This window comes from Cupriavidus sp. H39, from assembly GCF_050271075.1.
Classification (GTDB): Bacteria; Pseudomonadota; Gammaproteobacteria; order Burkholderiales; family Burkholderiaceae; genus Cupriavidus; species Cupriavidus necator_B.
Window position 1 is genome coordinate 1,749,551 of record NZ_CP189846.1, and the last position, 57,184, is coordinate 1,806,734.

Here is a 57,184-nt window from a genome sequence, read left to right on the forward strand (position 1 = left end):
GGCAGCAGCAGGTTCAGGATCACCGCCGACAGCGAGCCCACCGTGATGCCCGAGCCGAAGACCTCATGGACAAAGGCCGGCAGCTTCGACAGCAGTTCCGGGCGGAAGGTCACGGCCAGGCCGCAGCCGATCGACACCGCCACGATCAGCGTATTGCGCTGCGTGAACCGCACCGTGCTGAGCATCTGGATGCCGCCCGAAACGATCATCGCGAACATCATCAGACCGGCGCCGCCAAGCACCGGCTGCGGGATCGTCACCACCAGCGCGCCCAGCACCGGAAACAGCCCGGCCAGCAACAGCATCACGCCGGTCAGCGCCACCACATGGCGGCTGGCCACGCCGGTCAGCGACACCACGCCGACGTTCTGCGCGAAGGTGGACAGCGGCGGGCTGCACACCAGCGCCGCGAAGGCCGAGCCAAAGCCGTCGCACAGGATGCCGCGCGACAGGCATTTGCCCGAGACCGGCCGCTGCGTGGCCGAGCCCAGCGCCATGAACGTACCCGTCGATTCGACGATGGTCACCAGGAAGGCGATCGACATGGCGACGATGCCCGAGACCGGGAACGACATGCCGAAGTGCAGCGGCTGCGGCACCGCGAACACCGGCGCCTTGTGGAATTGGGTGAAGTCGACCAGTCCGAGCGCCAGGCACAGCAGGTAGCCGCCGGCGATGCCGACCACGATGGCCGAGGCCGACAGCATGCCCTTGCCCCACTGGACCACCGCCACCACCAGCGCCAGCACGGCGACGGCAATCGCCAGGTTGCCAGGCGCGCCATAGCGGCTGCTGCCCTGGCCACCGGCGGCCCAGTCGATCGCCACCGGAATCAGCGACAGGCCGATCATGGTGACGACCACGCTGGTGACCGTATGCGGAAACAGCTTGCGGATCGCCGGCATGAAGAAACTCCCCAGGATCATCACCAGCGAGCCCGCCAGCGCCGAACCCAGGATGCCGGCCACGCCGTGCTCGACGCCCACGCTGACGGCCGCGCCAACAAAGGCGAAGCTGGTGCCCATCACGCACGGCATGCGGATGCCGACCGGGCCCACGCCCTTGCACTGGATGATGGTGACGATGCCCGAGCCCAGCAGCGCGGCATTGACCAGCGCCACCACCTGGTCGGACGGCAACCGCAGCGCGCCGCCGATGACCAGCGGCACCGCAATGATGCCGCCAAGCGCGGCCAGCAGGTGCTGGAGCGCAAGCAAGAACGTTGTGAGCCGTGGGGGGCGGTCTTCCACCTGGAACAGCAAGGGCGCCATTCGAGTCTCCTGTCGTCTGCCCGGATGTTCCGGGCGGTCTTGTTCTTCTGGCGCCGGGCGGGGAGCCCGGCGTCCTCGTGCACGCTCGCGGGCCAGAGGCGATGGCTCCGCGAGCGAGGCGGGCAGGCTATGCATCCCGCCTCAACAGGCGTGCAAGAATAACAGGGATCAGCGAACCGTGATACAAAGATTGCATACAATTTGTATCAACTCCCATGCGCCGGAAGACAAGGCGGGCGCCCCGACAGGCGCCCGGGAGGCGGCTTTCGCGTGGGTCAGCGGCGCTGCGCCAGGGCTTTCTGGATCGCTGCCTCGGTCTCGGCGTACTGGCCTTCGCCAAAGTGCTGGTAGACCACGTTGCCGTTGGCATCGACCAGGTACAGCGCGGGCCAGTACTGGTTGTGCCAGGCGTTCCAGGTGGCATAGGCGTTGTCCTGCGCCACCGGGTAGCGGATGTCGAAACGCTTGAGCGCGGCCTGGACGTTGCTGGTGGACTTCTCGAACGCGAACTCCGGGGTATGGACGCCCACCACGACCAGCCCCTGGTCGTGGTATTTGTCGTACCACTTGCGCACATGCGGCAGCGTGTTGATGCAGTTGATGCAGCTGTAGGTCCAGAAGTCGACCAGCACGACCTTGCCGCGCAGCCCGGCAATGGTCAGCGGTTCAGAGTTCAGCCACTTGCCGACGCCGGTGAATTCAGGTGCCTTGCCATAGTCGGCGGGGGCGGCGGTGGCGGATTGGATGGCGAAGGGGGCGGCGGCAAAGGTGGCAAAGGCGGTCGCGGCGAACAGGGTGCGAAGGATGCGGGGCATGGTTCAGGCTCCAGGTTGAGTGGCGGGGAAAAGTGAGGTCAGCCAGGCGACGGCGAGGGTGTCGTACTGGAAGTACATGGCGATGGCGGTGGCCACCACCAGCACGCCAAAGGCCTGTTGCAGCCGCGGCGTATGGCGTGCCAGCCGGCGCACGTGGGTGGTGGCGAACTGGCCGCCGTAGGCGATGCCCAGCATCGGCACGGCTGCGCCGGCGGCAAACAGGGCCAGCAGGCCGGCGGCGCGGTGCAGGTCCTGCGCCTTGGCCACCAGCGCCAGGATCGAGGCCAGCACCGGCCCCGCGCATGGGGTCCACACCGCGCCCAGCGTCATGCCCAGCACAAAGCCGCCCGCCAGGCCGTTGCCGGCGCGGCTGCCGGCGCCGGCGGCGCGGTCGGCCAGCCCAGCGAACGGCGCCGCCAGCCGTCCGAAGCCGGCCGGCCACAGGCGTGCCAGCCCGGCGGCGAACAAGAGCGCGATGGCCACGTTGCGGACCACGCCCGGCGCGTCGCTGAAGGCGCTGGAGAGCGCGCCGAAGACGATGCCCAGCGCGGAAAAGGCGGACACGAAACCCAGTGCGATCGCCAGCGGGCGCAGGCGGCTGGTTTCGCCCAGCGACGCGCCCAGCAGCATCGGCAGCACGGGCAGCACGCACGGCGACGCTATGGTCAGCACGCCGGCGGCAAAGGCAAGGTAGGCATCGATCATGTTGGTGGACTCCCGGATTGGTATGGCTGCATTGCACCGCGCTGGCGTATCCGCGGTGTTTCCGCATCCGGCCCGGCGTGCAATGTTTCTTGTCCGGCGCCGGCGCGGATACACAGCGATACAAAGCGCGCCGGCAGCGCCGCATAATTGCGGCACCGGGCCACGCGCCGGCCATTGCCGGCGCCGGCCGCCCCCCATTTCCTTCTTCGATTCCGGGACCCTCCATGACCGCGCAGGACCATATCCTTATCGTCGACGACGACCGCGAAATCCGCGAACTGGTTGCCGCCTACCTTGAACGCAGCGGCATGCGCGTGTCGCTGGCCGCCAACGGGCGCGAGATGCGCGCGGCGCTGGACAAGGGCTCGGTGGACCTGGTGGTGCTGGACCTGATGCTGCCCGGCGAAGATGGCCTGGCGCTGTGCCGCGACCTGCGCGCGGGCGAGCGGCGCAACCTGCCGGTGCTGATGCTGACCGCCCGCAACGAGGAAGCCGACCGCATCCTGGGGCTGGAGATGGGTGCCGACGACTACCTGGTCAAGCCGTTCGCCGCGCGCGAACTGCTGGCGCGGATCCGCTCGGTGCTGCGGCGCACGCGCATGCTGCCGCCCAACCTGCAGGTCACCGAGGCGGCCACCATGCTGGCGTTCGGGCCGTGGCGGCTCGACACCAACGCGCGCCACCTGCTCGACGAGCAGGACGTGATCGTCGCGCTCAGCGGCGCGGAATACCGCCTGCTGCGGGTCTTCGTCGATCATCCGCAGCGCGTGCTGACGCGCGACCAGTTGCTGAACCTGACCCAGGGCCGCGACGCCGAACTATTCGAGCGCTCGATCGACCTGCTGGTGAGCCGCCTGCGCCAGCGCCTGCGCGACGATGCGCGCGAGCCGCGCTACATCAAGACCGTGCGCAACGGCGGCTATGTGTTCAGCGCCACGGTTGAAATCCGCGAGGAGCGCGCATGAGCGGGCGCGCGCGCAAGCTGCCGGCATGGCCGCGCACGCTGTTCGCGCGGCTGATGGTGATTTTGCTGGACGGGCTGGTGCTGGCGCAGAGCCTGTCTTACAGCCTGGTGATGATGGAGCGCAAGAGCGCGGCCGTTCGCGCAGAAAGCAGGCGCAGCCTCGGCCTTGCTCGGATTCATGCAGATGGACTGCGCAGCCCTGCCATGGAGTTATCTCTACGCGGGTTGTGCCCGCCTATTTGGCCTTCTTTATCGTTCTGGCGGTGAGGTTGCGCTGCCCCCGCTGGTTTTCTGGCGATCGGCCGGTTGCTCAATGCCAGAAGTACGCCCGTCTTGCGAAGGCGTGCTTGCTGTCGTGGATGCGCTCAGTGACGCGAGGATCGCCTCGCGGCAAACCGCCAGGATTTCGTCGGCCAGCGGCGAGTCGTCCGGACAGGCCCGCGACATGACGAGGGCGCCCACCGCGTGCGCCAGGGTGTCGAGGGACCGCGCTCGCGCCCGACCCGGATCGGCTTCGTCCGAAACAGTGTCCTCGGCCCTCAGCGCAGCCAGCAGGCTTTCAATGCCGGCCGCGAACGCGGTCCGAACCTCTTCTGGCTGACGCGCGGCATCCCCGCCTAGTGCGGCCATCGTGCAACCGGTCGCGCGGGTGTCGCGGTGCTCGCGAGAAAGGTAATACCGCACGAACTCTGTCGCGCTTACCCCCGCGCTTAGTGCCACCGTTTGCGCGATGCCGCAGGCCGCCGATTCCGCCATCAGGTCGGCCTTGGAGCGGAACTGTCTGTAAAAGCCGCCGTGGGTGAAGCCGGCGGCGGCCATCAGATCGGCAACGCCAACCCCGTCGTAGCCGCGTTCCCGAAACATCTTCGACGCCGTCGCGACAACGTGCTCCCGGTTGGCCTGTGCCTGTGCCTTGGTGATCTTCATTTGCTGACCACGATGGGTTTCATCTCTGCGAAGGCTCCATTGTACATTGATGTCAATCATCATCAAAACCTTGACAGTTAAGATTATGACCATCATCATTGTGAAACTTTCCAACACCAAGGTGATGCAACATGACCGACAAGACGCTTTTTGAGCCCTACACCCTTGGTCGCCTGACCCTTGCCAACCGTTTTGTCATGGCACCACTGACCCGCAATCGCGCAGGCGCGGGGCTGGTGCCCAGCGAACTGGCCGCCACCTACTACGCCCAGCGCGCGTCGGCCGGCCTGATCATCACGGAGGCCACTCAAGTGTCAGCCCAGGCTCAGGGCTATCAAAACACCCCGGGCCTGTACACACCGAAGCAAATCGCCGGCTGGCGCAAGGTCACCGAGGCTGTGCATGCCAAGGGCGGCCGCATCTTCGCGCAACTCTGGCACGTTGGCCGTGTTTCGCACGTCGATGTCCAGCCTGGCGGCACGGCGCCGGTCGCGCCTTCGGCCATCCGCGCGGCGACGAAGACCTTTGTCAACAACGGTTTTGTCGACGTGTCGCCGCCGCGGGCCCTTGAACTCAACGAATTGCCGGGCATCGTTGCCGACTTTCGTCGAGCCGCGGCCAATGCCATGGCCGCCGGCTTCGACGGCGTGGAGATCCACGGTGCCAACGGCTACCTGCTGGAGCAGTTCATCAAAGACGGGGCCAACCAGCGCACTGACGCCTACGGCGGCTCGATCGAGAAACGTGCGCGCCTGCTATTGGAAGTCGTCGCGGCAGTGGTGGAAGAAATCGGCGCCGATCGCACCGGTGTGCGCATCTCGCCTGTGTCCCCAGCAAATGGCATTTCGAGCAGCGATCCTCAGCCGCAGTACGACTACATCGCCGGGCAGCTCAGCGCGCTGGGCGTCGTCTACCTGCATGTAGTCGAGGGCGCGACCGGCGGCCCGCGTGACGTCGCACCGTTTGACTACGACGCGCTGCGTCGCCGCTTCGGGCAAACCTACCTGGCCAACAACGGCTACGACCAGGAACTCGCCACCGCCAGGCTCAACGAGGGCAAGGCAGACCTGTTCGCCTTCGGCCGAGCCTTCATCAGCAACCCAGACCTGGTCGAACGCCTGAAGGCCGGCGCCTCGCTGGCCCAGCCCGACTTCGCCACGCTCTATGGTGGCGGCGCTGCGGGCTACACCGATTACCCGTCCATCACCGCCTGAGGCGCGCTGCTTGCGTCCGCATCCGAACCGCTCTTGAAAAAGGGGAAATTACTCATGACCACGCTTCCGACTGTTCTCATCACCGGCGCCTCCTCCGGCATCGGCGCCACCTACGCAGAGCGCTTCGCGCGCCGCGGCCACGATCTCGTGCTGGTTGCACGCGACAAGGCGCGCCTCGACACGCTGGCCGCTCGGCTGCGTGAAGAAAGTGGTGTGGCCGTGGATGTGCAGCAGGCCGACCTTACCCGGCCCGCCGACCTAGCCGCGGTCGAGACTCGTCTGCGCGAGGACGCTCGCATAGGCATCCTGATCAACAACGCCGGGATGGCTCAGTCGGGCGGCTTCGTGCAGCAGACCGCTGAGGCCATCGAACGCGTGATCATGCTCAACACCACGGCGCTGACGCGGCTCGCTGCCGCGGTCGCTCCGCGCTTCGTGCAGTCGGGTACCGGCGCAATCGTCAACATCGGCTCGGTGGTAGGTTTCGCGCCCGAGTTCGGCATGTCGATTTACGGCGCCACCAAGGCGTTTGTGCTGTTCCTGTCGCAGGGATTGAATCTCGAGTTGTCGCCCAGCGGCGTCTACGTGCAGGCGGTGCTCCCGGCAACGACCCGCACGGAAATATGGGGGCGCTCCGGCATCGACGTCAATACGCTTCCCGAGGTGATGGAAGTCGGCGAACTGGTTGATGCGGCACTGGTCGGCTTCGATCGCCGCGAACTCGTGACTATCCCGCCGCTCCACGTGGCGGCGCGGTGGGACGCTTTGGATGGCGCGCGTCAAGGGCTCATGTCGGACATTCGACAAGCCCAGGCGGCCGAACGCTATCGGTCCGGAGCCTGACCGCCACAATGACTGGGGCGTCCCCCCCGGACGAGAAGCGACCATGACCTTAAAAGCGCTGCAGACGTCTTATGTCGACGCTCAGACTAACCTCGTCAAAGCGGGTGGAACCACATTCGCTTACCGCGAACTGGGACAGCATGGCGGTGTCCCGCTGGTCCTGCTCAACCACTGGGGCGCCGTGCTGGACAACTTCGATCCGCGCATCATAGATGGCCTGGCTAGCGAGCATCACGTTATTGCCATCGACTATCGCGGAATCGGTTTATCCGGCGGCACCGCGCCAGCGACCGTGGACGAGATGGCGCGCGACACCATCGCGGTGATCCGCGCGATGGGTTTCGATCAAGTCAATCTGCTCGGCTTTTCGCTTGGCGGCTTCGTGGCGCAGGACGTGGCCCTGAAGGCGCCGGGCCTGGTGCGCAAGCTCATCCTTACCGGCACGGGTCCCGCAGGCGGTCAGGGCATCGATCGTGTCGGTGCGGTGTCGTGGCCGCTGATACTCAAGGGCCTGCTGACGCTACGCGACCCCAAGACCTATCTCTTTTTCACTGCCACGGCCAACGGCCGGCAGGCAGCAAGCGCCTTCCTGAAAAGGCTGAAGGAGCGCCACGCCGATCGCGACAGGGGACCGACACCTCGCGCTTTCTTGCGGCAGCTCAAGGCGATTAAGGCTTGGGGCCAGCAGGTGCCGCAGGATCTCGCCGCCCTGCGCATGCCGGTCCTGATCGCCAATGGCGACAACGACATCATGGTGCCCACCACACTGAGTCGCGACATGGCCCGCCGCATTCCCCATGCGCAGTTGGTCATCTACGAAGACGCCGGGCACGGCGGCATCTTTCAATACCACGCCGACTTCGTGTCGAAGGCGCTGGCGTTCCTGGCAGCACCCCACATTGGTTAGAGCAACATGAAAGCACTCACATTCAAACGCTATGGCAGGTCGCCTGAGATCGAGTTTGCCGACGTTCCGCGCCCAACGTTAAAGGCTGATGAACTGCTGGTGCAGGTCCACGCTGCGGGATTGAACCCAATCGACAACATGATTCCGGCGGGCACGTTCAAGCCCATCCTGAAGTTCGAATTACCGGCCACGCTAGGCAGCGATCTTGCAGGCGTGGTGGTTGAGGTCGGCAGTCGCGTGACGCGCTTCAAGCCGGGCGATGCCGTTTTTGCCAGCCTCTTCGATCTTGGCAGAGGCTCGATCGCCGAATTCGCAGCGGTGCCGGAAAGCGTTGCCGCACCGAAGCCGGCCAAGCTCGACTTTGTGCAGGCCGCCTCCGTTCCGATGGTTGGCCTCACCTCGTGGCAAGCATTGAAGGAGCGCGCCAATGTTCGAGCTGGCCAGAAGGTGTTCATCCCTGCGGGGTCGGGCGGTATCGGCACGTTCGCGATCCAGCTAGCAAAGTACCTTGGTGCCAAGGTAGGAACGACCACCAGCACGGGCAATGTCCCACTGGTCACCGCGCTGGGCGCAGACGAGGTGGTTGATTACAAGAAGGAAGACTTCGAGACAGTGCTGCGCGGCTACGACGTGGTGCTCGGTACGCTGCGGGGCGAGGCGATCGAGAAAGCCGTCGGCATTCTCAATCCAGGGAGCAAGATTGTCTCGCTCATCGGTCCGTTGGACGCCGCCTTCGCCCGCGCACGACGCCTGAATTTCTTTTTAACGTTCGTGTTCGGCTTGATGAGCCGAAAAATCATGCGCCTTGCAATAAAGCAGGACGTCACTTACTCGTTTCTATTCGTGCGCCCCGACGGCGCCCAACTCGCCGAAATTGGTGGACTCCTCGAGTCGGAACACGTTCGTCCGGTGATCGACAAGGTTTTTCCATTCGAGCAAGCGAAGGAAGCGCTTGAATACCTGGCCCAGGGACGCGCGAAGGGCAAGGTCGTCGTGAGGATCCAGTGAACTGCCAAACAATTAAGTGTGCAGGAGCCTGCCCTAGGGATTGAAGAGGCGGGCGACTAGGTTAAGGCTCATAGAGAACCGCAGGATGGCTGGTGAGGGGGCAGAGCCGACGCCAGAACGTCTGAGCGAAAGCGCCAGCGATTGGCGCTTGATGGCCGCTAAGGGACTTTGGCCCGCCAGGAGAAAGTCACCTTCGATCCTCGGGGCGCGCGGCACCAATCTCTTCGAGCAGCGATTTGAGTGCATCAAGTTCTGAGCCGAAGCCGCTCCAGTCTCCTGCCTTCAGGTGCTCAATGGCGCGGCCATAATGTGCGAGAGCGTCTAGGGCGCGCGCGTCCGTTGAACCACCGGCAGGTGAAGCCGTGGGACCGGCCTCCTTGAAGAGCGCCGCGATGGTTTCGTCCAACGTATTCTCCATCACCACACGATCACCATAGGCACCGATGACCCGTTTCAGTTCGGGCAACTGGCCGGACGCCGCGCGCAGGTAGAGCGGCGACAAATACAGGATCGAGTTCCCGATCGGCACCACCAGAAGGTGGCCGCGGATGACGCGGGAACCCATTTGGTTCCACAGCGAGATCTGTTGCGAGATCTCGGTATTCTGCTGGATGCGCGCCTCGATCTGGAAGGGACCGTAGACCAGTTTTTCCTTGGGGAAAGCGTAGACGACAAGCTTGCCATACTCAGGCGGATCGCAACGTGCCGCTAGCCAGGCGATCATGTTGTCGCGTTGACTGGGCACCATTGGCAACATAAGGATGAACTCGGCCTGTGGTTCACCGGGGAGCTGCATGATCATGTAGTAAGGCGCCATGAGCGACATTGGCGCGCCGGGGGCGTTTCCGCTGTCGATACCGGCCAATGCCCGCGGGAACTGCCAAAGATCTTCGCGGTTGTAGAACACTTCGGGCGCGTCCATATGGTAGGCGCCGTAGAGTTTCGCCTGGATCCGGAACAGGTCCTCGGGATAGCGGATATGCTGCTGCAGGTCCGCCGGCATGGCTGCCAGAGGCTTGAACATACCGGGGAAGATGCGCTGGTACGTTCGCAGGATCGGGTCGACTGGGTCACTGGCATAGAGATCGACGGTGCCGTCATACGCATCGATCACCGCCTTGACTGCATTGCGGATGTAGTTGGAATCGGCGCCGAAACCTGGCTGGGCGTAGGGGAACCAGCGACTGGTGGTATAGGCATCCTGCATCCAGTAAAGTCGCCCGCCGCTCGCGACGATATATGGATCCTGGTCCAGACTCAGAAATGGGGCGATTGTGTGCACCCGGTCCTGGATGTTGCGGTGGATCAGGATCCGGCTTTTGTCCGTGACGTATCCGGTAAGCAGGATGTTGGGATCACCGAACTGCCAGGCGAAGAGGGTGCGCTCCGCAATGCTGCCGATGGCAATGCCGTCGCGCCCCTTGTAGACCGTGTAGGTATTATTTTTTCCGGTCGGGTAGTCGAATTCCGGCACATTGCCGTTCACGACGACATAGTCGTGACGGCCTTCACCGAAGTAGATGCGCGGTTCCTGGATGAGCGGGCCGCCACTGGCGACCGGTGGAATATCGCGCAGATAGAGGGAAGGCAGGCCTTCCGTCGATTTCTCGTTGACCGGCGACATCACGATGCCGCTGCCATGGGTGAACAGCAGGTGCAGGTTCACCCAGGTCCTGGCATTCGCCGGAAGCTTCGCTTGCTCCAGTTCACGGGCGGACAGCATCACCTGTCGGTAGCCGATATCAAGCCGGTAGCGGTCGATGTCCAACGAGAGGAATTTGTAGTAGGTCCTGATCTCCTGCAACTGTGCATAGGTATCCAGCAGCGGCCCCACATCCCACAGGCGGACATTGTCGATGGTCGCGCGATTGGACTGGATCGAGCCGAGATTCAGCCCCTGCTCGACCGGGAATGGCTTGACCGTGATTTGCTCAAGGCCATAGGCCCTCCGGGTGAGTGCGATATTTTGCGCGATATAAGGGGCTTCCAGTTCCAGCTCGCTTGGCTTGACATAGAATCGCTGGAACAGCGCCGGGTAGATCGTGGCAAGCAGAAATGAGCCGCCAAACACCAGGAGGGCCGCGACGGCGGGGACTCGATAGTCGCGCAGGCGTACATTGGCGAACGATCCGAAGGCTGCAGCAATGGCAAGTCCAATAAGCAGCCAAAGGACCGGCAGCTCGACGTGTATGTCGGTATAGCTTGCGCCAACCACGACGCCGTTATCGCCGTAAAGCAGAAGATAGCGATCGAGCCAATAGGACCAGGCCTTCAGCACGAAGAACAGGCCAAGAAGTACAGAGCCATGAGCCGCAGCGGCGGGAGAGAGCCGCGGGGTCAGCGGCGCGAGCGCGATGTCGCCGCGCACCCCATAGATCACGCCTGAAATGGCCGTACTGCAGAGCAGCAGTAGTTGCAGCCAGTTCTTCAGCGCAATATAGGCGGGCAAAGAGAAGAGATAGAAGCCGATGTCCTTGCCGAAGATCGGGTCCGGCTCGCCGAAAGGCACTTGATGCAGGAAGCGAAGGGCCATGTCCCACTGGGGGATTTTGCTCCCTGCGATGACCAGTCCGAGGAGCAGAGCGGCCCCGGCAATGCTGGCTCCCCAGGGAATGCGCGCCATGAGGTCGCCGGGCTCGCCAATGAATTGTGGCCTTCCGGAAAGAAAGCCGTGCGAGGCCAGGGCATGAGAGCTCCCTGCAAACTGATGCGCCAGCCACCCTGCCAACCATATGGTGCCTGCCGAGATCGCAAACACGGCAATAAACAGCAGCGCCTGAGCGGAAAGGACGACCCGGAAAACGCTGGCGTAGCCGATCGAGGAAAACCACAGCCATTCGACAAGGATGTCTGCCAAGAGCCCGAAGATAATCAGGCCGACGAAGACGACTCCAGCCGCGATTGCATAGTGTCCAAGACGCATGCCGGAGCTCACTGCCGACACCATCGCTCCCCCTGGCTGCTACGTTTGGCCACCTGCCGACGATCCTACATGCATGGCTGTCGGACAGGCGTGTGCTGATCTCATCAGCAATTCTAGACCGGAGATCCCCGGAAGGCGTATGCAACGAAGGGGCGAATGCCAACCGCTGTGAGGGAGTCGGAGAGAGTGCTACACATCAGCGTAAATCAACTTGCCCCGCGAGTGGCTGTTAAGGTACTTTAAAGGGGTGGTGGCCCCCGCGGGCGGTGCGACTCCATTGTCATGGCCGTGTGACGGCACACGGCCACGAGCGGTGTCCGGACCGACTCCGGCGGTCGCGCTCGCATGCGTTAGGTCCATCCAATCTTTAGACATAATTGCGCTTCTGTCATCAGCCGGAGCGCGCTCACCGTCGACCAAGCTGTCGCGAATTTCCCTGCGCCCGCCAGGCGAGGCTGCTCGTGCTGGCCGCTTCTTACCGACCCGTTGTCGACGTGCGGCCACTCGGACGATTTCGTAGTGGACCTCTTTGATCTGAATGCAGGGGAAGGGAAGGTCCTGGCGGCAGTGGCCGAACACCGTGCATCCTTGAAGAATCCACCGAAGTCTTCTTCGGAGTATTTGACCACCCTTTCGGCGCAAAGCCTGACGCAAACGGTGTTGATCCTAACGCCGTACAGTCTGGCAATCTGAGTAGCCAGTCGGCGAGGGTTTTCACCCCCGGAAAGTCTGTCACGGCACATTCGACATAGCGCCCGTACAGCGAAAAAATTGCCCGCACACTGGGGTGTGTTTGGTCGCGGGGGAGAGGGCAGAGGTCTGCCTTCATCACCGGCACCTCAGTCGGCTTTCGACGCGCAGGCGCTAGGAACTGGAGCGAGGTCGAAATGGGCCGCGGCATACATGGCATTGCACGCCCAAACCTCTTCCCCGTTCTTATGAAAGGTGACCCATTTTCCGTCGCTGACGCAGTGGGCGCCAGGGAACACTTCGTCATGGCCGTTTGGACCGTCCAGTGGGAAGGGTGCGTGCGGCGTGGCCCAGTAGTGGCCGCGCGGTAGGGGCGCGATCGTCTTTGGCATGCTCATCAAGCCCAGTGTGGTGTTACGGAAGGCGCCGTCCGGCCTCGCTACGGCGAAAGCAGGGCGGTGTCAATCCTGCAACAGGCGTAGCACAGTCGCGTAGCATCTTCGTGTAGTCTCGCCACCAAATTACCTCCTGCTATCCGGTGCGATTTCCATGGCACGATACCTTCAATTTGTGGCCCAGGCCTTCTGCGTCGGCGCCATCATCGTGATCGTCGCCATTGTCTCCCGCCAAGTATATCTGCGCAGTGCCGCAGAGACAGCCGTAGCCGATGCGGATGAGGAACCTCCGACAATGATGTTGATCCGCTGCGAGACGATGCACGATCGTCTGCAGGATGAGCACAGTTCGTCTGTGGAGGCCGACACGCGACCGCGGGCGCGTTGTTGGGAGTCCTGAATTCGGCGAATGTCGATGCATGCCGGGTGTGTAGAGGACTTTCAACCCCAAGTCGTCCAACCGGCCACCACAGCCGGTCAGACAGCGCCAGGAGTTACTGCGCTGCGCGCCATGCCTGGCGCATAAAGAAGAAAAGCCCGCTGCGAGCGCGGGCTGGAATCCCTTCGGTGGTAGGGAGGAGACGAGAGTGGGTATAAACCCTAATAAAAATTCTTGCAGAGCCTGGCGGGGCCGTCGGGTGGTGTCATTTCCATAATTTCATGATGATGAAACCAGGGAAATGGGCGATGCTAGCAAACGGTGCGGCCGCCTAGCGGCCGTTTGGTCAACGGTGTCTGATTACTCGCTGATCGCCATAGCGGCCGCGTGGCCCCGCTGCACAGAGCAAATTGTTGAGCAATCGCTAATTTTTGAGGAGGCGCCAGAGGGTGGAGCGACCAATACCCAAGCGTTTTGCGGCCTCGGTACGGTTTCCTCCACACTCCTTGAGAATCTCCTTCACATTGGCGATGGTCATGCCAGAGAGCGTGGTGTCGGGCGGCCCAGGCATAGGGGCCAGTGAATCGTAGTGGTCCGGATCACGGTCGAGAAGCGCGTCCAGTTGTCTTGCTGGAACTGCCGTGCCGGCTTCGAGACAAGCCATGGCAACACGCTCGGCGAAGTTCTCAAGCTCGCGAACATTACCTGGCCAGTCATGTTGTCTGGCGACGATCAGGGCGGCAGGCAGAACAGCGTCAAGCAAGTCTGCGAGCTGCACCCGTCGCATCGCCGCACTTACCAGCGCCGTTGCGAGAGCGTCGCGGTCCTCGGGGCGCTCGCACAGTGGTGGCACCTGGACGCGCAGAACGCTAAGGCGATAGAAGAGATCTTTCCGAAAGGCGCCTTCGCGCACGCGCTCCCACAGGTCTTGATGCGTGGCGGCAACGATGCGGACATTGACCTGCAGGGTGTCGGTACCGCCAACTCGCGTTACTTCTCGCTCCTGCAAGACGCGTAGCAGCCGCGTTTGCAATAGCGACGGCATCTCCGCCACCTCGTCGAGGAAGACCGTTCCTTCATTGGCGGCTTCGAATAAGCCCGCTTTACCGTTGCGCCGCGCGCCGGTGAATGCGCCTTCTTCATAGCCAAAGAGTTCCGTCTCCAGCAGCGTCTCAGGCAATGCGCCGCAATTGACCGCCAGGAACGGGTGCCGCCGTCGGCGGCTGGCGTTATGCAGGCCTTGGGCAAGCAGTTCCTTGCCGACGCCGGTTGGCCCCGTGATCAGGACGGTAGCATCGCTGCGCTCGGCCGCAACTCGGCAACGGGTAATGGTGGCGGCCATGGCTGGCGAGGCGCCTACGATGTCCTCAAGCTTGTATCTGGCCGTTTGCGAGTGCGTGTACCGATGCGTTCGGAGCCTGTTAAAGGCCCTCTCGACGCGTGTCGGCTGGCGAAGTGTCAGTACCGCGCCAACACGCACATTCCCTTCGTACAGCGGCGCTCGATCGATAATTACCGTACGTCCGTCAATCTCCTCAACGGCGCCGCTGTCATGCTCGCCATCTGACAGGGCGCGTCCTGGACGCAAGGCAGGGAATGGTAGCGAGAGCGTTTCCCCGGTAGAGGAGATGAGGGGACTGCCAACTAATTTCTCCGCTGCGGGATTGGCCGCGATCAGCCTGCCGGCGGCATCCAGCGCGACAACGCCATCGTCAAGGTGGTAAAGGACGCTGTTCAGCAGCGCATACCGCGAGCGCTCGACCGCTTTCGCGTTCGCCAGGGCGATAGCGTCTTCCAGCGCAAGTCGCACCGAGTCGACGGAATAGAGGAACACGCCTGCCATACCCGCTGCGGCTGCCGCCTGCATGACAACGCCCGCACCCACGACCACGCGCGTGTCCAGGCGCCGCAACTCGTCAATCACGTTGCGGACGTCCGGGGCAGACTCGTACGACCGAAAAGCAATTGGCAAAGCGAACACTTCCGCAAACTTCGCCATGTCATCACCCGCATCGCGGTGGAGCACCACGGCAATGCGTTCGGAGATTGCCCTGGCCCGGACGATAGCGGCCATCACGTCATGGCCGCCCACGCGTACGGAGACCACCGGAATCGACAAGTGGCTACGCAGGAATTCAGCATTTGCGCCGGCTGAAACCACGACGTCGCACGGCCCCGATTCGTGCCGACGCTGAATCTCGGCGAGCGCCTCATCAAAATGCGCGTCGACCACGCTCACTTGCGCGCGCGCGTGAAGCGTCGCACCCACGTCGCGGATGTGCTCCGCGAGCTGGTAGGCGCTGACGCCAATGATCACGGGCCGGCGTGGCTTTGTGGGTTCTTCCATGAGGAGCGGCAGGGTGGCGAAACGGGTCGAGTAAGTTTAGCGTTTCATCTAGTCGTTTCAAAGTAAAACGGTAGCGTTTCAATGTGACTCAATTCGTTTGTCTGCGGTCGGCCATGGTGGCATTAATTTTTCTTTACAGATCAGATGGTTACATGGAGGTTTAGCTTTGCTTCGGCGTTTGGCATGGCCATTGCGCTCATGGGTCACCTACGACCATACGCAGGAAACCTATGAATCGCAGAGACTTCAACCGCATCGCCTTAACCTTGCTCGGCGCCTCCCCGCTAACGGTGGCGCGCGCCGCCGAACGCTATCCCGCGAAGCCAATTTCCCTTGTCGTCGCCTACAGCGCCGGCGGAAGCGCCGACTTGCGGGCACGCCAAGTGGGCCGCTTCATGAGCACTGCCTTGGCACAACCGGTCGTCGTCGAAAACCGGCCCGGCGGCGCGGGAAACATCGGTACGCAATACGTGGCCCGGGCGAGGCCCGATGGCTACGTACTTGGCATCGGAAACCTTGGCCCATTGAGCACCAATCCTTCGCTGTTTGCGAACCTCTCGTTCGATCCAGCTAGGGACCTGACAATGATCGCGCTGATTGAGCGGGGCCCGCTGCTGCTGCTGGTCAGGCAGGATTCACCATACAGAACGGTGGCCGACTTGATACGGTCCGCCAAGGCTAGTCCCACAGGCCTGACTTATGGTTCCAGCGGAGCGGGCGGCGCGCATCATCTTTCCGGGGAATTGCTGAAGTCCATGACTGGCATCAACTTGGTACATGTCCCTTACAAGGGCGGCGCCGGCGCCATGGTCGACCTACTGGGTGGCCGCCTTGATTTCCTGTTTGAGCCGATGTACTCGGCGCTGCCGGCAACACGTATGGGCAAGGTGCGCTCTCTGGCGATTACCAGCAAGGGGCGTTCGCCATTGCTCCCGGGCGTTCCAGCCATGAATGAGGCTGGCGTCCCCGGATTTCAGGTGGAGAACTGGCAGGGGCTTGTCGGCCCCGCTGGCCTGCCGACGTCCATCGTCCAGGTTCTCAACATGACCGTCAATCAAGCGCTCGAGGACCGAGAGATTCGAGCCCTCCTGTTATCCCAGGGCAATGAGCCAGGCGGGGGGACGCCAGAGGCATTTGCAGCTTACGTCAAGGCAGAAAGAAGCCGCTGGCAACAATTGATCCGCTCCAGCGGAATCGAACCGAGCTGACTTACTGGACATCGCTTGTCTTTACACACAACCAAAATTCCGAGAACGAAATGAAAGCTATCATGATCGAGAGCTATGGCGGCCCCGAAGTCTTGCAGCGCCGGGAAGTACCAGCACCGAAGCCCGGCCCCTGCGACATCGTCGTAAAAGTCGCCTTCGCCGGCATCAACTTCATGGATGTACATACGCGTCAGGGCAAATATGCGATGTCGACGACCTACCCAGTGCGGCTACCATGCACCTTGGGCATGGAGGGAGCGGGCGAGGTGGTCCATGTAGGTAGCGAAGTCAGCCGCTTCGTGCCCGGCGACCGGGTGGCATGGTGCATCGCATGGGGCAGCTATGCCGAGTACGCCCGGGTGCCGGCGGGGCTCGCGGTCCGGCTCCCCGACGACATCGCCTACGATCAGGCGGCGGCCAGTCTCTTCCAGGGCAGCACCGCCCACTATCTGCTTAACGAGGTGGCCAGGCTGCATGCCGGGCAGGCGTGCCTGGTGCACGCCGCCTCCGGCAACATCGGGCAATTGCTCGTACAGATGGCCAAGGCCGCCGGCGTTACTGTTTTTGCGACGGGCAGTTCGCCGGAAAAGTGTGCCGTGGCGCGTCGCCTCGGCGCCGATCACGCCATGCTCTATGACCATGGCCGATTCGCCGACGCAATACGCGAGGCCACGCAGGGTCGCGGTGTTGATGTGGTATTCGACTCGGTGGGGAAAGCGACACTGCGCGACAGCTTCCGCGCCACACGCAAGCGCGGGCTGGTGATCAACTACGGCAACGTTTCTGGATCGGTGGACGACCTGGACCCCATGGAGCTGGGGGAGAGCGGCTCTTTGTTCCTGACCCGTCCTCGATTGGCAGACCACATGTCAGATCCTGAGACGGTACAGCGACGCGCGGATGACATCTTCGCGGCGCTCGCCTCAAAGCAAATCCATATTCCTGTCGCGAACCGCTATGGCTTTGACGATGTGGAGCAGGCACATGCGATGATCGAGCAACGGCAGCAAATCGGCAAGTCCGTATTATCGATTGCTGTTTAGGGCGGCACCGAATATTGTCGGCCGGCAACCTCTGTTGCATCCAACACGGGGGGGCTGAGTTGAGACGGGGCCCGCGAGATGTCGGCCTGGCGATGCGCGTATCATGCCGGGCAATGGCGTTCTTCTACTTTAAATGGGGATTGTCCCTTCCATTCGATCATCTACATGCACGCGGCGGATAGGACAGCCGCTTAACTTCTCCGGCACGCCGGTATGACGCAAAATCGAGGGCGAACTCTGAGCCCGTATCGCAGCCGAGTGGCCTGTTGATGATGGAGTGGAGCGAGATCGGGTTCGTCGGGGACTATCGGTCATGGTCGAATAGCTGACAGTGGCTTTTAGATTCTTCCCAAGACTTCTTCCGGACCCATATGGGACATCCGACGGTGTCGACGGATCTTCATCGTGAAGTTGGATTTCGACGCCCATCCCCGAAGCCGTCAATTGCCTTGCAGCCAACACGTGCCGCTCACGTCTGACCATCCATGAACCTATCGCACCGCAAGCCACGATAGTTACGATTCCGGCTGGGGACCACCGGTCAGGCACATGAACTACGGTGACCGCTCTCGCCACGGCGCGCCCTTTGCATCGGACTTCGTCGAGACGGTCGTCAACCCGGTGGTCAGCAAGCGTTTCGTCAAACAGCAGCAGCTGGCCTGACGTCCGCGGCACGCGCGCAGCCTGCTACAAATCCGGACGACCATGCTCAATGAACAGTTCCGATCGCACGTTGAGCGATGGTGTCCCTCAATCGCCGGAGCAGAACCGCGTCGCCCCGCTAAGGCAGCCCCGAATTGGCGCGGTCTCCTCGCCGGTTCCCAAGCGCATTCAGAACTTGTGCCGGACGCCTAAAGCGACGCCGAACATGTTGCTCTGTCCGTTGCCGGGGACATAGCTGTTACCTAGCGACAGGCTGTTGGCAAAGAAGGTCGCCAGCGATTCGAGCATCAACCCGGCGTTCTTGGCATAGGCTGTGGTCAGGTAGATATCGGTGCGTTTGGACAGCGAGTAGTCGGCCACGAAGGAGATCTGCCACGGGTTGGCCACGCTCGTGTTGCCGTAAAGGTTCTTGAGGTCGTCGTAGTTGTACTCGAGCGTGAGCGCGAGCGCCGGTGTGACCTGGTAGTTGGCCCCGACCCAGTAGAAATCATCGCGCTGGATCAGGACATCGGCCGCGTTCTTGTTCTGGCCCCAGCGGTAGCCTCCCATGATCTTGGCGGGGCCGATCGCATAGCTGGCGCCCACCACGGCCTTCTTGATGGTGCCGGTGCCGGTGCCGATGGTGGGATTCCACTGGTCATAGCCGGCCGTCGCGGCGAACGGGCCGAACGTGTAAGCCAGTGCCCCGCCATAGGCGGTGTCGCGTCGAAACTGCCCCGGGACTTCGCCATTCCCGCCGATTGGGATGGGGAACCCTACCGAGGCGGGCAGGGCCACCCCGGCGCCGAAGGACCAGTGCGCGAGGGCCGTCAGCCCCCCGAACTTCCCGGTGTACTTGATGGTGTTGTCCTCGCGGTAGTTGGGGCCGGACTGCATGACGACCGGCTCATACTGCGTGGCATAGCCGGTTGGAGAGAAGTTGGCCAGGGCCTCGAACATCGAGGTGTACTGCCGGCCCAGGCTGACTTGGCCGAAGCGGTCGCTCTGGACGCCCACGAATGCCTGGCGGCCGAACAGGCGGCCGCTTTGCTGCGACAGGCCGTTGTCGAGGCCGAAGCCGCTTTCCAGCACGAAGAGAGCCTTGATGCCGCCGCCCAGGTCTTCGTTGCCACGCAGGCCCCAGCGCGAGCCGGAAAGTCCGCCGGAAGTCAGTCGGTAGACATCGTTGCCCGGTCCTGGGTTGAATCCGTTGGCGGCCGTCGGCACGACGCCCGCGTGGTTGACGTATTCCACGTTGGCGTCGACGACGCCGTACAGCGCGACGCTTGACTGCGCAAGGGTTGCCAGCGGCCATCCCAGCAGAGTCGCAAGGGCCATCCTTTTCAGTGACATGCTGTTCTCCTCTTTTTCTCATTTTCTTGCCTTGGGTGGTCCAGCCACAACTTCACTCTTTGCTTGTCTGACCTTAGAGCATGCTGGCGGGCAGTCTGTTTGAGCTTAGGAGCGCAGTCCGTACCTCGCCAGCAACCGATGACCGGCAACGGCGGGAAACGCACAGCAGTGTCGGCTAATTACGACAGTCGCCGGCCAAGCGCCATCAAAAGGCGGGGCTGCCACTGCCTTCGAACTCCCCTATGCGCGAACAACCCCGAGCGCGGCAATCAGTTCGGTCGGTTAGGCGCTTTGATAGCTTCTGTCTCGTGACAAGCGACAGCGACTTCACCGGGCTGAAGAACCGAATCCGGGAAGAGGGCTGGTCATGCTTGGAATTGGGAAGCAGAAATCGACGGATTCGGTCCGGATGCATGCAACGATCGCGCTCACGGAACTGCTGCGGCCTGCTCTGAATCCGTGCCTAAGGGATTAGCTTCGATTTCGGTGGCGGCCGGGCGTTCAAGGTGCTCCAGAAAGAAGCGAAGTCGGCCGTCAAAGTAAGTTGGGCCTACTGTTGGAGATGCTACACCCTTGGCATCAAATGCTAGTACCACGAAACTCGTGCAGGTACCGCATTGCGGTTCATGCAGTTCCCAGCAGTTCCAACCGACCGGCCCGCCGGCGCCAAGCAGCTCTTTGTGCAGCGATGGATAACGGGTCGAAATAGCACGCTCGTAGCCATTGGCCAATTGCCAAGCACGGTAAAGGCTGGGACATCGGCCAAATTGTGCCGATGTCCTGCTGGCGAGGTTCCCACCGGCGTCACAGCTCGCCCGAGCCGCTCGAAAAACTGGATTGTCGGCAATGGCTCACCTGTGATACAAGATAGCCGCACGTCCGGCGCGGGCCGGCGACGTCATCTACATCTGGTCTTTCTTGGAACATTCAGAACATGGCAACAGGTACGGTCAAGTGGTTTAACGATGCGAAGGGTTTTGGGTTCATCACGCCGGATGACGGCGGCGATGACCTGTTCGCCCACTTCTCCGAGGTTCAGGGAAGCGGCTTCAAATCGCTTCAGGAGGGGCAGAAGGTCAGTTTTGAAGTCAAGCAGGGTCCCAAGGGGAAGCAGGCAGCGAGCATCAAACCGCTGTAAGTTCTCTGCGCTGCGAACGCGTCCTGCCAGGACGGTGATCAGGCCGATGCGTGATCGCTGCAGCTGTGGGGCAGGACGTCGAAAGAGGGCGCGCCTCCCTCCGCCTTTGCTCAACGCTCGAGAAAAGGCCTCAACTTGTCAGCGCGACTGGGATGCATCAGTTTGCGCATCGCCTTGCTCTCAATCTGACGGATCCGCTCGCGGGTCACGTCGAACTGCTTGCTGACCTCTTCAAGCGTGCGGTCAGAGGTCGTATTGAGCCCGAATCGCATCCGCAGGACCTTGGCCTCGCGCGGCGATAACCCGTCGAGTGCCTCATCGATCGCGGCGGGCATGTTAGCGTGAATCGCCGCCTCAGCCGGTGAACTCGCAGAGACATCCTCGATCATGTCGCCGAGCGTCGCGTCGGCGTCTTCGCCCACGGGGGTCTCGAGCGAGACGGGTTGCCTCGCGCTTCTGAGGATACTGCGCACTTTTTCCTCGGACATCTCCATGCGCTCGGCGAGGACGGAGGGATGCGCTTCCTGTCCCGTCTGTTGCAGGAATTCGCGCGAAATCCGATTCAGCTTGTTGATCATCTCAATCATGTGGACCGGCACACGAATGGTCCGCGCCTGATCGGCAAGCGCACGCGTGACAGCCTGGCGGACCCACCAAGTCGCGTACGTCGAAAACTTCCAGCCGCGCCGGTATTCGAACTTGTCCACCGCCTTCATCAGGCCGATATTGCCTTCCTGGATGAGATCCAGGAACTGCATGCCGCGGTTCACGTATTTCTTGGCAATTGAAATGACAAGACGAAGATTCGCTTCAATCAGCTCTCGCTTGGCCTGCCGCATTTTCAATTCCGCGGCATTCATCTGGCGGTGGATCCGCTTGAGTTGCTGGAGCGGAAGAGAGACCCTGGCCTGGATGTCGATGAGTTTCTGCTGGCCGGCCTGAATGGCCGGCAGATGTCGCTCGAGCGCCGCGCCAAACTGCCGCGAAGTCGCCGCCATGTGGCCGCTCCATTCAAGGTCGGTCTCGTGACCCGGGAACGACTCGACAAACGCCTCGCGTGGCATGCCGCAACGGTCGACAGCGATCTCAAGGATGCTGCGCTCGATCGCACGAACTTCGGCAACCTGTTCGTTCACACTGGCACACAGACGGTCGATAGTCTTGGCCGTAAAGCGGATCGGCGCCAGTTCGCACTGGATCTTCGAGCGCAGTTGGGCCACGGCTGCGGAACGGGCTTTCCCGGTAACGGGTGCGTCCGGCAACTGCTCGAACAGTGCCCGCACGCGCGCGAAAATTGCAAGACTGTCGATCGTGAGTTGCTCGAGGCGGACTGCGTTCGCTTTCTCCGAATCCGCAGCGTCCGTTTCAGCGCCATCACCATCCGGGTCGTCGTCGGAAGCGTCTGCTTCCACTTGAACTTCATCGGACGCTAGCGTTATTTCGCTTTGTTTCCCGTCATCGCTGATGCCATCGACCAGTTCGTCGATACGCAGTTCGCCGGCAACGATGCGGTCCACATCGGCAAGCATCGTGGACACGACTGACGGACACGCGGCGATCGCCTGAATCATGTCCTGCAAGCCGTCTTCAATGCGTTTTGCGATCTCGATCTCGCCAGCGCGAGTCAGCAGTTCACTGGCGCCCATTTCGCGCATGTACAGCCGGACCGGATCCGTCGTGCGGCCGAATTCGGAATCGACGGTCGACAGTGCAGCTTCCGCTTCCTCGTCCGCCTGAACGTCGGATACCGCGGCAGGCGCGGCGTCGCTTAACAGGAGTGTGTCCGTGTCCGGCACCTGCTCGCATACGGTCACCCCCATGTCGCTGAACATGCTGACGATTGTCTCCATCGCAGCAGTTTGCGTAAAGTTATCAGGCAGGTGATCGTTGATGTCCGCGTGGGTGAGATAGCCGCGCTCGCGGCCAAGCGCGATCAGCGTGCGCATCTGGCTTTGGCGCTCCTCGTCCTGGCGCGCCATAGCCGCGATGTCCAGCGGTGTTGCGACAGCCTGGATCTTTCCTTTTGGAGAGCGACGGCCGGTCTTCGATGTGACCGCGATCGTGCGGGATGCTGAATCGTCGCGAACTGGATTAACCAATACACTCTCCTCGACAGGTTGGCCGACGATCATCGCGGACATGACGGCTGATCACGCCTGTCGAGGTGCGAACGAAATCGTGGAATGGCGCACGGAGCAATCGAGGCGGCGGAATGCCTCTAGCGGAATCCGGTGTGCGCAGAAGGTGGGAATAGTGACATCATACCTGACGACATTGTGCGCCGCAACATCGGGTGGCTTCGCCTTGTCAGGCGAAGCTTCTCGGGCTGGCCGCCTCTTACCGACCCTGAACGATCCTTCGACCCCTGCAATCTGTACGGCTCCTCCCAAGGTACAACCGCCATCCATCCACTCGGACTTGTGACAGTAGCCAGAGACCAGGCTTCTTCGCCCTACCATCGCCGTCGCACGCTGCGGCAATAGTGGAAACGCAAATGCGCCACTCCATTCGTCGCCGGGTCACCTTTCCCAGTTGGCAAAAGAAGAATCTGGGCCACCACGGCCGTGCCCTCGGCACCTGCTATCGCGACACGCCTTTTAGATCCGGAACGACACCTTGACCGGCACCGACGTTGCCATAGCGAACATTGCCGATCGCTAAAACACCCGCCACACTCGTCTGACGAGGTAGTGCTTGCAAGGCAACTGTAGTCAAGCCAAATTGGGAGAAAGCGGTAACCGTGGCCTGGTTCTTAGCGTGCATCCTGTGCAACAGCCAAGACGGCCGCCGCGATCAGCAGGCCCATCGACAGCGGACGCGTCACGAACACGCTGAAGTCACCACGCGACAGCAGCAGCCAAACGGCGGAAATTTTTCTTCCATCATCGGCCCCAACACAAAGCCGAGCAGCATCGGAGCCGGTTCGCAGCGCAGATTGATGAACAGGTATCGATCACGCCGAAGGCCGCCGTCTGGAACACGTCGAAGGCGGTGTTCTTACACACCGATGCAGCAGAACATCAGGATGGCGGGGTACAGGTGAATTCTCGCTCTGGCGCTTCCCTACGGCGGACACACGCGGCCGGAACTCAATTCTCAACGAAGTCGGATACCGCCTCCCGCGACGGCACTTCCCAGTTCCTTGATGTGCTGCTCCGGTATGAGCGGCGTGGCCGGGATGTCGTGGCGGCCCGGCCGCTCTACGTTCAAGATGGCGAAACAACACTCGCTCACATCGGGGCTGTCGGACTAGCCTTTGTTTGCGGGGGCAACGAGGAATCGCCTTCGAACCCCCATCGACCTCGTTCATGCTGCGCGTGGTTGGTATGCTGGAGATACAGGCATGAAGATTTCCCAAAGACACTGGCTGACAGGGATGGTGGCGCTAACCGCCTGGTCGGCAGCATGGGGGCATGGAACGGGCGGATGGCCCGACCGGCCGGTGCGGGTCATCGTGGCCAGCGCGGCGGCCGGTGGTACTGACGCACTGGCACGGGTACTTGCTGAACACCTGGGCAGGGTATTCGGCAAGCCGTTCGTGGTGGAGAACAAGCCCGGCGCCAACGGCCTGATTGCCAGCGAAACGGTGGCCAATGCGAAGCCCGACGGCTATACGCTACTGTTCACGTACGCCGGCGCCATGGTCGTCAACCCGTCCCTCTACAAGCGCGCGCAGGATCCGCTCAAGAGCTTCGAGCCCATCGCCCAGGTGGGCAGCTTCGGTAACCTGCTCGTGGCATCGCCAACGGTGCCGGTGCATAACCTCAAGGAACTTATCGAGTATGCGAAGCGACGGCCTGGTCAACTGAGCTATGGCTCGTGGGGCATCGGTTCCGGCGGTCATCTGACGATGGAGACCTTCCTGAAGAAGGCCAGTATCGCCATGACTCATGCGCCGTACAAGGGAACGGCAGCCGTGGCCACCGATCTCCAGAGCGGTACGCTGCCCGTCGGCTGGGTCGACGTGAGCTCGCAGATCGGGCTTGTCAAGGCAGGACGCCTGGTACCGCTCGCGGTCAGCGGCACCACCCGGATGCCGCAGTTCCCCGATGTCCCGACCATGGGCGAACAGGGTTATCCGTTCCCGACCACAAGCTGGTATGGCATGTTCGCGCCGGCCGGCACGCCGACGGCGTTGGTGGATCGAATCAACCAGGAAGTATTGCGAGCGATCGCCACGCCGGCCATGCGTGAACGCCTGGCTGCGCTCAACCTGCCTGTGGCGCCTGCGCTGACACCCGCTCAGTTCAGGAGTGTGGTGGCCGACGATACGCTGGCCTGGCGCCGCATTGTGCAGGCCACGGGTCTCAAACCGGAATGAAAGGGTGATGGGAGGCATGGAAGCAATGCAAGCATCGAACATGGCGGCCGATGGCGAAACCATGCTGGACGGGCTGCGCGTCCTCGACTTTGGCCAGTTTATCGCCGCGCCTTCGGCCGGCCAGATCCTGGCGGACCTCAGGGCCAATGTCATCAAGATCGAGCCGCCGGGCGGCGACGCCAGCCGGCGCTCCGGCTGGCAGGCCGACAACTGCGGACCAATGTTCTCGGCGTACAACCGGGGCAAGCGTTCCATCGTGCTGGACCTGCGCCGTGCCGAGGACCGCGGCGTCGCGCTGGACCTGGTGCGCAGCGCCGATGTACTGCTGCAGAATGCGCGGCCGGGTGTGATGGAGAAGTATGGGCTCGGCGCTGCGGACTTGCGTGAGCGGTATCCGCGGCTGATCTACGGCTCGGTCAGCGGGTTCGGCCACAGCGGACCGGCCGCGGCACGCCTTGGGCTGGATATAGCCGCCCAGGCCGAAAGCGGCATGATGAGCATGAACGGCGACGCCCACGCCGATCCGACGCGGGTGGGTTTCACGGTCGTCGACGTATTGGCCGGCCGCACGCTCGCCACCGGCGTGCTTGCGGCGTTGGTGCGGCGGGGCATCACGGGGCAGGGCGCCCATGTCACGGTGTCGTTGATCGACGTGGCGGCCGACGCGCTGAGCCAGCAATGGGCTGAGCATCAGTTGCTCGACGCGCCGCCGTCACGCTGCGGCAACGGGCAGGCGACCCTGGCGCCGGCAGCCGACGTCGTTGCCGCCGCCGACGGGAAGATTGTCGTTTCTGCCTATCTGCAGGAGCACTTCGAACGCCTGTGCGCTTGCTTGGGGCGGCCCGGGCTGGCGCAGGACCCACGCTTTCACGACAATGCCTCGCGCGTTGCCAATCGGACGGGCTTGCTCGAGGAGCTGGCCGGGATGCTTGCGGATCTCTCTGTCGAGGACGCCTGCACCCGGCTCAATAAGGCCGGCGTGGTATGCGGTGTCGTTCGGGAACTTGGCAATGCCATGGACCGCGCGGCAGCCACCGCGCCGGAGCGGCTGGTCCGCGTCCCGTCGCCAGGCAACCGGCTACTCCGCATGCCTGCGCTGCCATTGACCATTGACCATGCGACGCCGCATGACGCCGCGCTGCCCGAGTTGGGGCAGCATGGGGAAGAGATTCTTGCCGAACTGGCTCGGCAGGAAATGGCCCCCTGGGGGTAAGAGCGCAGTGAAGCTTCGCGGCCAGTGGCCCCTGGCCAGCGCAGACAGGTAGGGGCCTTCTGCGCGCGCGTGCCGTCAGCCACGAGGGCTTCGGAGCCGATGCCCCTGTTGGTGCCGACTCGCGCCGGGTATGCCACGGAGCATTGCGACAGCTCGATCGCGGTCAGCACCATTTCCTCCGTTGTCATGCCGGCACCGCCAATCGCCATGGTGGGTGGTGTTTCGCTATCTTGAACAGAAACGCTGCTGTAGCGCATACTGTGGGCCAGAGCACGACACAGCCATGCCAGCCCCCAAAGCGCCCCATCATCACCCCGACCCGGCTTTCGCGACGACGCTCGCCCATGGTCTCTCGGTCTTGCAGTGCTTCCGCTTCGGGGAGACTGTGCTGAGCAACAAGGAACTGGCCGAACGCACCGGGCTGTCGAAGGCCACCATCAGCCGCCTGACCTATACGCTGGCCGCGCGGGGCCTGCTGCTGCATGACGCGCCATTGCGCCGTTACCGCCTCGGCTCGACCGCGCTGTCGCTGGGCTATCCGTTGCTGGCGAGCCTGCGCGTGCGGCAGGTCGCGCGGCCCTTGATGCAGGTGTTGTCCGACCGCATGCGCGGCTCCGTCTCGCTCGGGCTGCACGACCGCCTGCATATGGTCTATGTGGAGACCAGCCGTGGCCACGAGGCCATCGCGTTCCGGCCCGACATTGGCGCGTCGCTGCCCATGCTGGCTTCCGCAATGGGAAGGGCCTGGCTGGCACAGTCGCCTCCGGAAGCGCGGGCGTCCGTCCTCAATGCCTTGCGCCACGCCCTGCCCGATGACTGGCGGCGCCATGCCGAGGCCATTCCGGCCGCCATCGACGATCTCGCGACGCTTGGCTTCACCCGCTCGCGCGGCGACTGGCTCAGCGATGTCCACGCCGTCGCCGTGCCCATGCGCTATCCCGTCGACGGCGAGATTCTGGTATTCAATTGCGGCGTGCCCGTGGCGCGGATGACGCCTGCCAGGCTCGATCGCGAGATGGGGCCGCGGCTGGTCGACCTGGTGGCCGAAGTGGAAAGGCTGCTGGCATGACAGCGGATGACGAGAACGACGCGGACCGTCAGTTCGCCGCGACGCTGGCGCACGGCATCGATATCCTGCTCGCCTACCGTCCGGGCGAAGTGCTGCTCGGAAACAGGGACTTTGTCCAGCGCACGGGCTTGTCAAAGCCGACCATCGCGCGGCTGACCCACACGCTGGTGGTGCTGGGTTACCTGCGGCACGAAGCCTCCCTTGGCAAGTACCGCTTGGGCGCACCGGTGCTGGCGCCAGCCTACCCGCTGCTGGCAAGTATGCAGATCCGGCAGGTGGCACGGCCGTTGATGGAGCGGCTGGCCAGTGAGGTGGGTGGCGCCGTTTCGCTTGGCATTCGCGACCGCACGCAGATGATCTACGTGGAAACGTCGCGCTCCACAGACGATCTCGTGGTGACGCCAGACATCGGCGCCGCACTCCCGATGCTGACGACCGCGATCGGCAAGGCCTGGCTGTGCCGCGTCCCGGCCGCGCTGCGGGACCCGGTCCTGAACCGGTTGCGGCTGGAGGACGCAGACGCCTTTGGCCGCGCCGAACCTCGGCTGGCGCAGGCGCGCCGCGAGCTGGAGACGATGGGTCATTGTTCGAACCGTGCCGAATGGCGCCACGACGTGTTCGCGTTCGCGGTCCCGCTTTGCCGGCCAGTCGATTCGCAATGGTTCGTGGTCAACTGCGGGGTCCGGGCGCGGCCCGGTGCCTTCGCCGCCATACAGCGGACCGTCGGCCCGCGGCTTGTAACGATGGCGCACGCGCTTGAGAGTCGTCTCGGATTGCGCGAGGCGACCGGCCTGTAGTCCGCCCGGTCACCGCATCCGGCGTTCAGTCGATCTGCAAGCCGGCCCCCTTGGCCAGCTTTTGCCAGGCCCTGACGTCCTCACTAACGGTCGCGGCAAACTGGGCGACGGTCTTCGTGGCCGGGCGCGGCATGTTCTGCTGGGCGTATTTTTGCACCACGTCGTCATTGGCGAGGATGCGGTTGATCTCGGCATTGAGCCGTTGCACGATGTCCGGCGGCGTGCCGGCTGGCGCGAACAAGCCATACCAGCCTTCCTTGTTGAACGGAAAGCCCTGCTCGGTCAGCGTGGGCACCTCGGGCAATGCCGGTCCCCGAGCGGCGCCTGTGCAGGCGAGGGCCACCAGCTTGCCCGAGCGGACGTGCGGCACGGGCGAGGCAATATCGGTGAACCCCAGCAGCATGTTCTTCGACAGCAGGTCGGTCACGAGCTGGGCGCTGCCCTTGTATGGCACGTGCTGCATCGAAAGGCCATAGTGCGCCTTGATAGCTTCCATGATGAGATGTCCGGTCGACCCGTTGCCCCACGATCCATATGCGAGCTTGTCGGGATTCGCCTTCACATAACGCACCATGTCGGCCAGGTTCCGGAACCCGGTGGACGGATGGGCGACCAGCAGAACGCCGGCTGCGCCAACCTGCGCGACGGGGGTCAGGTCCTTCAGCGCGTCATACGGCATCTTTGGCTGGATAACCGGATTGATCGCGACGGCGGATGATGGCGTGATCAGCAGGGTGTAACCATCGGCGGCACTCTTGGCAACCATGTCGGTGCCGATCAGGCTGTTGGCACCCGGCCGGTTGTCCACCACTACCGGCTGGCCCAGGGCCTTCTGAAGATGGGCGGCGATCACGCGCGCAAAGAGGTCCATGCCGGCGCCCGCCGGCCCGGGCACCACCAGACGGATGGGCCGCCTGGGCCAGCCGCTGGTGGCGGCAACAGGACCGGCCCACGAGTGCGAAGCGAGGAACGCGGCGATACCTAGGCAGGTCCGCCGCCGGACGGGCGAGTGATGCATGGCTTGTCTCCAGATGTATTTTATTTTGCGTGCGTGTGCGGCGCCCGTGGTCGCGCCGCGGGCCGAGGACCCGTGCATGGGGGCTATGATCGGAGCCGCACCGGGAAGCGTGCGGAAATTCTAACCAGCCATGCCCCTACTGGACGGAAACCGGCGCAATGCGGTGTGTGCCGGCGTTGAAGTTGATGATCGGGCTGGCCTGATTGCAGGTGGTCTTCCGGATCTTGCCCACGATCAGGTCATGCGTGCCCAGTGCCTCCGTGCAGACGATCTCACATTCGATGCTGGCGAGCGCGTCATCCAGCACCGGCAGGCCATGTGCGCCTTCGCGCCATTGGCCCGAGGCAAAGCGGTCGCGTCCTTGCGGGGACTTGAGAAAGGTATCGATGATGGCGCGGTGTTCCTCGCCCAGCACGTTGGCCACGAACCGACCAGCGTGCATCAGCGCACTGTGCGCCGAGGCCGACTTCTGGACGAAGAAGCCAACCATGGGCGGCTCGGCCGACACCGACGTCAGGCTGGAGACGATGATGCCCGCAACGTCCTCGCCGCTGCCGGTGGTGACGGCACTGATGCCGGCCGGCAGCGCGCGCATGGCCAACTTGAAATCGTCCACGGAGACGACTTCGTCCTGCTCGTTGAGGGTGAGATGGGCGCGAATGTCGCCGCGCTCGTCCACCCAGCCGTGCTTCGCCGCGTATCCCACCATGGAGGAGAAGCCGTCCTCCCATGCCGGATCGCCCGCATGCCCCGACAGGAAGCGCAGCACCGACGGCGCCAGGCGGACGTGGCCCGCATCCTCGCGCCGCCCGATGCGGGCGATGGCGCGCTCCAGCCGCTCGCCAGGCTGCGGATCGATCAGCACGTCGAGCCGCTTGAAGTCGGCCGGGTCGCGCAGGGTGATGGCACCGGCATTGGTCAGGTGGATACGCATGGCAGGTCTCCTCAGGCCGCTACGGCCAGCTTGCTGCTCGTTTCACCAAGCTCCTTGCGGATGGCCGGGATGATCCGGTCGCCCCACAGTTCGATCTGGCGCAGCATGGTCTTCTGATCGAAGTCGCCGAGCTGGGTCTGCAGGGCAATATGCTTGGGCCGCAGGATACTGATCTCGGTCAGCAGCTTGTCGATGACCTGGTTGACGGAGCCCACGGGCAGATTCTGGCGCAACTGGTCGAATGTCGGATCCGTGTCCGACGGCACTTCCTTAACCATGTAGCCGTCATCGCTCTGCGCCCGGCGGAACTTCAGGCTTTCCGAAATGCGCCGCTGGAAGCGGGCGCAGTCGAGATAGGCGTCGATCTCGGCCTTGTTGTCCGAGGCAAAGCCGCAGCGCAGGAAGCCGAACTTCACGTCTCGGTCCAGGTCCTTGCCATTCTCCTCGGCGACCTTATCAAGGCGTTCGCGCAGACCGGTGATGGCGTCGTTGCCGTTGAGCAGCGCGGTGACGAAGAGGTTGTGGTTTTCGCGCACGCCACGGCCAAGGGTGACCGGGTTGCCGGAGGTGATCCACAGCGGCGGCATCGGCTCCTGCAGGCAGCGCACGGCGATGGAGCTGGGCGGGATCTTCAGGAACTGGCCGTCGTGTTCGAAGATCTTCTGCGTCAGGCCCTTCGGGATGACGTCGAGGAACTCGTTGAAGATCGCGCCCGACTCGGCGATGTCAACGCCGAAGCGCTCGAACTCGAACTGCTGGTAGCCCGAGCCCACGCCCAGGTCGAGCCGGCCGTTCGACACCGTGTCGACGAATCCGACTTCGGCCAGGAAGCGCGCGGGGTGGTACAGCGGCAGAATGCACACCGCCGTGCCGAGACGGATGCGCTGCGTCTTCGCGGCGGCATGGGCCACCATCATCAGCGGCGACGGCGACAGCGAGTAGTTGTTGAAATGGTGCTCGGCGTACCACGCAGTGTTGAAGCCTGCCTGTTCCGCCGCGACGGTCTGCTCGATGGAGTTGCTGATGACTTGCTTCGAGGTCTGGTGGTAACCTCGCTGCTGGGCCAGGATGAATACGCCGAATTCCATTGTTGTCTCCCAAAAATCCCGGTGAAGTTTCGAAGAATTCTAGGAGTCGGGAGGTACGGACCGGAATACGGGAATCACGGCGATCTGTACTGCAAAAAATGGAGGAATGATGGACCGGCTTCGCGCCATGGAGCTCTTCCTGTCGATTTCCAAGACGGAGAGCTTCTCGGAAACGGCGCGGCACTTTGGCGTATCCGCCACGTCCGTGTCGCGCATGATCACGGATTTCGAGACCGAGCTGAACGTCAAGCTGCTGATGCGCTCCACGCGCCAGGTCGTGCTGACCGAAGCAGGGCAGGAGTATGCGCGGGAGCTGGAAGGCATCCTGTGGAACATCGGCCAGGCGCATCGCAACATCACCGAGATCCGATCCGCGCCGAAGGGCACGCTGCGGGTGCACTCGCGCATGATGTTCGGGCTGGGTGTGCTGCCGCCCTTGGTCGCGGCTTTCCGCAAGCAGTATCCGGACATCCATATCGAACTCGTGCTGTCCGAGACCAAGATTGACCAGCGCCGCAGTAATTTCGACATCGATTTCCGGATTTCGCCGCCGGTGGAGGCCGGGCTGAAGCGGCGCATCCTCTTCCGGAGCGAGCGTTACCTCGTGGCATCGCCCGCCTATCTCGAGAGCCGGCCCGCGCCTACGCGGCCGGAGGACATCCTGCAGCACGACTGCATGGCGTACCTGCTGCCGGGCAACCAGCATAGCTGGCTGTTCAAGCGCGGGGAGAGCGTGGAGGAGGTGGCGTTCAAGCCCCGGCATGTGACCAACAGCGGCGTTGCGCTGCTGGAGTGGGCGCGGCTCGGCGAGGGCATTGCGCTGCTGGACGACTACACCGTCCACAACGACATCTCGCGCGGCACGCTGGTGCGGCTGCTGCCGGAATTCCGCGTGACCAACACCACCTTCGAGGAAGGGATGTACGCCACCATCCTGGACACGGCGATGATCCCGGCCAAGATCCGGCTGTTTCTCGACTTCGTGGCCTCGCACGTTTCGGGCAAGGCATTGCGCTTCAGTGCCTACGGCAAGTCGGCGGTGCCGGCGGCCGGCTAGTGGACTAGAGATGAATGCTGCAGTGTGGGCGCGCTGCGCCGCGCAGGCCGGTGCCGCGCACACGCAGCACGGCGCCATCCAATGGGCCGTCCGCTGACAGCCGGCCGCTGTCCCGGATCGTCGTGACATAGATGTCTTCCAGCGCCGGCCCGCCGAAGCAGAGCGACGCGGGGTGCGCCACCGGCAGGTCGATGCGATGGGTGAGTTGCCCCGCGGCGTCGAAGCGCACGAGGGCGCCGGCATGCACGAGAGCCGTCCACAGGCCGCCGTCGCTGTCGAAGCAGCAGCCATCCGGCGCGGAGCCAAGTGGCGCCGTGTCGACGAAGCGCTCGCGGCCCGACAGCCCGCCTCCAGCATCAAGCCGATAGCGATAGATGCTGCGTGCCGCGCTGTCGCAGACGTAGAACTCCGCGCGCGACGGATGCGCCATCGGCCCGTTGACGATGCCGAAGCCCCGCTCGATCCGGGCAAAGCCGCCGGCGCAATCGAGCCGGTACAGCCCACCCAGCGGCGCCTCGTCGGGCTCGCGAAAGACGTGCATGGTGCCCACCACGAAGCTGCCGTCTGGCATGGGCGTGCCGTCGTTCAGCCGCAGATTGGGATGACGGTCGCCGATGTCCGCCACGCAACGTAGGGCGCCGGTGGATGGCGTATAGAGCGCGACCTGCTCCTTCAGGGCCACCACGAGGCTGTCTTCGCCATTCAGCGCGAACGACCCCAGGGGCGCGGGCAGGTCACACCGCATCACGTCGCCCTGCGCCGGGTCGATCACATGAATCCATCCCCGGCGGCAATCGGCAAGCCATAGCCGCTGCCGGATGGGGTCCCAGACGGGGCATTCCCCCAGATCGGTCCGAATGGTCCCAATGGGGGCGATCTCCATGGTCTGCGATCCTCTTTCGTGATGGCCGGTGGGGCTACGAGTACGCATGCTATCGGCTCCCCGCTTCGCCGAATATGCCGGATTCCCGCAGAACACAACCAACAACTCTGACGGAAATCCACAGCAATCCCCGCTCCTACAATCGAAAAAAGCCGGCCCGCAGCGAAGCGCGGCTGTTCATTCGATGCAAGGAGACAACCATGACGTACGCATACACCGCGCCGCTCGGCGCATTCTTCCGTCAGCCGGGAGGTGAGGCATGAGCGAGAAACTGGTCCTGATGGAGGTTTCCGACGGCGTCGCCCTGGTCACGCTGAACCGCCCCCCTGTCAATGCGCTGAGCCGCGAGATGCGCCGCCAGATCGTGGCGACCTTCGATGAAATCTCGGAGCGAGAGGATATCCGCTGCGCCGTGCTAACGGGCGCCGGCAAGGTGTTCTGCTCCGGCGCCGACCTGAAGGACCGGCCCGATGCCAGCGTGGCTGGCGATTTCCTGGATCACAACCGCCTGACACGCGAAACCGGCAACGCCATCAGGGAATGCGCCAAGCCCGTGATCGCGGCGGTCAACGGTGTGGCGCTCGGCGCCGGCATGGGGCTGGTCGCTGCCTGCGACATCCTTTATGCCTCCGAGGAAGCCACCTTCGGCATGCCGGAGATCAACGTCGGCCTGGCGGGCGGCGCTTCCATGCTGCGCACGCTGTTCGGCCGCTCCACCGTGCGCCGCATGTTCTTCACCGGCCAGCGTCTGAGTGCCCATGACCTCCTGCGCCGCAACGTGCTGGAAGACGTGCTGCCGGCCGACCAGTTGCTGCCCGTGACGATGGCACTGGCCCGCGAGATCGCCGCCAAGGCCCCGCTGGCGATCATGTACGCCAAACGCGCCGCCAATATGGTTGACGTCATGCCGCAGCGCGATGCCTACCGCTTCGAGCAGGAATTCACCATGGCGCTGTCCCGCACCGAAGACGCCCGCGAAGCCCGCATGGCGTTCCTCGAAAAGCGCCAGCCGCAGTTCAAGGGACGCTGACCATGGCGACGCACACCGAACGCCCGGGCGCCGGGCTCGGGCCCTTCTTCCACGCGCGCAGCATCGCCGTGGTGGGCGCCTCGGACGACATCACCAAGATCGGTGGTCGACCCGTCTACATGCTGCGCAAGCATGGCTATGCGGGCACCGTCTACCCGGTCAATCCGAAGGGCGGCACCGTGCAGGGACTGAGCGCGTATGCCTCGGTCCGTGAGACCCCCACCGCGCCGGAACTGGCGATCCTGGCCGTGCCGGCCGCCGCCACGGCGGCCGCCCTGCGCGACTGCGCGGCGCGCGGCGTGAAGGCTGCCATTGTGCTGTCGTCCGGGTTTGCCGAACTCGGCGCCGAGGGCGTGACCATGCAGGCCGAACTGGTCGACATCGCGCGCCATCACGGCATGCGCATCCTCGGTCCCAACTGCCTGGGCACGGTCAACGTGGCCGACCGGCTGATCGGGTCCTTCTCCATCAGCCTGGAGGAATACATGCCCCCGCCGGGCGGCGTGGGCATAGTCTCGCAGTCGGGCAACGTGGGCAGCCACACCATGAATACGGTGGCGCGCCGCGGTCTTGGCGTGAGCCAGTTCATGGCGACGGGCAACGAGGCCGACATCGACGTGGCCGATGGCATCGCCGCGCTGGCCGAGGACGAAGCAACGCGCATCATCCTCTGTTGCATGGAGACCTGCCGCGACGGCGAGCGCCTGGTCGCGGCGCTGGAACTGGCGCGCTCGCGCGGCAAGCCGGTGATTGTCCTGAAGGTGGGCTCGACCGAGCAGGGCCAGGCCGCCGCCGCTTCGCATACCGGCGCGCTGACGGGTTCCGACGCCGTCATCGACGCCGTTTTCCGCCGCCACGGCGCGCTGCGTGTGCGCTCGGTGGAGGAACTGATCGACATCGGCCACGCCGCCTCGATCCTGATGCCAGGGCGCCTGCCGCAGCGCGATTCCGTGACGTTGATGGCGGCCTCCGGCGGCTTCGGCGTGATGATGGCCGATGCCATGAGCGAGGCCGGCCTGCGCCTGCCCGCGCTCGACTCGGCGACCTGCGACCGCATCCGCCGCGTGCTGCCCATCGCCGGCACCGGCAACCCGGTCGACGCCACGGCGCAAATGTCCAGCCGCCCCGACATCCTCCAGCAGTTATTGTCCGCGCTGCTGGAGGACCCGTCGGGGAGCGCGCTGGTGATGTTCATGTCGCTCTCGTTGTACAACTCCCGCCTGCGCGGCGTGTACCTGGAGGCGCTGGCGCACGTGCGCGAGATGCATCCCGAACGGGCGCTGATGATCGTCAGCCAGGGGCCGGCCGATGCGGTGGCACAGATCAACGCGCTGGGCATTCCCGTGTTCCCGAGCATCGATGCAGCCGCCAGCGGCCTCGCCGGACTGGTGCGACTCGGCCAGCTTGCCGGCCAGCCGGCATCGGCGGCGCATCGGCTCGTGCCGAAGGAAACCGTGGACCCGGCCGTCTTCCGCAACGAGTATGAAGCCAAGCGCGCGTTGGCGGCCGCCGGCATCGCGGTGCCGCAGGAAGCCGTGGTCCACTCCGCCGACGAGGCAGTGCGCGCGGCGGAAGCGATCGGCTACCCCGTGGTGCTGAAGATCGTCTCCGAGGACATTCCGCACAAGACCGAAGCCGGCGGCGTGGCGCTCGACCTGCGCAGCGCGGCGGCCGTGCGCGACGCCTACGGGACGATTGCCGCCAGCGTCGCCCGTTATGCGCCGCAGGCGCGTGTGGAAGGCATGCTGGTCGCGCCGATGGTGAAGGGCGGCGTCGAGATGATCGCCGGCATTTCCCGCGATCCGGTGTTCGGCCCGGTGGTGATGGTGGGCATGGGCGGCATCCACGCCGAGGTGCTGAAGGACGTCGCCGTGCAGGCCGCGCCGGTCAGCGAGGACGAAGCCCTCGCAATGATCCGCTCGCTGCGCATGTTCCCGCTGCTCGACGGCGTGCGCGGACAGGCCAAAGCCGACATCCGCGCGGCCGCCCGCTGCGTGGCGCGCCTGTCCGAATTTGCGTGCCGCCATGCGGCCGACATTGCCGAAATCGACATGAACCCCATCCTCGTCCGTCCCGAAGGGGAGGGCGCCGTGGTGCTTGACGCGCTGATGATCCCGGCCGCGCCGGCCACGACCGCACACTGAGAACCAGCATGCATATCGAAACACGCGATCAACTCGCGGCGATCCCCGATCCGGCCGCCGGACCCGAGGTGTACCGCCAGCACGCACGCCAATGGCTGCGCGCCAACCTGCCGGACCCCATGCGTGCCGACAGCCTGGACTACCGCACGCCGACGCTGGAAGAATCCCGCGCCTGGGAAGCGGCCATGTACCACGCCGGCCTGGCCGGCATGACGTGGCCCACCGCATACGGTGGCCACGGCCTGACCTTGCGCGAGCACCTCGCCGTCAACAAGGAGATCGGCGCCCTGCCCATGCCGGAGAGCGTCAGCTCCATCGGCAAGGAACTGGCCGGCCCGATCATCATGACCGTGGGCACCGAGGCACAGAAGCAGGCGTTCCTCCCCGCCATCCTCGCCATGCGCGAGTACTGGTGCCAGGGCTTCTCGGAGCCCGACGCCGGCTCGGACCTCGCCCGGCTGCGCACGCGCGCCGTGCAGGAGGGCGGGCACTGGCGCATCAACGGCCAGAAGATCTGGACCAGCGGCGCGGCCAAGGCGCACTACTGCCTGCTGCTGACACGCACCGGCACGGTCGCTGACAAGCACCGCGGCCTGCTGATGTTCGCCGTGCCCATGAACACGCCGGGCATCCGCGTGGTGCCGATCAAGTCCATCGACGGCAAGGAGTCCTTCGCCGAAGTGTTCTTCGACGACGTGGTGGTGCCGGACAGTGCCCGCCTGGGCGCACCCGACGAAGGCTGGAATGCCGCCATCCGCGTGCTGTCCATCGAGCGGGCGACCAACCGCATGTACCGCCCGTGGCGCTTCGAATGCGAGCTGCGCCACCTTGTTGCCGCCTGCAAGTCCGATGCGCAACTGGCGCGCCTGCTCGACGACGGCTACACCCAGCGCCGCATCGGCGACGTGGCCTGCGAGATCGACGCCCTCAAGGGCCTGGTCGAGACCACCGTGTCGCGCATGATGGCCGGCGAGTCCATCGGCGCGCGCGGGTCGCTGACCAAGTTGTACTGGTCGGAATGCCACCAGGCGTTCGCCGGCCTGGCCCTGTCGCTGCTGTCGCACGTCACGCCTCGCTCCAGCGCGCAGGCGCGGCGCGCCCGCAAGGCATTCAGCACCGCCTATCTGTTCTCGCGCGCCGAGACGATCTACGCCGGCACCTCGGAAGTGCAGCTCGACGTCATCGCGCAGCGCATCCTCAATTTGCCCAAGGATTTGACATGACGACGCGAGACGACGATCTGCGGCCCGAGGAGTTCGCCCAGGCCGCCAGCGCGGCCATCCACGACGCCCTGCCGCGCGATTTCCGCGAGGCCGCGCGCGTGCTGGCCGAGGCCGGCCTGTGCGGCGTGTGCGCCGATGAGGGCGACGGCGGGCTCGGCCTGCCCATCGACTTCGCGCTGCCCATCGCGCATGCCGCCGGCAAGCTGCAACTGCGCCTGCCGCTGCCGGAGACGATCCTGCTGGCGCAGGCCTTTGCCGGTACGCCGGTCGCTGCGGCGCTGGCGGCGGGCGACAAGGTTGCCACCATCGCGTGGCAAGGCAGCCTGCGCGAGGGCTTCGCCGGCCATGCGCGGCACGTGGCGCAATGTGACTGGGTGCTCGTCAACGATGGCGACGGCGCGGCGCTGGTCGACGTGGCCGGACTGGCCTGCGAAGAAGACGGCTCGCTCGACCCGGAGTTTCCGCAGGCGTGGCTCGATCTGGAAGGCGCAACGGTGGCCGCCCGGCTCGACGCCACGGCCCGCGCGGCGCTGGACCATGCGGCCTGCCTGCTGATGGCCGAACTGGCGAACGGGGCGGCGGACGGCGCGCTGGAGTTGGCCGCCGGCTATATGGCGACGCGCGTGCAGTTCGGCCGGCCGCTTTCGGCCAAGCAGGCCGTGCGTCACCTGCTGGCGCGCATGAAGCTGGTGACGGAGGCTTCCAGCGCCGCCGTGCGCCGAGCCATGGCGCGCAACGAGTATGGCGCGGCGCGCAGCGCACGGCCGGCGCTGGCGGGCGCCATCGGCAACGCGGCCTTTGTCATCGAGAAGGCGATCCACCTGCACGGTGGCATGGGCTTCACGTGGGAAGTGCCGCTGCACTATTCGCTGCGCGAGGTCCGCAAGCTTGACGCGGCCTTCGGGGCCGGCGCGCTGGCGCGTGAGGTCGGGCAGCAATTCATCCAAAGCGTTTGAGGAATTCGGGGGAGTGTTCATGCAACAGGATCTGGCAGGGCGCGTGGCGCTCGTCACCGGCGCGGGCGCCGGCATCGGCCGCGCCACGGCGCGTCGCCTGGCGGCGCGCGGCGCCATTGTGGCGGTCAACGACCTCAAGGAAGAACTTGTCGGCGCGACGGTGGACGAGATCCGCGCAGCCGGCGGCGAGGCCTTTCCGGTGGTGCAGAATGTGGCGAGCCGGGATGGCATCGCGCAGGCGGTCAGCGCGGCGGCCACGCAGGGCAAGCGTTTCGACATTCTCATCAACAACGCCGCGTGGGTCCGTTACCAGTCGGTGCCGGAAATCATGCCCGAGACCATGGACCGCATGCTCGACGTCGGTTTCAAGTCGGTGATCTGGGGCATCCAGGCGGCGGTGGAGGCGATGGACGAGGAATGCGGCGGGGCCATCGTCAATGTGGCGTCGACGGCGGCGCTGGTGTCGGCGCCGGCCTCGGTCGTCTACTCGGGCATCAAGGCGGGCATCCTCGGCATCACGCGTGCTGCCGCGGCGGAACTCGGACCGCGCGGCATCCGCGTCAACGCGGTGTGTCCGTCCGCAGTGCCGACGGAGGGCACGCAGCGCAACCGCAACGCCGAGCGCGACGCGCGCCGCGTCGCCCGCACCCCGATGGGACGCCTCGGCAACGTGGACGATGTGGCCAGCGGCATCGCCTTCCTCGCCAGCGACGAGGCGCGGTTCATCACGGCGCAGGCGCTCGTGGTGGATGGCGGCATCACGTTCACCAATCTCTGAGCGTGCCGTCCGTTCTCATCACCGGCGCGGCCGCCGGCATCGGCCGCGCCGCCGCGCAGCGGTTGGCGCGCGATGGCTGGCGCTGCGTGCTGGTTGACCGCGATGGCGCAGCGTTGGCCGCCACAGTGGCCGGTCTGCCAGCGCCGGAGGCGGGTCGCCACGAGGCGGTGGAGATCGACCTCACGGACGTGGCGGCCATCGGCATGCTGACGGAGCGCACCGGTCCGCTCGACGCGTTCGTGAACAACGCGGGCATGTCGGCTCGCACCAGCCTGCCAGTCGTCGAGCAGGCTGGCGACGACTGGCAGGCGCTGCTGGCGCTCAACCTCGACGCGCCGGCACGGCTGGTCGACGTGCTTTCACCGCGACTGGTGGCGGACGCGCGCGTCGTCAATGTGGCATCGGGCGCCGGACTGCGGGCGATCCCCTGGCGCGGCGCATACAGCGCGAGCAAGGCGGGTTTGATCGGGATGTCGCGGGCACTGGCGCGCGAGCGTCCGGATCTCCGTGTGAGCGTGCTGTGTCCGGGATTCGTGCGCACCGAGTTGGTCGACCGGCTCATTGCAGCCGGCCGACTGGACCTCGCATGCGTGACGGCCAAGATTCCGCTCGGCCGGATGGCGGAGCCGGAAGAACTGGCCGAGGCGATCCGCTTCCTGGCTGGCGCGGACGGCGCCGTGCCCTCCGGTCTGTTGCTGCCGGTCGACGGCGGCTCGTCGGTGTTTGGCGGCAGCCAGGGCTTTGCGCCGGCCACCGTCGCGCCTGTCCCGTCCGACACGCTGCTCTGCCTGCGGGTGGTGGGCGATGTGTCGGGGAAGTGGTCTGCCGTCGGCCAGCACGGAGACGGCTATGCGGCAGTGCTGGATGTTTCGCCGCTGGCCGCGCCGGATGGGAATCGCCTGGCGGCTGTACACGAGGCTGCACGACGCTTCGCGCGGGAGCACGCAAGCCAGGCCAGCCTCACGCTGGTGCTTCCGGCCGACGCCGGCGAGGACTGGCGGCACGCGGGCGACCTTGCGGCGGCCCGCATGCTGGTGGCCACGCTGGCGTGCGAGTGGGGCGCGCGGGCGCTGCGCGTGAACGCGCTGTCGGTCGCGCGGGCCGACCCGGAAGCCGTCGCGCCGCTGCTGCGTTTCATGGCGGGCGCCGGCGCGCAATACCTGACGGGGCAAGTGCTGCCAGTGGCCTGACATCCGGCAACAGCCGAGCAATCGAGTCATTCAAAAAGGAAATGCCCGCTACGCGGGCAGGGCGGCTCACGCCCATTTCACGGGTCGCCTCGGTCCGCACAAGCCCGAGGCCTAACAACACAAGGTGGAGACATGCAATACAAAACTGGCGCGACCGCGCTTTTCTGCGCGCTTTGCAGCCTTCCGGCAGCCGCACAAACCAGCGTCACGCTCTACGGCGTGGTGGACGCAGGTATCGAATTCGCGAACCACCAGGCCGGCGGCGACCATTCCGTCATCCGCATGACGTCGGGCAACGTCGCCGGGTCGCGCTGGGGGCTGCGCGGCACGGAAGACCTGGGCGGCGGCCTGAAAGGGGTGTTCGTGCTGGAGAGCGGCTATGACACCGACACGGGCAAGTCCGCGCAGGGCGGCCGCCTGTTCGGGCGGATGGCATACGTGGGCCTGCAGGGCAAGTGGGGCAGCCTGTTGCTGGGACGTCAGCAGACTGCGCTGTTCGACCTCATCGGCCCCTATGACCCGATGCTGCTGGCGCCGAAGTATTCGATCTTCACGCAGGACGTGGCGTTCGTGTCGCGTGCCGACAATACCGTCAAGTACACGGGCACGTTCGGCGGCCTGGTGGCGTCGGCCATGTACAGCTTCGGTGCCGAGAGCGGCACGGCCAACGGCAGCGAAGTCCCGGGCGAACCGAAGCTGGGGCGCGAGTACGGCTTCCGGCTGGCCTACAGCAGCGGTCCGTTCAGCGTGGGCGCTGCCTACGACGAGGTCAACACGGGTACAGTCACGGTGAATCCTGACGCGAAGACACGGCGCGCCGTGCTGGCCGGCACCTATGATTTCTCCCCGGTCAAGGTCTTCGCCGGCTACCGTTGGGCCAAGGCGTACGACGGGGCGCTGCTGGCGGGGGCCATCCCGGGCCAGGCGAACCAAGGCTCCAACCTGTGGTGGACCGGTGTGACGTGGCAGGCCAGCGGCGCGGTCAGCCTCAGTGCCGCCGCCTACTATCAGGATTTCCGGAACACGGGCAACGATCCCTGGCTGTTCGTCGGCATGGCGAAGTACGCGTTTTCCAAGCGCACGGATGCCTATCTCAGCGTTGGCTACACGAAGAACAAGGGCAGTTCCAACCTTGGCCTGAGCACGGGCGGCTCAGGCTTCGGGGCGACCGCTGCGGGCACCAACCAGTTCGGCACCACCATCGGCCTTCGGCACATCTTTTGAGGGCAGGCGGCTCACGCCGCCTTGGGCGGTCTACGCGCCGCCGAGCAGCGCGTAGACCGGATCCTGCGGCCAGGGCGCGCCAACAGGCTGGCGCGGGCCGAAGCGCTCGGTCTCGGTGCCCTCCGGTGTACCGAGCGGGCGGACCCAGTCGTAGACCACCACGCGCCGGGCAATCCGCCATTCGCCGTTGCGCTTCTCGAAGCGGTCGACGTAGCGCCCGGCCAGGAAGACTTCCCGCTGCGCCGGATCGGGGTTGGGCTTGCGCTGGAATGCCTGGAAGTACGATTCCACCGCCGCCCAGTCGCCGTGCAGCGCGATCGAGAGATTGCCGAGGAAGTGGATCGAGCGTTCGCTGGTCGCGAGCCGGTCCAGCACCCAGTCGATAAAGCCGCTGGCGGAGCCGGAATAGGGGCCGTGCCGGTCAGTGGCATCGTCCCAGTACACGCTGCGCAGGGCGGCCTCGTCGCAACGGTCGATGCCGCGGCAGTAGCGATACAGGCATTCGCGGATGGCTTCGCGGTCGAGCAGTTCGCCGAGGGCGGAGGGGGGATGTGGGGTCATGATGGGCGTGACTTGACAGGGTGAACATGAACCGCAATTCTCTGCCCCCCGTCACCATCCATTGCCAGCCGTTCGGTTGATTGTCTTCTGCACAGCGGGGGCATATTCGCCAGCCCACCCGGGTCGTAATATCAATTCAGAACCATGTCCGGCGCGACAGCCGGCGCACAGGGGAACCGCAAGGCAGCGCTGGTTTCCCACGATGCGACAAACCCAGGAGACAGACCATGCCAGGACACGCTGGTACCACGGTGCGCACGCCCCCGATGTGCGCGCCCCTTCCCTCCCGGCCGCTGCGAGGTGCGCGATGAAGCTCCAGCGCAAGGTCGACGTACAAGCCTTCCTCGACGAACAGCGTTTCTCGCGGTTTCATATCCTGCTGTTCGTCCTGTGCTTCCTGATCATCGCTTTGGACGGGATGGACACCGGCGCAATGGGCTACATTGCGCCGTCGTTGATCCAGGAGTGGCACCTGTCGCGTGCAGCGCTGGGCCCCGTGCTGAGCGCCACGCTAGTCGGCATCGGCATTGGCGCCATGGTGGTAAGCCCGTTTGCCGACCGCATCGGCCGCAAGCGCGTGCTGATCGGCTCTGTCTTCGCGTTCGGGGTGTGCAGCGTGGCGGCGGCATTCGCGCAGTCGCTCGAAATGCTGGCTGTGCTGCGCCTCCTGACGGGAATCGGCCTGGGTGCCGCCGTGCCGAACGCCGTCGCGCTGATGGCCGAGTATGCCCCGACGCGGATTCGCGGCACCGTGGTCCACGCCATGCTGGTCGGCTTCGCGGCTGGGAATGGGCTGGGCGGCCTGATGACGGCCTGGCTGATCCCGCGCTTCGGCTGGCACGGCGTGCTGGTGGTCGGCGGCGTGGCGCCGGTGCTGCTGACACTGGTGCTGGTGCCGCTGCTGCCCGAATCGGTGAAGTTTCTCGTGGCCAACCGGCGCCCGCGCGAGCATGCACTGGGCATCCTGAGCCGGCTGGCGCCGGGCGCTCGACTCGGCGATGTCCAACTCGTGTGCGAGGAAGATGCCGGGCATGGCCGCAAGTCGCCTCTTTCTGAGTTGTTCACTGATCGGTATGCCGCCGGCACCTGCCTGATCTGGCTGTGCTACTTCATGTGCATGGTCATCCTGTACCTGGTCAATAGCTGGCTTCCCACCCTGTTCACGACCTCAGGGTATTCGCTGCAGGAGTCGACCGTCACTTCGTCGCTGTTCCATCTGGGCGGATGCGCAGGGATCCTGCTGGCGGGGTTCCTGACTGACCGTTTCCCGCCTACCCGTGTCGTCGCGGCGTACTTTCTGGCGGCAGCCGTACTGGTGCTGGTGATCGGGTACAGCGGGGCGCACGCAGGACTGACGACGATGATCGTCATCGTGGGCATGGCCATCTCCGGTGCGTCAGCGTCGATGTCGCCCCTCGCCGCACATTACTATCCGACCACCAGCCGCGTCACCGGCATTGCGTGGATGCTGGGCATGGGCCGCTTCGGCGGCGTGGCGGGAACCATGGGTGGCGCATGGCTGCTGGGGATTGGATGGGCGTTCGGCGCCATCTTCAGCCTGCTCGCCATCCCGGCTGTTATCGCGGCGATATGCCTGCTCGTGCTGGGACGCAATAGTCTGTCCCAGGAAGAAAGGGATTTGCCGGGTTCCACCGTGGTGGAACACTGAAGGGCGAGGGCGTGCGCGCGCTGCATGTCCTCACATCAATTGGAGACGAGCCGACGGCTTGGCTTTTGAAAACAGGGTAGCCGCGCACACGCTCACTGGACGAGCATGATCCTCCCAGTGAGATCCGCCATGCGTGGTGACAATTCCCGCTCGATCAAGACGCAGGCTATTGCATCCTTATACGCACGGCTTCTTTCATCGGTTGCTACTGCTAGATCGCGTGCAGATTTCCCTTGTTGGAGAAGCCATCACGCACGCGAGTGCGCGAAGTCCGGTGATGCCGGTCCGGCCGGTCGCTAGGCGCGACTCGAAAACAAAAAGCTACGGAATAGCCGCCGAAGGAACGCGCATGGGCCACGGCGGCATCACCCCGCCGGGCTGATGCACATTTGCTGATAGGCGCTGCCGGCGCCGACATCGCCAATAGGATGCCGGCCGACCAACGCACTATGGCAAGACGTCGGCCGGCAAGGTGCTGCGGTCAGTACTTCGGGACTGGGCGGGCGCCACCTGCCCAGTCATGGGTGTACTGATAGACGTTCTGGATGTAGTCTGCGAGGCGCTGGTCGATCTGGCCACCCTTGATGGCGGACATTTCGACGCAATCCAGGACTTCGATGGCCGGCAGGCCATGAATGACAATGGTCGCGCGTTTGTTGGTTTGGGTAGCCATGATGAAGCTCCTTTGCTCAGGTCGAGTTGGTGAGCATTGGATGTAGCGAGTTGCCGTGTCCCTTGCTCACTAGTCGTATCGCATGTCGCGTGCCAGTGTCTTGGTGTGCGTACGTCGCCACGGATTGGGCCCACAGGGAGCGATAGGCGACGATTCGACTATCGTGATGTGGGTGGGAAACCAACAGACGCTGTCTCTACGTTGGGCCGTACCAGACGGTCCCGATGGAGTGAGATTTTGGTGGGCGACACCGTCAATCACGACGCCGGCCTTCAGCGCCTTCACCTAGTCCACAACGTGTGGTCCGGAGTGCCGGCGCAAGGGATTGGGTTGCCGACCCACAAGACCCGTGCTGCCTGCTGAAGAATTCCATGCAGTGGAATTGTTGGGATGTGGACTCGGCCGGCAAGGCCTAAGCTGTCTCTAACAAAAAACGCCCGGTGCATGCAGTCTGATGGCCGCGGCGTTCCGACTCGTTCAAGGAGACAACGCATGCATCCGTTCTGTACCGGCTTCTTCCGCCGGCTTGCCCAGGCAGCCATCCCGTTCCTCGTGGCCGCGGCATTGCCCTTGCCCGCACTCGCAGCCTTTCCCGACAAGCCGATCCGCATGGTGGTGCCGTTCGCCCCCGGCGGCGGCACGGACCTGGTGGCGCGGGCGATGGGCATTACCATGGGCGAGGACCTGGGCCAGCCGGTCATCGTCGACAACAAGCCCGGTGGCAGCACCATCATCGGCACCGATGCGGTGGCCAAGAGCGCGCCCGACGGCTACACGCTGGTGATGGCGACGATGGCCCACGCGGTCAACCCGAGCCTGCACAAGAAGCTGCCGTTCGATACGGAGAAGGCGTTCGCGCCCGTCATGCTGGTGGGCCGCTCTCCCAACGTGCTGGTGGTGAAACCGGACAGCCCCATCAAGACCGTGCAGGACCTGATCGCCGCCGCCAAGGCCAGGCCCGGGAAGCTCAACTACGCCTCGCAAGGCGCCGGTACTTCGGCGCACCTGGCGGGCGAGCTGTTCAAGGCGATGGCCAAGGTCGACATGAACCACATTCCTTATCGCGGCGCCGGCCCGGCGATTACAGACCTGCTCGGCGGCCAGGTCGATGTGATGTTCGCCACGGCGGCCGCGGTCGCGCCGCACCTGGAGAGCGGAAAGCTGCGAGCGGTGGCGGTCACCACCGCGCAGCGCTCGCAGGCGCCGGCGCTGAGCAAGGTGCCGACGATCGCGGAAGGCGGCGTGCCCAATTATGTTGCCGATAGCTGGTATGGCCTGTTCGTGCCGGCCGGCACGCCGCCCGCGGTGATCACGCGGCTGAACGCCGCGGCCAGGAAGGCCGTGCACACCGAGGCGTTCCGCAAGCGCGCCGAGCAGGAGGGGCTCGCCATCAGTGGCGGCACGCCAGATGAGTTCGGCCGCTACGTCAAGGCCGAGAGCCAGCGCTGGAGCAAGGTCATCAAGGACGCCAACATTACGGCCGACTGAGCGCGGCATACGTACAGAACAGATCGCACTGATCGCACCCGCAGAACCGGACAGGACCATGGACAACTATTCCCTGATTGAACTGAAGATTGAAGCTGGCATCGCGCTGCTTGCCTTTAACCGCCCCGACAAGCGCAATGCCATGAGCGACGACATGCGCTCGGAATTTATTGACGCGCTGGAGCGTGTGGCGGCGGACAAGGCGATCCGCGCCCTGGTGCTCACAGGCAACGGCAAAGGCTTCTGCGCCGGCGGCGACGTGGCCGGCATGCAGCGCCGCATGGAAGCGCCGCAGGGTGAGGTGGGCTTCAATGGCTGGAGCCGCCAGCAGCGGGTCCATCACACCGTCAAGCTGCTCCACACCATGCCCAAGCCCACCATCGCGGCGGTCAACGGTGCCGCGGCCGGGCTGGGTGCCGATACCGCGCTGTGCTGCGATTTCGTGCTGGCGTCCGAATCGGCGTCGTTCTCCTGGTCCTACATCAACCGGGGCCTGATCCCGGACGGTGGCGGCATGTATTTCCTGCCGCGCCGCGTGGGGCTGTCGGCGGCAAAGGAACTGGTCTTCACCGGCCGCAAGGTCGAGGCGCACGAGGCCAAGGCGCTTGGCATCGCCGACCGCCTGAGCCAGCCCGAAGCGCTGATCGGCGATGCGCTGAGCTGGGCCGCGGAACTGAGCCAGGGCTCGGCCACCGCGATCGCGCTGGGCAAGAGCATCATGAACCAGTCCTTCGAACTGCCCGCCGACCAGGTCTTTGCCCAGGGCAGCCAGGCGCAGGGCATCTGCTATACCAGTACCGAGCATCGCGAGTCCGTGCTGGCTTTCCTGAACAAGACCGCCAGCAAGGCCTGACCCCATGAATGCTATCCAACGACTTGTCACGCCACGCAGCGTTGCCGTGATCGGCGCATCGGCCGATCCCGCAAAGACCGCCGGCCGCCCCGTCTCTTACCTGCGCAAGCATGGATTCGGCGGGGCTATCTACCCGGTCAATCCCAAGGTCGAGTCCATCGACGGGCTGCGCTGCTATCCCGACATTGCCTCGCTGCCCGAAGTGCCTGACGTGGGCATCGTGCTGCTGGGCGCCGAGCGTGCGCACCTGGCGGTGCGTGACCTGGCGGCGCGCGGCGCGGGCGCGGCCATTGTGCTGGCAAGCGGCTATACCGAAACCGGCGCCGAGGGCGCGAGGCGCCAGGCCGAGTTGATCGAGGCGGCCGGCAGCATGCGCCTGCTGGGGCCCAACACCATCGGCCTGGTCAACCTGACCGACAATATCCCGCTGTCGGCCAGCGGCGCGCTGGAGATGGAGCAGTTCCCGGCCGGCAACATCGGCGTGGTGTCGCAAAGCGGCGGCATCCTCGGTGCCTTGCTGTCGCGCGCCGCGGCGCGCGGCATCGGCTTGTCCAAGCTGGTTTCGACCAGCAATGAAGTCGACCTGGACCTGGCCGACTTTATCGATTACCTGGCCGATGACGAGGCCACCCGCGTGATCGCGCTGTATGTCGAGAGCGTGCGCAACCCGGAAACGTTCCGCCGTGCGGCGCTGAAGGCAGCGCGCGCTGGCAAGCCGGTGGTGGCGTTCAAGATCGGCCGCTCCGAGAGCGGCGCGCGGGCAGCGGTGTCGCATACCGGTGCGCTGGCCGGTGCGGATCGCATGTACGACGCGCTGTTCGAACAGGTCGGGGTGATGCGCGCGCAGACGTTCTCGGACCTGCTCGACATGCCCGCCGCCCTGGCCACCGGGCGCAAACTGAGCGGCAAACGCGTTGCGATCCTGACCTCGACCGGCGGCGCCGGCACGCTGGTCTCCGACAGCCTGGGCGTGGCCGGCTTCGAGACGCCGGCGCCGGACGAGGCGACCGCGGCGAAGCTGCGCGCGCTGCAGAAGGGCGACCACGCGGCGCTCGACCGCAACCCGATCGATGTAACCCTGGCCGGGCTGCAGCCCGACCTGCTCCGCGCCGCAATCCGCATCCTGCTCGACAGCCCGAGCTATGACGCGGTAGCAGTGATTGTGGGCTCGTCGAGCCTGGCCATGCCGGACCTGATGGCCAATGCCATTCGCGACTGCCTGCCCGATAGCGACAAGCCGGTGATTGCGTACGTGAGCCCGCATGCGCCGGAAGTCGCATCGCTGCTCAATCGTCGTGGCGTGCCGGCGTTTTCCGCGCCGGAGGCGTGCACGGTGGCGATCGACGCGATGCTGCGTGCGGGCAAGCTCAGCGCGGTCGAGGAAGCGGGCGCCCCGACGCTGCCGCTGCCGGATCTCGCCGCCTATGGCACTGGTTCGCTCGACGAAGCCGCGGCCAAGACCTTGTTCGCCGGCTTCGGCGTACCGGTCGCCAAGGAGGTGGTGGTTGCCGGTGGCGACGAGGCCACGGCGGCGGCGCAAACCTTCCAAGGCAATGTCGTGCTGAAGATCCTGTCGGCCGAGATCACCCACAAGAGCGATGTCGGCGGCGTGGCCGTCAATGTCCCGCCCGCGGAGGTGGCAAGCCGGCTGGCAAGGATGGCAAGCGAGGTGCAGTCGGCCACGGGGATCGTGCCCAAGCGCTTCCTGGTGCAGGAAATGGTCAAGGGCGGCGTCGAGGTCATCCTCGGCATGCACCGCGACGCGCTCGGCACCGCGATCCTGCTCGGCATGGGCGGCGTGACCGCGGAGCTGTTCGGCGATACCACGCTGCGGCTGCTGCCTGGCGAGTGCGGATTGACCCGGGAGGCCGCGCTGGAAATGATCGGGCGCCTGAAGACGGCCCCGCTGCTGCAGGGCTTCCGGGGCCGGCCGAAGGCGGATGTGGAGGCGCTGGCCGAGGCGATCGTCGCCTTCTCGCGCATGGTTGCCACGCTTGGCGACCGGCTGGTTGAGGCGGAGATCAATCCCGTCTTCGTTCTGCCCGAAGGGCAGGGCGTGGTGGCCGCCGACGGCGTGGCCGTGCTGGCCGGCAACGACAACCCCTGACGAGGCCCTGGCATGTGCAGCGAGCGCGACGGTTCGTTGGTGACTTCGGTCGATGGGTGCGAGGTCATCTGGCGAAGCTTTGGCGATGGCCCGACGACCGTGCTGCTGCATGGCGGCCATGGCAACTGGCAGCACTGGGCGCGCAATATCGGGCCGTTGTCCCGGAACCGCCGGCTGCTGGTGCCAGACATGCCGGGCTTTGGTGATTCCGGTGTAGCGCCGCGCGCGGACCTGCCGGGATTCGTCGATGTCCTGGCACGCTCGCTGGCCGGCTTGTCGCCGGGCCTGTCGCTGGACCGTATCGACCTGGTGGGATTTTCCTTCGGCGCGCTGGTGACGGCGCACCTTGCTACCCACGCTGGCCTTGGCGATATCGAGGTCGGTCGCCTGGCGTTGCTTGGCCCGGCCGGCCATGGCGGTCCGCGCCGCATGACGCGGGCTCTGGTCGACTGGCGCCGCTGCCAGGATCCGCATGCGCTTGCCGCGGCGATGCGACACAACCTGGCGGCCTTCATGATCGCCGACCCGGCCGCCATCGACAGCGAAGCGGTGGCCATCCACACGCGTGCCTGTCACGCGACCCGCTTCCATAGCAAGTCGATCTCGCGCGCGGGTGGATTGCAGCAGGCCCTTGCGCGCTTTCCCGGCCCGGTATTGATGATCTGGGGCGAAGCCGATGTGACCATGTCGCCCGCCTCGATTGCCGGGATCGCCCGCGACTCGCGGGACGCATCCGCGCCGGAAGTCAGTGTCAGCGTGGTGCCCGGCGCCGGGCATTGGGTCCAGTATGAGGCGCATCAACAAGTCAACGACCTGCTGCAGGCATGGCTGCAGAAGATCACCGACACGCCGGCGCGGTCCGGCTGAGGAGAACCCATCTTGAACGCAACCGAGGCCTTTGGGCCGTTCTTCAGCACAGTCAAGGCAGGGCCGCTGCCCGCCGAGGTGCTGCATCATGCGAAGCGCGCGCTGGTCGACTGGCATGCGGCGCTGTTCCCGGGCATCGGCACCGATGCGGTCCAGCGCCTGCAGGGCGTGCTGGAAGAAGAGCTTGGCCGCGGTAACGCCACGCTGCCAATGGGGCAACGGGCCACGGCGCGCGCCGCGGCGCTGCTCAACGGCGCTGCCGCCCACGCTGCCGAGATCGACGACAGCTTCCGTGATGCGATGTATCACCCCGGTGCCGCCACCATCGCCGCTGCCATTGCTGCCGCACAGGACGTGGGCGCCAGCGGCGAGACGCTGCTCAAGGGCATCGTCGTCGGCTATGAGGTGTCAACGCGCATCGGTGTCGTGCTGGGCCGGGCGCACTATCGCTTCTGGCACAGCACCGCGACCGTCGGCACCTTTGGCGCGGCGGCCGCTGCGGCGTTCATCTATGGCGCGAACGCGGAGCAGCTTGCCCACGCGCTGGCGACCGCGGCGACTTTCGCCGCCGGACTGCAGCAGGCGTTCCGCATGGACTCGATGTCCAAGCCGCTGCACGCTGGCCGCGCTGCGGAGGGTGGCTTGCTGGCCGCCCGCGCCGCCATCGCCGGTATCACCGGCTCGCTCGATGTGCTCGACGGTGAGAGCGGCATGGGGCGCGCGATGTCGGATGACCCTGACTGGCACGGGCTGGCATCGACGCTTGGGAAAGACTTCCATATTTGCCGGCTGACCTTCAAGAACCACATTGGCTGCGGCCATACCTTTGCGGCCATCGACGGCGCGCTGGCGCTGAAAGCGAAGCTGGGCATCGAAACCGCTGAAATCCGTCGTCTCCGCGTCGCCACCTATCGTCCGGCGCTGGACATCGCCTGCTATCTCGATCCCAAGACCGAGAACGAAGCCAAGTTCAGCCTCAAGTTCATCGTCGCCGCCGCGCTGGTGCATGGCAGCGTACGCTTGTCGGCCTACTCGCCGGAACGGCTGTGGGATACCGAGACGCGCCGGCTGATGGACTGCATGACGGTCGAGGTCGACCCTGAAATCGACGGCTGGTTCCCTGGCAAGCGCGCGGCAAGGATCGAGATCGAAACCCGGGACGGCGCCACGGCAGGCTACCTGCAGCCGAATCGCAAGGGTGATCCTGAGGATCCGCTGACCGACGCAGACCTTGACGGCAAGCTGGTAGAACTGGCTTCGCCGGTGATAGGCGACGATGGCGCGCGCCGGCTGGCGCAGCACATCTGGCGAGTCGAGACGGAGCCGGTGGTCAAGTTTTTTGGGTGAGCGATGGCGGCCCCGGCGTGATCGCTCGCTCGCTTGGTGGGCGCGTTATCGCGCTGCATGGAGATTGTCGAGAACAAGCTTCGCGCCCCTGCTGAACAAGAGCTCAGCCGCTGGCAGCAAGTGTGAAAGACAAGGAAATCCGCATCGGGTAGCATTGCCAGCGGCGGGTGCGACGCATGACGCGGATGCCCCTGAAGCCGCCTCCCGGATGATCACTGGCACGCAGTGATCCTGTGTCATGCCGAACAGCGACATCAATACCGAACGGATCAAGCCAGGCAAGGGCAAGGCGACGCCAAACCGCTCGCTCGAGCGTGGCATTGCCGTGCTGCGTGCCTTCCGCGCCGGCTCTTCCATGCTGGGTAACAGCGAGATCGCCGAGCGTACCGGTTTGTCCCGCTCCACGGTCAGCCGCCTGACGCAGTCCCTGGTTGAGACCGGCATGCTGGATTACATACCGCATTGCCGAGCCTACCGCCTCGGTGTACCGGTCCTCAGCATGGCGCATGCCATGCGCGACAGCTCGCAGGTTCTCAGGGTTGCGACCCCAATGATGGTCGAGGTTGCCATGCGGCACAAGATCAACGTCGGACTCGCGGTCGCTGAGGGAGACGAGATGGTCTACCTCGAGTCGTTCCGTTACAACCGGCGCCAGTCCCTGCGCACAGTGGTGAGTGGACAGCGCATCCCCATGGCGCTGACATCCCTCGGCCGCGCGCACCTCGCGACGCTGTCACCGGAGGCTTTCAGCGCGATGATGGGGATCATGGCAGACAAGCACCGAGGTCGAGGCTGGGATAAGGTGCGACGGGAAATCGATGCTGCGGTGTCTTCGGTGCATGAGAAGGGCTACTGCGTCGCGTCATGGCAGCCTCAGGTCTGGGCCATGGCGACGCCAATGCGATTTGATGAATATGCCGTCCATGTATTGAACGTGAGCATGTCCACGCAACTGGATGCCGAAGTTGTTGAGGCCGCCTTGGTGGCGCCACTTATGAACCTTGCCGCTGCGATACAGGCCGGGATGGTGCGGGAAGAGTAGGGAGTTGATGCGGTATCGCCTCGCGGCTACATTCGCTCGCATCTATGCATAGATCAAAGATCGCGGAGAAACTCAATCAGTGCTGAGTTGACGAAGTCTGGCGCCTCCTGTTGTAGCCAATGCCCTGCTCGCGGAACGATTCGAGAGCCCGCCAGTTTGGGAACGATCCGTGGCATGCCGGCGATGATTTCGTGCATGCCTGGCATTGCCAGGCCTGTGTCTCGCTCACCAACAAGGTACAGGGCGGGGACCTCGACCAGCAGGCCTTCAAAAGCCGATTGCAGCTCCCAATTGCGGTCGAGGTTGCGGTAGTAGTTCAATCCGCCACGAAAGCCAGAAATGTTGAACGCTTCCACAAACTTGTTGAGGTCAGTGGGTGCGAGCCATGCAGGCATTGCAGGCGGATCGATCAAGGCGTCAAGGAGTCCACCATCCCGACGCACCAGTCCGAACGGATTAGGCGTACTCGCCTCGCGGGCGCCAACATCGCCCGATGCGGAAAAATAGATCTTGCGCAATGTCGTGGCAACTTCGCGCTCAAGTTCGGCTTCGGCTAATCCTGGTTCGGAAAAGTAATGCGTATAAAACCGCGTGTGGTCGTTTTGCGGAAATAGTCTGCTTGGAGCCATCGGAGCGCGGCCCATCATTGGCACCCCGAACGCAGCGACAGCACGGAAGCGGTCCGGTCGAAGCTGTGCGGCTTGCCAGGCGATGGTTGCACCCCAATCGTTTCCGACGACAACCGCGTCTCGTTCTCCGAGAACGTCAAGGAGCGCCACCAGGTCACCGACAACGTCTAACGTGGTGTACTGTCCGGTTGCCGGTGGACATTCGCTTGATCCGTAGCCACGCAAATCCGGCGCCACTGCGCGGAAACCAGCTCGGGAAAGTGCCGCCAGTTGATGGCGCCAAGCATGCGAAGTCTCCGGAAAACCGTGACACAGGAGTACCAACGGGCCCTCCCCTTGCTCGGCGACGTGGAGGCGTATTCCGTTTGCTTCAATATAGGCTTGGCGATATGGGGTCATGGTCGCACTGGCACAGAGGGTTGCACACGAAATCCCCCGACTCTCGGAGATCGCGCGTGACGTGACGTCGCCGAGGTCACGCAAAACCTAAAGCCGTCGCGGCAGCCGCCCTCACCGGTACGACAGCACCAGCCCCTGGATCAGCTGCGTCCATCCCTCCAGCATCACGAACAGCAGTAGCTTGAACGGCACCGAGATCGTGGTCGGCGCCACCATCGACATGCCCAGCGCCAACAGGATGGCGGCGACGATCAGGTCCACCACCACGAACACCAGATAGACCACGAAGCCGATCTGGAACGCCCGCGTCAGCTCGGACAGCGTGAAGCTGGGGATCAGCACCATCATGTCGTCGGACTTGAGGTCGTCGGCGCGGCCCTCGGGCCAGATGCGCTTGGCGGACTGGACGAAGAAGGTGCGATTACGCTCTTCGGTGTGCTTGACCAGGAATTCCTTGAGCGGACCGCTGACGGCGTCGTAGACGGTGACCACGTCGTTGACGTTGAAGGCGGCGTTGGCGTCGGCGCGGCGCTTGATGACGTCGAAGGCGTCGGAGCCGATCGGCGCCATGATGTAGGCGGTCAGGATGATGGCGATGCCGTTCAGCACCATGTTCGGCGGCACCTGCTGCAGGCCCAGCGCGGCGCGCAGCAGCCCGAACACGATCACCAGCTTGGTATAGCTGGTGACCATCAGCGCGACGAAGGGCGCAATGCCGAACGTCAGGATGATGGTCAGGATCAGGACCGGATTGTAGAGTCCGCTGTTCATCGCGCTGCCGGGGCCGGGAGGGGAGGGGGCTGCCTGCGGCGCTTCATGCGTCGCCGCCGGCGAAGGTAGTGATGCGCACGCCCAGCCGGTTGCCGACCGCGATCAGCGTGCCGGTGCCGATGCGGTTGCCGTTGGCGACGATGCGCACCTCGCTCTGCTTGAGCGGCTGCGGCAGTTCGAACACGTAGCCGGGGGCGACCGCGCGCAGTTCGGCCAGCGGCACCGCGACGTCGCCCACTTCGAAGCGCAGCGTTACCTCGAGGTGGTCCAGGTGCGACAGCGGTGGCTGCTCGGCATCGGGATGGGGGATGTGTTCCCGGCGTGCGGGGTCTTGCTCGTCCATGTGCGCTCCGTTTGAAACATCGGTCCTGTTGCCGCCGGGCTGCACCACCAGTCGCCGCCCCTCGGCCAGCGCGGTCCAGCCGGGGCCGCGGCGCCCCGTGGAACAGCGCACCATCAGGGCGCTGCCTTGCGAATGCCAGTCGTCGATGCCGAGGATGTCGCCGGGCTCGATGCCGCGCATCTCGCCCATGGCGAGCCTCGTGGTGCCGATGCGTACCGCAATCGGTACGGGCAGGCGCTCGGTCCACGCCGTGCGTGCCGGCGGCGGGCCGGCCGGCAGCGCGGCGAGGCGCTCGGGCTGGTCCAGTTGCAGCGTGCCGCGCAGCCGCGCCGGCGGCGTATCGCGTGTCAGTTCGAAGCCGAAGGCATGGGCCGCTGACGGCGCCTGTACGCGCGCGGCATCGGGTTGCCAGCTGAAGGCGTCGGGCATGGCGTGGCCCAGTGCCGCCACCGCTTCGGCCAGGGCGTCTGCCATCAGCGCGTGGCGCAGCAGCGCGGGCAGCGTTTCCGCCGCGCCAGGCGCCCCAAGCAGCAGGCGTTCGCTGGCCACGTCCCAGCGCAATTCGCCTTGGCCGCTGCCCAGCGTAAAGGCATAGCCCGCCCCGGCGCGCGCGGCAATCGCCGGGTCGGCCGGTACGAAGCGCAGTTGCCAGTCCTGGCCGCCGACGCGCACGCTGAGGGCCGCCGCGCGGCAGGTCACCCAGCCGGACAGCCGCGCGGTCTCCGGCTCCATGTGCGGCAGCGCCGGCGTGGCATCGAGCCCGGACGTGGCCAGCCGGGCCGCAGCCGCGGCGCTGTGCACCAGCACGCGTGCGGCGGCGTCCGGCGTGGTCGCCGTGGGCGCCGGGGCGTACGGATCGCGATGCAGGACGGAAGGCATGGTGGGCGGCTCGGTTGCTCGAGACGCAACGATAAGCAGCGGGGTGCAGCGACGTCCACTACGAGGCCTTGTAGGCCCCGGCATGAACCAGCCTGGAGTGGCCGGCCGGCGGCGCATGTGCGGCACCCGCTACGAATCCTCGGTACTGGTCGCTGTGCGGGGGCGGCCATACACTGCGCCCACTGATCCCACCGGCAAGGACGATGGCGAAACTCCCGGCAAACCTTACAGCGTTCCCGCGCGGCCTCGGCGCGGGCACGCCGGGCCTGCAGCAGATGGCCGCGGCGGCGTCGCGCCAGTCAGACCTGGCGCTGACGCTGCTGCTGTTTGCCGTGATCGCGCTGTTCGTGCTGCCGCTGCCGACCTTCCTGCTGGACCTGCTGCTGACGATCAACCTGGGCATGAGCCTGACCCTGCTGATCGTCGCTACCTATATTCCGTCGGCGCTGTCGCTGTCGACCTTCCCGTCGCTGCTGCTGTTTACCACGCTGTTCCGGCTTTCGCTGAACATCGCCTCGACCAAGCTGATCCTGCTGCACGCCGACGCGGGCCACATCATCGACACCTTCGGCAAGCTGATCGTCGGCAACAACGTGGTGGTGGGCGGCGTGGTGTTCCTGATCATCGCCATCGTGCAGTTTATCGTCATCGCCAAGGGCTCGGAACGCGTGGCCGAGGTGGGCGCGCGCTTTGCGCTGGATGCGATGCCGGGCAAGCAGATGAGCATCGACGCCGACGTGCGCGCCGGCACCATCACCGCCGGGCAGGCGCAGGAGCGCCGCCGCGCGCTGGAGCAGGAATGCCAGCTGCACGGCGCCATGGACGGCGCGATGAAGTTCGTCAAGGGCGATGCCATCGCCGGCGTGGTGATCGCGCTGGTCAATATCCTGGCGGGCATCACTATCGGCACGCTGATGAAGGACATGAGCATCGGCGATGCACTGCAGCGCTACGCCATCCTGACCATCGGCGACGGCATGGTGTCGCAGATCCCGTCGCTGCTGGTCTCGATCGCGGCTGGGGTGGTCATCACCCGGGTGTCGTCCGATGAAGACCGCACCCGCTCGCTCAACCTCGGCAATGTCATCGGCAAGCAGATCCTGGCGCAACCGAAGGCGCTGGTGGTGTCGGGCCTGGCCATTGCCGTGTTCCTGGTGGTGCCGGGCTTTCCGAAATGGACCTTCGGGCTGATGGCGCTGGTGGTGGCCGGTGGTGGCTACCTGCTGCTGCGCCGCGCGCAGCGCACCGCAGGCACCGTCACGTGGATCGAGATGGGCGATGCCGACGAGGGCGCCGCGGCAGCCGGCACCCAGGCCGCGGTGGCGCCGGCGCTGGCGCTGGAGCTGGACGAAGGGCTGCGCGGGCGGGTCGACCTGCGCCTGTTCGAGCAACGCATGACCACCGCCAAGAGCGAGGTCGAGGCCGAGCTGGGCATGGTGTTCCCGCGGCTGCGCATCCAGCACCGCGCGCTGGCCGAGCGGGATGCGTATGCCATCCGCGTGCAGGACGTGGTGGCCTCCGGCGGCGTGCTGCGCCCCGGCAAGCGCCTGCTGGAGCCGGGGGCGCGGGCGCGCGTCGACCAGGGCGTGGCCGAGCCCGGCGCGCCGTTCGGCCCGTTCCAGGAAGTGGTATGGGTGCCGGCCGAGCCTGCCGGCGACGCCGCCGACAACGTGCGCACGCTGTCGTGCGAGGAGGTGCTGGCGGTGCATGTGGGCGCGGTGATCAAGCAGCATGCGGCGCCGTTGCTCGGCATCCAGGACGTGCAGTCGATGATCCACGTGATCCAGGCCGAGGCGCCCGACCTGGTCATGGAGCTGGCGCGCGTGGTGCCGCTGCAGCGCATCACCGACGTGCTGCGC

Annotated in this window: 46 protein-coding genes and 4 pseudogenes (2 of these 50 cut by a window edge); 31 read left to right on the plus strand and 19 right to left on the minus strand. The window is 65.0% G+C overall.

Going from position 1 to position 57,184, the window contains the following annotated elements:
• The 3 genes from ACOCMH_RS08300 to ACOCMH_RS08310 all read right to left on the minus strand — a co-directional run.
• Positions 1-1,271 carry the 5' portion of a nucleobase:cation symporter-2 family protein gene (locus tag ACOCMH_RS08300; protein WP_427306445.1) on the minus strand. It extends 61 nt beyond the left edge of the window, so the window shows 1,271 of its 1,332 coding nt (coding positions 1-1,271); it begins with the start codon at positions 1,269-1,271; the stop codon falls past the left edge of the window.
• A 275-nt stretch (positions 1,272-1,546) separates the two neighbouring features.
• Positions 1,547-2,086, minus strand: coding sequence for a thioredoxin family protein (locus ACOCMH_RS08305; RefSeq protein ID WP_427306447.1), 540 nt, complete (start codon positions 2,084-2,086; stop codon positions 1,547-1,549).
• A gap of 3 nt (positions 2,087-2,089) precedes the next feature.
• Positions 2,090-2,791 carry a cytochrome c biogenesis CcdA family protein gene (locus tag ACOCMH_RS08310; RefSeq protein WP_427306449.1) on the minus strand — a complete coding sequence of 234 codons (702 nt, stop codon included), beginning with the start codon at positions 2,789-2,791 and terminating at the stop codon, positions 2,090-2,092.
• A gap of 224 nt (positions 2,792-3,015) precedes the next feature.
• Between ACOCMH_RS08310 and ACOCMH_RS08315 the strand changes: the two genes are divergently transcribed.
• Complete coding sequence (locus ACOCMH_RS08315; RefSeq protein WP_171513541.1) at positions 3,016-3,756, plus strand: response regulator; 741 nt, start codon at positions 3,016-3,018, stop codon at positions 3,754-3,756.
• Positions 3,753-3,887: pseudogene (locus ACOCMH_RS08320) on the plus strand (two-component sensor histidine kinase); the annotation flags it as partial. The gene ACOCMH_RS08315 and the pseudogene ACOCMH_RS08320, both read left to right, overlap by 4 nt.
• 117 nt (positions 3,888-4,004) lie before the next feature.
• On the opposite strand, the gene ACOCMH_RS08325 reads toward ACOCMH_RS08320, so the two are convergent.
• Positions 4,005-4,682: a TetR/AcrR family transcriptional regulator gene (locus ACOCMH_RS08325; RefSeq protein WP_427308404.1), complete on the minus strand. Its 678-nt coding sequence runs from the start codon at positions 4,680-4,682 to the stop codon at positions 4,005-4,007.
• A gap of 131 nt (positions 4,683-4,813) precedes the next feature.
• On the opposite strand from ACOCMH_RS08325, the gene ACOCMH_RS08330 reads away from it, so the two are divergent.
• Genes ACOCMH_RS08330 through ACOCMH_RS08345 form a run of 4 tightly spaced genes read left to right on the plus strand, consistent with a single transcriptional unit; the run spans position 4,814 to position 8,654 of the window.
• Entirely contained in the window at positions 4,814-5,896 is a 1,083-nt protein-coding gene (locus ACOCMH_RS08330; RefSeq protein ID WP_427306451.1) for an alkene reductase, read from the plus strand.
• A gap of 54 nt (positions 5,897-5,950) precedes the next feature.
• Entirely contained in the window at positions 5,951-6,739 is a 789-nt protein-coding gene (locus tag ACOCMH_RS08335) for an SDR family NAD(P)-dependent oxidoreductase (protein ID WP_427306453.1), read from the plus strand.
• Between the two features lie 43 nt (positions 6,740-6,782).
• Positions 6,783-7,646 (plus strand): alpha/beta fold hydrolase, encoded by an 864-nt coding sequence (locus tag ACOCMH_RS08340; protein WP_427306455.1) that lies wholly within the window; start codon positions 6,783-6,785, stop codon positions 7,644-7,646.
• A 6-nt stretch (positions 7,647-7,652) separates the two neighbouring features.
• Positions 7,653-8,654, plus strand: a complete 1,002-nt coding sequence (locus ACOCMH_RS08345) for an NADP-dependent oxidoreductase (protein ID WP_427306457.1) — start codon at positions 7,653-7,655, stop codon at positions 8,652-8,654.
• Between the two features lie 187 nt (positions 8,655-8,841).
• On the opposite strand, the gene ACOCMH_RS08350 is transcribed toward ACOCMH_RS08345, so the two are convergent.
• Positions 8,842-11,601 (minus strand): UPF0182 family protein, encoded by a 2,760-nt coding sequence (locus tag ACOCMH_RS08350; RefSeq protein WP_427306458.1) that lies wholly within the window; start codon positions 11,599-11,601, stop codon positions 8,842-8,844.
• A 1,215-nt stretch (positions 11,602-12,816) separates the two neighbouring features.
• Between ACOCMH_RS08350 and ACOCMH_RS08355 the strand changes: the two genes are divergently transcribed.
• Entirely contained in the window at positions 12,817-13,062 is a 246-nt protein-coding gene (locus tag ACOCMH_RS08355) for a hypothetical protein (RefSeq protein WP_427306459.1), read from the plus strand.
• A gap of 403 nt (positions 13,063-13,465) precedes the next feature.
• On the opposite strand, the gene prpR is transcribed toward ACOCMH_RS08355, so the two are convergent.
• A complete protein-coding gene (gene prpR / locus ACOCMH_RS08360) occupies positions 13,466-15,388 on the minus strand; it encodes a propionate catabolism operon regulatory protein PrpR (RefSeq protein WP_427306460.1) in 1,923 nt (640 codons plus the stop codon).
• Positions 15,389-15,618: 230 nt separating this feature from the next.
• On the opposite strand from prpR, the gene ACOCMH_RS08365 reads away from it, so the two are divergent.
• From ACOCMH_RS08365 to ACOCMH_RS08375, 3 genes and pseudogenes are all read left to right on the plus strand, one after another.
• Entirely contained in the window at positions 15,619-16,596 is a 978-nt protein-coding gene (locus ACOCMH_RS08365) for a Bug family tripartite tricarboxylate transporter substrate binding protein (protein ID WP_427306461.1), read from the plus strand.
• 50 nt (positions 16,597-16,646) lie between these two features.
• Complete coding sequence (locus ACOCMH_RS08370) at positions 16,647-17,639, plus strand: quinone oxidoreductase family protein (protein ID WP_427306462.1); 993 nt, start codon at positions 16,647-16,649, stop codon at positions 17,637-17,639.
• 549 nt (positions 17,640-18,188) lie between these two features.
• Positions 18,189-18,407, plus strand: a pseudogene (locus ACOCMH_RS08375) (ISKra4-like element ISBte1 family transposase); the annotation flags it as partial.
• Between the two features lie 63 nt (positions 18,408-18,470).
• Here ACOCMH_RS08375 and ACOCMH_RS08380 read toward each other — a convergent pair.
• Positions 18,471-19,634 carry a porin gene (locus tag ACOCMH_RS08380; protein ID WP_427306463.1) on the minus strand — a complete coding sequence of 388 codons (1,164 nt, stop codon included), beginning with the start codon at positions 19,632-19,634 and terminating at the stop codon, positions 18,471-18,473.
• Positions 19,635-20,568: 934 nt separating this feature from the next.
• Between ACOCMH_RS08380 and ACOCMH_RS08385 the strand changes: the two genes are divergently transcribed.
• Complete coding sequence (locus tag ACOCMH_RS08385) at positions 20,569-20,772, plus strand: cold-shock protein (RefSeq protein WP_115666647.1); 204 nt, start codon at positions 20,569-20,571, stop codon at positions 20,770-20,772.
• Between the two features lie 110 nt (positions 20,773-20,882).
• On the opposite strand, the gene rpoD is transcribed toward ACOCMH_RS08385, so the two are convergent.
• Both rpoD and ACOCMH_RS08395 read right to left on the minus strand, forming a co-directional pair.
• Positions 20,883-22,913, minus strand: a complete 2,031-nt coding sequence (rpoD, locus tag ACOCMH_RS08390) for an RNA polymerase sigma factor RpoD (RefSeq protein ID WP_427306465.1) — start codon at positions 22,911-22,913, stop codon at positions 20,883-20,885.
• Positions 22,914-23,524: 611 nt separating this feature from the next.
• A pseudogene (locus ACOCMH_RS08395) lies at positions 23,525-23,811 on the minus strand (tripartite tricarboxylate transporter permease); the annotation flags it as partial.
• 304 nt (positions 23,812-24,115) lie between these two features.
• Between ACOCMH_RS08395 and ACOCMH_RS08400 the strand changes: the two are divergent.
• Together ACOCMH_RS08400 and ACOCMH_RS08405 are read left to right on the plus strand one after the other, a co-directional pair.
• On the plus strand, positions 24,116-25,093 hold the full coding sequence (locus tag ACOCMH_RS08400; protein ID WP_427306466.1) for a Bug family tripartite tricarboxylate transporter substrate binding protein: 978 nt from the start codon (positions 24,116-24,118) through the stop codon (positions 25,091-25,093).
• Between the two features lie 61 nt (positions 25,094-25,154).
• Positions 25,155-26,306, plus strand: a complete 1,152-nt coding sequence (locus tag ACOCMH_RS08405) for a CaiB/BaiF CoA transferase family protein (protein ID WP_427308406.1) — start codon at positions 25,155-25,157, stop codon at positions 26,304-26,306.
• Here ACOCMH_RS08405 and ACOCMH_RS08410 read toward each other — a convergent pair.
• Positions 26,292-26,512: pseudogene (locus ACOCMH_RS08410) on the minus strand (acyl-CoA dehydrogenase family protein); the annotation flags it as partial. The gene ACOCMH_RS08405 and the pseudogene ACOCMH_RS08410 sit on opposite strands and share 15 nt — an antisense overlap.
• Before the next feature lie 77 nt (positions 26,513-26,589).
• Here ACOCMH_RS08410 and ACOCMH_RS08415 point away from each other — a divergent pair.
• Together ACOCMH_RS08415 and ACOCMH_RS08420 are read left to right on the plus strand one after the other, a co-directional pair.
• Positions 26,590-27,375: an IclR family transcriptional regulator gene (locus ACOCMH_RS08415; protein ID WP_427306467.1), complete on the plus strand. Its 786-nt coding sequence runs from the start codon at positions 26,590-26,592 to the stop codon at positions 27,373-27,375.
• The gene (locus ACOCMH_RS08420) at positions 27,372-28,172 is read left to right on the plus strand and encodes an IclR family transcriptional regulator (protein ID WP_427306468.1); all 801 of its coding nucleotides are present in this window, start codon (positions 27,372-27,374) and stop codon (positions 28,170-28,172) included. The genes ACOCMH_RS08415 and ACOCMH_RS08420 overlap by 4 nt, the downstream gene beginning before the upstream one ends.
• Before the next feature lie 25 nt (positions 28,173-28,197).
• Here ACOCMH_RS08420 and ACOCMH_RS08425 read toward each other — a convergent pair whose 3' ends face one another.
• The 3 genes from ACOCMH_RS08425 to ACOCMH_RS08435 form a co-directional block, all read right to left on the minus strand.
• Positions 28,198-29,190 (minus strand): Bug family tripartite tricarboxylate transporter substrate binding protein, encoded by a 993-nt coding sequence (locus ACOCMH_RS08425; RefSeq protein ID WP_427306469.1) that lies wholly within the window; start codon positions 29,188-29,190, stop codon positions 28,198-28,200.
• A 136-nt stretch (positions 29,191-29,326) separates the two neighbouring features.
• The gene (locus ACOCMH_RS08430; RefSeq protein WP_427306470.1) at positions 29,327-30,124 is read right to left on the minus strand and encodes a flavin reductase family protein; all 798 of its coding nucleotides are present in this window, start codon (positions 30,122-30,124) and stop codon (positions 29,327-29,329) included.
• Between the two features lie 11 nt (positions 30,125-30,135).
• Positions 30,136-31,212 (minus strand): LLM class flavin-dependent oxidoreductase, encoded by a 1,077-nt coding sequence (locus tag ACOCMH_RS08435; RefSeq protein ID WP_427306471.1) that lies wholly within the window; start codon positions 31,210-31,212, stop codon positions 30,136-30,138.
• 106 nt (positions 31,213-31,318) lie between these two features.
• Here ACOCMH_RS08435 and ACOCMH_RS08440 point away from each other — a divergent pair, with 106 nt between their 5' ends.
• Positions 31,319-32,269, plus strand: coding sequence for a LysR substrate-binding domain-containing protein (locus ACOCMH_RS08440; protein WP_427306472.1), 951 nt, complete (start codon positions 31,319-31,321; stop codon positions 32,267-32,269).
• A 4-nt stretch (positions 32,270-32,273) separates the two neighbouring features.
• Here ACOCMH_RS08440 and ACOCMH_RS08445 read toward each other — a convergent pair whose 3' ends face one another.
• Complete coding sequence (locus tag ACOCMH_RS08445) at positions 32,274-33,152, minus strand: SMP-30/gluconolactonase/LRE family protein (protein WP_427306473.1); 879 nt, start codon at positions 33,150-33,152, stop codon at positions 32,274-32,276.
• Positions 33,153-33,411: 259 nt separating this feature from the next.
• On the opposite strand from ACOCMH_RS08445, the gene ACOCMH_RS08450 reads away from it, so the two are divergent.
• From ACOCMH_RS08450 to ACOCMH_RS08480, 7 genes are all read left to right on the plus strand, one after another.
• Positions 33,412-34,182, plus strand: a complete 771-nt coding sequence (locus tag ACOCMH_RS08450; protein WP_427306474.1) for an enoyl-CoA hydratase/isomerase family protein — start codon at positions 33,412-33,414, stop codon at positions 34,180-34,182.
• A 2-nt stretch (positions 34,183-34,184) separates the two neighbouring features.
• On the plus strand, positions 34,185-36,326 hold the full coding sequence (locus tag ACOCMH_RS08455; protein WP_427306475.1) for an acetate--CoA ligase family protein: 2,142 nt from the start codon (positions 34,185-34,187) through the stop codon (positions 36,324-36,326).
• A gap of 8 nt (positions 36,327-36,334) precedes the next feature.
• Positions 36,335-37,549 carry an acyl-CoA dehydrogenase family protein gene (locus tag ACOCMH_RS08460; protein ID WP_427306476.1) on the plus strand — a complete coding sequence of 405 codons (1,215 nt, stop codon included), beginning with the start codon at positions 36,335-36,337 and terminating at the stop codon, positions 37,547-37,549.
• Positions 37,546-38,505 (plus strand): acyl-CoA dehydrogenase family protein, encoded by a 960-nt coding sequence (locus ACOCMH_RS08465; RefSeq protein WP_427306477.1) that lies wholly within the window; start codon positions 37,546-37,548, stop codon positions 38,503-38,505. Before ACOCMH_RS08460 ends, ACOCMH_RS08465 begins: the two co-directional genes overlap by 4 nt.
• 19 nt (positions 38,506-38,524) lie before the next feature.
• Entirely contained in the window at positions 38,525-39,283 is a 759-nt protein-coding gene (locus tag ACOCMH_RS08470) for an SDR family NAD(P)-dependent oxidoreductase (RefSeq protein ID WP_427306479.1), read from the plus strand.
• Between the two features lie 2 nt (positions 39,284-39,285).
• Complete coding sequence (locus ACOCMH_RS08475; protein WP_427306480.1) at positions 39,286-40,473, plus strand: SDR family oxidoreductase; 1,188 nt, start codon at positions 39,286-39,288, stop codon at positions 40,471-40,473.
• Between the two features lie 132 nt (positions 40,474-40,605).
• Positions 40,606-41,697 (plus strand): porin, encoded by a 1,092-nt coding sequence (locus ACOCMH_RS08480; RefSeq protein WP_427306481.1) that lies wholly within the window; start codon positions 40,606-40,608, stop codon positions 41,695-41,697.
• A 30-nt stretch (positions 41,698-41,727) separates the two neighbouring features.
• On the opposite strand, the gene ACOCMH_RS08485 is transcribed toward ACOCMH_RS08480, so the two are convergent.
• A complete protein-coding gene (locus tag ACOCMH_RS08485; protein ID WP_427306482.1) occupies positions 41,728-42,258 on the minus strand; it encodes a nuclear transport factor 2 family protein in 531 nt (176 codons plus the stop codon).
• A 307-nt stretch (positions 42,259-42,565) separates the two neighbouring features.
• On the opposite strand from ACOCMH_RS08485, the gene ACOCMH_RS08490 reads away from it, so the two are divergent.
• Positions 42,566-43,927 (plus strand): MFS transporter, encoded by a 1,362-nt coding sequence (locus ACOCMH_RS08490; protein ID WP_427306483.1) that lies wholly within the window; start codon positions 42,566-42,568, stop codon positions 43,925-43,927.
• A 481-nt stretch (positions 43,928-44,408) separates the two neighbouring features.
• On the opposite strand, the gene ACOCMH_RS08495 is transcribed toward ACOCMH_RS08490, so the two are convergent.
• Positions 44,409-44,600 (minus strand): hypothetical protein, encoded by a 192-nt coding sequence (locus ACOCMH_RS08495; RefSeq protein WP_427306485.1) that lies wholly within the window; start codon positions 44,598-44,600, stop codon positions 44,409-44,411.
• Positions 44,601-45,092: 492 nt separating this feature from the next.
• Here ACOCMH_RS08495 and ACOCMH_RS08500 point away from each other — a divergent pair, with 492 nt between their 5' ends.
• The 6 genes from ACOCMH_RS08500 to ACOCMH_RS08525 all read left to right on the plus strand — a co-directional run bounded on the left by ACOCMH_RS08500 (position 45,093) and on the right by ACOCMH_RS08525 (position 52,304).
• Complete coding sequence (locus ACOCMH_RS08500) at positions 45,093-46,088, plus strand: tripartite tricarboxylate transporter substrate binding protein (RefSeq protein WP_427306487.1); 996 nt, start codon at positions 45,093-45,095, stop codon at positions 46,086-46,088.
• Between the two features lie 58 nt (positions 46,089-46,146).
• Complete coding sequence (locus ACOCMH_RS08505) at positions 46,147-46,941, plus strand: enoyl-CoA hydratase/isomerase family protein (RefSeq protein WP_427306488.1); 795 nt, start codon at positions 46,147-46,149, stop codon at positions 46,939-46,941.
• Positions 46,942-46,945: 4 nt separating this feature from the next.
• Positions 46,946-49,048, plus strand: a complete 2,103-nt coding sequence (locus ACOCMH_RS08510; protein ID WP_427306489.1) for an acetate--CoA ligase family protein — start codon at positions 46,946-46,948, stop codon at positions 49,046-49,048.
• 12 nt (positions 49,049-49,060) lie between these two features.
• On the plus strand, positions 49,061-49,915 hold the full coding sequence (locus tag ACOCMH_RS08515; RefSeq protein WP_427306490.1) for an alpha/beta fold hydrolase: 855 nt from the start codon (positions 49,061-49,063) through the stop codon (positions 49,913-49,915).
• A 12-nt stretch (positions 49,916-49,927) separates the two neighbouring features.
• The gene (locus ACOCMH_RS08520; protein ID WP_427306491.1) at positions 49,928-51,262 is read left to right on the plus strand and encodes an MmgE/PrpD family protein; all 1,335 of its coding nucleotides are present in this window, start codon (positions 49,928-49,930) and stop codon (positions 51,260-51,262) included.
• Positions 51,263-51,500: 238 nt separating this feature from the next.
• Complete coding sequence (locus tag ACOCMH_RS08525; protein ID WP_427306492.1) at positions 51,501-52,304, plus strand: IclR family transcriptional regulator; 804 nt, start codon at positions 51,501-51,503, stop codon at positions 52,302-52,304.
• 53 nt (positions 52,305-52,357) lie between these two features.
• Here ACOCMH_RS08525 and ACOCMH_RS08530 read toward each other — a convergent pair whose 3' ends face one another.
• The 3 genes from ACOCMH_RS08530 to sctQ form a co-directional block, all read right to left on the minus strand.
• Complete coding sequence (locus ACOCMH_RS08530; RefSeq protein WP_427306493.1) at positions 52,358-53,332, minus strand: alpha/beta fold hydrolase; 975 nt, start codon at positions 53,330-53,332, stop codon at positions 52,358-52,360.
• Between the two features lie 111 nt (positions 53,333-53,443).
• On the minus strand, positions 53,444-54,103 hold the full coding sequence (sctR, locus tag ACOCMH_RS08535) for a type III secretion system export apparatus subunit SctR (protein ID WP_427306494.1): 660 nt from the start codon (positions 54,101-54,103) through the stop codon (positions 53,444-53,446).
• A gap of 43 nt (positions 54,104-54,146) precedes the next feature.
• On the minus strand, positions 54,147-55,325 hold the full coding sequence (gene sctQ / locus ACOCMH_RS08540) for a type III secretion system cytoplasmic ring protein SctQ (RefSeq protein WP_427306496.1): 1,179 nt from the start codon (positions 55,323-55,325) through the stop codon (positions 54,147-54,149).
• Between the two features lie 203 nt (positions 55,326-55,528).
• Between sctQ and sctV the strand changes: the two genes are divergently transcribed.
• Positions 55,529-57,184, plus strand: partial view of a type III secretion system export apparatus subunit SctV gene (gene sctV, locus ACOCMH_RS08545; RefSeq protein ID WP_427306498.1) — the 5' portion only. 501 nt of this gene lie beyond the right edge of the window; the window shows 1,656 of its 2,157 coding nt (coding positions 1-1,656); the start codon lies at positions 55,529-55,531; its stop codon lies beyond the right edge, outside the window.

Coding starts and splice junctions, on each gene's coding strand:
- ACOCMH_RS08305 (WP_427306447.1), bottom strand. CDS start 2,086: ATGCCCCGCATCCTTCGCACCCTGTTCGCCGCGACCGCCTTTGCCACC.
- ACOCMH_RS08310 (WP_427306449.1), bottom strand. CDS start 2,791: ATGATCGATGCCTACCTTGCCTTTGCCGCCGGCGTGCTGACCATAGCG.
- ACOCMH_RS08315 (WP_171513541.1), top strand. CDS start 3,016: ATGACCGCGCAGGACCATATCCTTATCGTCGACGACGACCGCGAAATC.
- ACOCMH_RS08325 (WP_427308404.1), bottom strand. CDS start 4,682: ATGAAGATCACCAAGGCACAGGCACAGGCCAACCGGGAGCACGTTGTC.
- ACOCMH_RS08330 (WP_427306451.1), top strand. CDS start 4,814: ATGACCGACAAGACGCTTTTTGAGCCCTACACCCTTGGTCGCCTGACC.
- ACOCMH_RS08335 (WP_427306453.1), top strand. CDS start 5,951: ATGACCACGCTTCCGACTGTTCTCATCACCGGCGCCTCCTCCGGCATC.
- ACOCMH_RS08340 (WP_427306455.1), top strand. CDS start 6,783: ATGACCTTAAAAGCGCTGCAGACGTCTTATGTCGACGCTCAGACTAAC.
- ACOCMH_RS08345 (WP_427306457.1), top strand. CDS start 7,653: ATGAAAGCACTCACATTCAAACGCTATGGCAGGTCGCCTGAGATCGAG.
- ACOCMH_RS08350 (WP_427306458.1), bottom strand. CDS start 11,601: ATGGTGTCGGCAGTGAGCTCCGGCATGCGTCTTGGACACTATGCAATC.
- ACOCMH_RS08355 (WP_427306459.1), top strand. CDS start 12,817: ATGGCACGATACCTTCAATTTGTGGCCCAGGCCTTCTGCGTCGGCGCC.
- prpR (WP_427306460.1), bottom strand. CDS start 15,388: ATGGAAGAACCCACAAAGCCACGCCGGCCCGTGATCATTGGCGTCAGC.
- ACOCMH_RS08365 (WP_427306461.1), top strand. CDS start 15,619: ATGAATCGCAGAGACTTCAACCGCATCGCCTTAACCTTGCTCGGCGCC.
- ACOCMH_RS08370 (WP_427306462.1), top strand. CDS start 16,647: ATGAAAGCTATCATGATCGAGAGCTATGGCGGCCCCGAAGTCTTGCAG.
- ACOCMH_RS08380 (WP_427306463.1), bottom strand. CDS start 19,634: ATGTCACTGAAAAGGATGGCCCTTGCGACTCTGCTGGGATGGCCGCTG.
- ACOCMH_RS08385 (WP_115666647.1), top strand. CDS start 20,569: ATGGCAACAGGTACGGTCAAGTGGTTTAACGATGCGAAGGGTTTTGGG.
- rpoD (WP_427306465.1), bottom strand. CDS start 22,913: ATGTCCGCGATGATCGTCGGCCAACCTGTCGAGGAGAGTGTATTGGTT.
- ACOCMH_RS08400 (WP_427306466.1), top strand. CDS start 24,116: ATGAAGATTTCCCAAAGACACTGGCTGACAGGGATGGTGGCGCTAACC.
- ACOCMH_RS08405 (WP_427308406.1), top strand. CDS start 25,155: ATGCTGGACGGGCTGCGCGTCCTCGACTTTGGCCAGTTTATCGCCGCG.
- ACOCMH_RS08415 (WP_427306467.1), top strand. CDS start 26,590: ATGCCAGCCCCCAAAGCGCCCCATCATCACCCCGACCCGGCTTTCGCG.
- ACOCMH_RS08420 (WP_427306468.1), top strand. CDS start 27,372: ATGACAGCGGATGACGAGAACGACGCGGACCGTCAGTTCGCCGCGACG.
- ACOCMH_RS08425 (WP_427306469.1), bottom strand. CDS start 29,190: ATGCATCACTCGCCCGTCCGGCGGCGGACCTGCCTAGGTATCGCCGCG.
- ACOCMH_RS08430 (WP_427306470.1), bottom strand. CDS start 30,124: ATGCGTATCCACCTGACCAATGCCGGTGCCATCACCCTGCGCGACCCG.
- ACOCMH_RS08435 (WP_427306471.1), bottom strand. CDS start 31,212: ATGGAATTCGGCGTATTCATCCTGGCCCAGCAGCGAGGTTACCACCAG.
- ACOCMH_RS08440 (WP_427306472.1), top strand. CDS start 31,319: ATGATGGACCGGCTTCGCGCCATGGAGCTCTTCCTGTCGATTTCCAAG.
- ACOCMH_RS08445 (WP_427306473.1), bottom strand. CDS start 33,152: ATGGAGATCGCCCCCATTGGGACCATTCGGACCGATCTGGGGGAATGC.
- ACOCMH_RS08450 (WP_427306474.1), top strand. CDS start 33,412: ATGAGCGAGAAACTGGTCCTGATGGAGGTTTCCGACGGCGTCGCCCTG.
- ACOCMH_RS08455 (WP_427306475.1), top strand. CDS start 34,185: ATGGCGACGCACACCGAACGCCCGGGCGCCGGGCTCGGGCCCTTCTTC.
- ACOCMH_RS08460 (WP_427306476.1), top strand. CDS start 36,335: ATGCATATCGAAACACGCGATCAACTCGCGGCGATCCCCGATCCGGCC.
- ACOCMH_RS08465 (WP_427306477.1), top strand. CDS start 37,546: ATGACGACGCGAGACGACGATCTGCGGCCCGAGGAGTTCGCCCAGGCC.
- ACOCMH_RS08470 (WP_427306479.1), top strand. CDS start 38,525: ATGCAACAGGATCTGGCAGGGCGCGTGGCGCTCGTCACCGGCGCGGGC.
- ACOCMH_RS08480 (WP_427306481.1), top strand. CDS start 40,606: ATGCAATACAAAACTGGCGCGACCGCGCTTTTCTGCGCGCTTTGCAGC.
- ACOCMH_RS08485 (WP_427306482.1), bottom strand. CDS start 42,258: ATGACCCCACATCCCCCCTCCGCCCTCGGCGAACTGCTCGACCGCGAA.
- ACOCMH_RS08490 (WP_427306483.1), top strand. CDS start 42,566: ATGAAGCTCCAGCGCAAGGTCGACGTACAAGCCTTCCTCGACGAACAG.
- ACOCMH_RS08495 (WP_427306485.1), bottom strand. CDS start 44,600: ATGGCTACCCAAACCAACAAACGCGCGACCATTGTCATTCATGGCCTG.
- ACOCMH_RS08500 (WP_427306487.1), top strand. CDS start 45,093: ATGCATCCGTTCTGTACCGGCTTCTTCCGCCGGCTTGCCCAGGCAGCC.
- ACOCMH_RS08505 (WP_427306488.1), top strand. CDS start 46,147: ATGGACAACTATTCCCTGATTGAACTGAAGATTGAAGCTGGCATCGCG.
- ACOCMH_RS08510 (WP_427306489.1), top strand. CDS start 46,946: ATGAATGCTATCCAACGACTTGTCACGCCACGCAGCGTTGCCGTGATC.
- ACOCMH_RS08515 (WP_427306490.1), top strand. CDS start 49,061: ATGTGCAGCGAGCGCGACGGTTCGTTGGTGACTTCGGTCGATGGGTGC.
- ACOCMH_RS08525 (WP_427306492.1), top strand. CDS start 51,501: ATGCCGAACAGCGACATCAATACCGAACGGATCAAGCCAGGCAAGGGC.
- ACOCMH_RS08530 (WP_427306493.1), bottom strand. CDS start 53,332: ATGACCCCATATCGCCAAGCCTATATTGAAGCAAACGGAATACGCCTC.
- sctR (WP_427306494.1), bottom strand. CDS start 54,103: ATGAACAGCGGACTCTACAATCCGGTCCTGATCCTGACCATCATCCTG.
- sctQ (WP_427306496.1), bottom strand. CDS start 55,325: ATGCCTTCCGTCCTGCATCGCGATCCGTACGCCCCGGCGCCCACGGCG.